The following is a 43,010-nucleotide window of genomic DNA, read 5'->3' on the forward strand; positions in this document are numbered from 1 at the left end:
GGTTGATAGGTTCGGGGTGGAAGCACAGCAATGTGTGGAGCTGACGAATACTAATCGGTCGAGGGCTTATCCTAAAGACTTAAAGAGTTACACTTTCGCATCCAGTTTTCAGGGCGCAATCAACAAAGTGAATGATTGTCTAGTACAATGATTCATGGGTGAATGCAGCGGCATTTGGCGATGTCGATACCTGATCTTACAGTACTCCCACGGACTGTAAGTGACACTAGTGGGACAAGCGTGGCGGTGTAGCTCAGCTGGCTAGAGCGTACGGTTCATACCCGTGAGGTCGGGGGTTCGATCCCCTTCGCCGCTACCATATATCAGGAGGCTTAGCTCAGCTGGGAGAGCATCTGCCTTACAAGCAGAGGGTCGGGGGTTCGATCCCCTCAGCCTCCACCATATATGTTTTTGCAATAATCCATGGAGCTGTGGTGTAGAGGCCTAACATGCCTGCCTGTCACGCAGGAGACCGCGGGTTCGAATCCCGTCAGCTCCGCCATTTTTTTTGTCCATAAGTAAGGCTCGGTAGCTCAGTTGGTAGAGCAGAGGACTGAAAATCCTCGTGTCGGCGGTTCGATTCCGTCCCGAGCCACCATTTGCTTTTGGAGGGTTAGCGAAGTGGCCAAACGCGGGAGACTGTAAATCTCTTCCTAACGGTTCGGTGGTTCGAATCCATCACCCTCCACCATTTCTCATTGTTGAGAGCCATTAGCTCAGTTGGTAGAGCACCTGACTTTTAATCAGGGTGTCGAAGGTTCGAGTCCTTCATGGCTCACCATTTATTCAAACGTTCAACCCGCAGACTTTGGTCTGTGGGTTTTTTGATGTTTATAAACCGGAATAAACAAAGCCTGAAGGATTATGAATCCCTCAGGCTTATTTTCTTTAATTATTTGATTTTACGAATACGAAGTTCTTCAACGATCTCGTCCACTGACGAATCCAGACGTTGTTTGAGCTCTTCATTAAGCTCGAACTGCGATTCGCCGACACCGGCGTCTATGCGGGCGATTTGCGAGTCAATGGCATATACACCGCTGCCGAAATGCTTGGCATTCAGGGACGAGAGTACAGGCTTAAGGGAATAGTCGATCGAAAGAAGATGGGCAATCGTTCCGCCGATGAACAGAGGGGTAACGAACTTATCGGTAAGGCCTTTTTGCGGCAGCAGGTCAAGGAAGGTCTTAAGTACGCCGGTGAAGGATGCTTTGTACACCGGGCTTGCAATAATAACGACATCCGCAGCTTCAACGATTGCGGCAGCTTCAACAATGGCAGGGCTGTCAAACCGTGCGTGAATAAGGTCCTCTGCCGGAAGAGATGCGACCGTAATATGGTTGAAGGAGATGCCTTTTTGCGATAGATGCGATTCAACATATTGCGTAATACCTGCTAGACGGGATCCGGGATTAGGGCTGCCGGACAAAATAACAACTTGAGACATCATATCCACTCCTTATTTATATAAATTCCGATATGTAAACTATGGATTAATCCTAACATGAGAATTTCCAGTCGTCAAACACATTATAACGCTGCCGGGAAAGATTTTAATCATTTTTTTCCTCATGGCAGGGAACAATGTTGAAAGCTATAACAAATGACGTGACAGACGAAGGGGAACATTCGAATGACGTATTGGCTGGCTGTTGGAATAAGCGCTGTTCTTACGATTGTTTTCGTACCCGTAATGCAAAAAATTGCGCTTAAATACGGAATCGTGGATCGGCCAAACTGGCGCAAAATTCATAATCGTCCGATTCCTCTAATGGGTGGAGCCGCACTGTACGTGGCATGTGTCGCGACGATTATTGCTTTTCAGGGCATAACCCCATTGAGTTTAAGCATTATGGTTGGCGGGGCGCTGCTTGTATGTATCGGATTGATGGACGATGCTTCAAAATCGAAAGGAAAAGATTTTCCGATCTGGCCTAGAGTCATTATTTATTTGGGCGTATCGATGATTCCGCTTTTTTTCGGCATACATATGGATGGCGTCATGAATCCGGCTAACGGACATTTTGTCGGCTTTCCGGTCTGGTTCGATGCGCTGGGCACGATCATTTGGATATTTGCCCTTATTAATATGATCAATTTCATTGATGGGGTAGACGGGCTTGCGTCCGGAGTATGCACGCTTTCCTCCATGACTTTGTTTATTACCGCTCTCATAAAAGGACAAGGAGACATTGGAGTAACAGCTATCATTATTGGCGGCGCCTGTATCGGCTTCTTGATCTATAACTTCCATCCTGCCCGGATTTTTATGGGGGATGCCGGTGCAACCTTCCTGGGCTATACGCTAGCCGTTATTGCCATCGATGGCGCATTCAAGAAAGCAACCTTTATTACGATACTCGTTCCGCTGCTTGCTCTAGGTCTGCCCATTCTGGATACGGTTATTGTGATGCTCCGCAGGCTGGCTACCGGCAAGGGGCTGCATCAGGCGGATAAGCTCCATACTCATCATGCCTTAATGCGCTGGGGGCTGACTCAGGTGCAGACCGTCTCCTTCATGTATCTGATTGCGGCGCTTTTCTCCTTGCTGTCGATTCTGCTGCTCGTAATGAAAGGCTGAACCAATCGGCGGTTTTGTGTTACAATGACGAAAAATAAAGCGTCATTCTTGGAGCTGGAGATTGGAGTAATGTAAAATGAGCACGACAGATTGGTTAACCCCGCTGCAGCACATTTTGAACTGTCAGGTTCGGTTCATTACGTTCTCATTATCGGACTGGAAGAGCCTTGTGCAGCAAGCAGATACAAGCTGGGCTTACGACGATAACCGCGATAAGATATCGGAAGGCAATCGCGCAGCGAATAACGGAAGGACATGGATTGTTGTAAGAGTGTCGGGCAATGCGGTGGAGGCGCTCGAAATCGAAGGGGAGCTGAAGCAGGCAGAGGCGGAGTTAATTACTTGGACCCTGCAATGGAACCAGACTCAGCAGCAGGCTTCAAAGCCGAGCACTCTCTCCGAGAGCGAGTCATTCGCATTAAAGCTTAGCGACTGGATTCAGCAGCAGCTTGAATCGGAGGAGCCCTCATATTCCATTCCCGATCATCTGACGGCCGGCGGCAAGCTGTTCGCGGAGATGATTCCTTTTTTATTAGTAACGGAATACACCAACGGCAAGCAGGCATCCTATCCGGAGCTTGAGAAGCTTCTGCGCTCTTTCCTTGCCGAGGATATTCTGCTTATCCCGTTAAAAAATCAAGAATGGCTGATTTGGGGACCCGTTTCTTTATTAAAAGAAGCCGACAGCGAATTTATGGATGATGAAGACGAAGAAACGGTGGAAGACAGCTTGTCTTCCATCTGTCATGGCCTGCATGAGATGCTGGCCAGCGAATGGATCGGCGAATGCCATCTGGCCGTTGCCCATCCGGTAAGCCCGGCCAAAGGAATCGTGGAGACAACCGTACTGCTTCGTGAAACGATTAACCTCGGCCGCAAGTTCCATGTGGGGACAAGCATTCATCTCCCATGGATGCTGCAGCTGGAACGGCTGCTTAACGCAATTCCGGAGGTTCAGCGCTCTAGATACCTGGAGCACGCGCTGAAGCGCACGGAGCTTTTTGTCGAGGCTGAGATGCTTGCAACCCTGGAGACTTTTTTCTCGCTTGACTGCAATGTAAGCGAAACCGCAAAGAAACTTTATATTCACCGGAATACGTTATTATATCGTTTAGATAAGTTAAAACAGGAAACCGGATTGGATGTCCGGCAGTTCCGGGATGCTGTTTTAGTCAAAATAATTTTACTATTGTACAAAGTTACGAAAAGGAATTAGTTTTTTTGTAAAGTTTGTGCATAGTCACAAACGGGCCTGTGAGATAAGATAGACCCATAAGAAATTTTCTTTTAGGGGGACATTCAAATGGCAGGCGTACGTTTAGAAGGCATTTACAAAAAATACCCGGGTTCCGACAAAGCTTCGGTAACTGATGTTAACCTTGACATTAAGGACAAAGAGTTTCTGGTACTGGTAGGACCTTCCGGCTGTGGTAAATCGACAACTCTTCGTATGATCGCAGGTCTTGAAGAAATCTCCGAAGGTAAACTGTACATCGGCGACCGCGTCGTAAACGACGTAGCACCGAAAGACCGCGACATCGCGATGGTATTCCAATCCTACGCGCTGTACCCGCACATGAACGTTTATCAAAACATGGCGTTCGGTCTTAAACTTCGTAAATTCAAAAAAGCAGACATCGACAAACGCGTTCGTGAAGCTGCTAAAATTCTTGATATCGAGCATTTGCTGGATCGTAAACCAAAAGCTCTCTCCGGCGGTCAACGTCAACGTGTAGCTTTGGGACGCGCTATCGTTCGTGAACCACAAGTATTCTTGATGGACGAACCACTCTCCAACTTGGACGCTAAACTTCGCGGTCAAATGCGTGCTGAGATCAGCAAGCTGACTAAACGTCTTGAAACAACTACAATCTACGTAACGCATGACCAGATCGAAGCAATGACAATGGGTGACCGTATCGTTGTTATGAAAGACGGTTTCATTCAACAAACAGCTTCTCCTGAAGAGCTGTACAACCACCCGGTAAATATCTTCGTAGCTGGCTTCATCGGAGCTCCTTCGATGAACTTTATCACAGGTACGCTTGCTGACCAAGGCGGTACACTGAAATTCAAAACAACTGGCGTTGACGTTGTTGTGCCTGAAGGCAAAGCAGCTACTCTTCGCTCCAAAGGTTATATCGGCAAAGAAGTAATCCTGGGCATTCGTCCGGAAGATCTTCACGAAGAGCCAGTGTTCCTGGAAGCTTCCGCGAACACTATCGTTAACGCTCACGTTGAAGTAGCTGAAAACCTTGGTCACGAAATGTACCTGTACCTGAACGGTATCGGTTCCGACACAGTAATCGCTCGCGTTGACGGTCGTTCGACTCTGCGTGACGGTTCCACTGTTAAGCTTGCTCTGGACATGAACAAAGTTCATATGTTCGACAAAGAGTCCGAGCTGAACATTTTCGAGAACTAATTCCTGCACTTACAACAAGGCTGTCTCCCTATGGGGGGGCGGCCTTTTTTACCTCTATTGGGACTGTTCATGTTAAGGACAGTCCAATAGAGGTTTTTTGCATTGTTCAAAAATAAAAAACCGAAATAGCCGCTCAGGCGTCTAATACATAACGAAACATGAGGATTGGAACGGGAGGGACTATGGACAGAGATGATTGTGCGGCGGCAGCAATAAAAGGGGACGACGATGCGCTTATTGCGCGTATTCAAATGGATCAAAGCCGCCTTTACGGCATTGCTTATTCTTATATGCGTAATGAGACCGATGCGCTTGAGGCCATTCAGGAAACAACCTTCCGGGTATGGAGCAAACGCCGCTCCCTACGGGACCCGAAGGTTTTTACGACTTGGGCTACGAGGATTCTTATCCGGGTTTGTCTCGACGAGCGCAAGAAAAGGCTTCGTGAACGGCCACTAAGCAACGGGCTTCCGGAAAGAGATGCTCAAACTGCTACGGAGCATGGCATTGACCGGTTGGATATGGCTGTTCAGCTGCAAAGGCTGCCCTCCAAATACCGAATGGTCATTGTGCTCAAGTATTACCGGGATATGACGATTACGGAAATTGCCGAGCTGCTGGAGAAGCCGGACGGAACGATCCGGACTTGGCTGCATCAAGCATTAAAGCGATTAAGGACGAATGAGGCACACGGAAAGGAGGGGATGAAGGTTGAGTGGGAATAAGCCGGAGCTTGAACAGGGAATGGTTCAGCTTTTACAGGAGGATAAGGCGGCGGTACAACTGATATTAGACGAGGCTACGGATGAATCCTTTACTGCAGCGGTTAGACTGGGCGTGCAGAAAGGACGAGAACAGCTAAAGAGAAAGAAAAGAAGCAGACTGACTTTGCAGATGACGGCAGCGGCAGTCTGTGTATTGGTTCTTCTTACTGCTTGTATCCGGGTATCCCCTGCTTTTGCGGAACTTGTGCGCGAGATACCGGGTTTGAATGGGGTTGTGGAGTTAATCCAAGGGGATTCCACGCTGACAAGCGCGATGAACCATGAGTTTATTCAGCCGGTCAACAAGTCGGTCAGCAAGAATGGTTATACGCTGAAGGTGGATGGCATTATGGCCGATCAGCAGCGGATTGTTATTTTTTATACAGCTGAGGGGCCGGATATTAGTAAAAATGCTTCTGGAACGGAATATAAAATCGCGGACGGTAAGGGGAGTCCATTAGAAGCTATGATAGGGAGCAATTATTACAGTATCGGAAAGACGGAGACGGAACCGGATACTGCGAATAGTATCCATGACATGATTGATATTATGTTGGTGGACGGCGTTCCTGTTCCGAGCGAAATCCAGTTTAGCCTGAAGCTCGGCGGTGAATGGCATGAGGTAGATATTGCAGTGGATCGTAGCCGCTTTGAGCAATTAAGGGAAGATATTACTTTAAATAAGACCGTTGATATAGGCGGACAAAAATTCATCATTGAAAAAGCACTTGTTACGCCATTACAAGCATCTGTAACGATCCGGAAAGTACCGGATTCGCGGATGCGCGCCAATCATTTTGTTCAATTAGCTCTCGTCGATGAGAAGGGGCGCCGTTGGGAGACAAAAGGCGGTTTCGGGATGCTGGACGATGGTACAACAACGCTCACGTTCCAGAGCAATTATTTTGAGAAGCCGCAGCATCTTCGTCTGGTAGCGGATGGACTGCTTCTATCACCAAAAGGACAGAAGTTTGTCATTGATACAGAAACCGGAACCACATTGGAGACACCGGATGACCGGATCCAATTAACGAGCGTACAGGCAACTACTTCAGGGATCAAATTATCAATTGAAGCAAAGCGTTTGAGTAAGCAGGAACAGGGCTATGGTTATTGGCTGCTTGATTACAAGGCATTATTTCATGACGCAGCCGGTACGGAATTTAGGTTAATGGAATCCGGTGGCATACAGAGCAGCTCAAGAGGGGATGCAGACGGTTCGGGGGGAACATACGAGGCTTACTACACCATTCCTGACAAACCGTACAAACAGCCGTTAACCTTCGAACTGTATCAATATCCGGGATATGTCGAACAACCCGTGAATGTGGTTATAAAATGACGAAAAGCGCTGAGCGACCGAGAAACGTTGCGTTCAGCGCTTTTTTCCTTTACGATGAAGCTATTGGCAATGGATTACACCTTTCATATAACTTAATTGGGAACGCAAGTGAGGAGGCCGTTCGATGGCTAAGAAAGTAAAAGTATCGGAGCTAGTACAACATTTCTCGATGGAGATCGTATCCGGCGAAGACGGCTTGAAGCGTTCTATTCTGGTTGATGATCTGTATCGTCCTGGTCTGGAGATGGCAGGGTATTTCGATTATCATCCGCATGAGCGGGTGCAGCTGCTCGGCAAGACGGAGCTTACCTTCCTCAGCACGCTGACAAGCGAAGAACGCAGATCGCGCTTTGAACAGCTGTGTCACGAGAATACGCCTTGCATAATTCTGACCCGCGGGCTTGAGGCACCGGATGAGCTGGTCGAGTACTCCAACATGACCCAAATCGCAGTGCTTCGCAGTAATGTGGCGACTACCATTCTGCAGAGCCGGATTACGGACTTCCTGGAGAAAAAGCTTGCTCCTACCGCAACGATCCATGGCGTTCTCGTAGACGTATACGGCGTCGGCATGCTTATTACAGGCGGAAGCGGCATTGGTAAAAGCGAAACGGCGCTTGAGCTGGTCAAACGCGGCCATCGTCTTGTCGCCGACGATGCGGTAGAGATTCGGCAGACATCCGATGGGCAGCTGTTCGGCAGCGCGCCGGAGCTGATCCGCCATCTGCTTGAGATTCGGGGCTTAGGCATCATCAACGTCATGACGCTGTTTGGTGCCGGTGCGGTGCGGACAAGTAAGCGGATTACGCTTGTTATCAAGCTTGAGAACTGGCAGCAGGACAAACAGTATGACCGTCTTGGCCTGGATGAAGAGAAGACGCGAATCATTGATACGGATGTGCCTTTGGTTACCGTACCGGTTCGCCCTGGCCGAAATCTGGCTGTCATCATCGAGGTTGCGGCCATGAACTTCCGTCTGAAGCGGATGGGGTATAACGCCGCTCTGCAATTTACGAATAAGCTGACCGAGACGATTGCCGAGGATACGGATGATTTCGATTGATCGCATTAGGGAATGCAATGCAGGAATAGACCTATTATAGAAGGAGCATGGAACAATGAATCTGTTAATTGATCCAACGGCATTCTCCATCGGGGACATTCATGTACGTTGGTACGGGATCATTCTCGGTACGGCGGCCCTGGTTGGCTTGCTGCTGGCCGTACAGGAAGGGAAAAGATTCGGCATCAAGCCGGAGTTTTTCATGGACCTGCTGCTGCTTGGCGTGCCGTCGGCCGTCATCTGCGCGAGAATTTATTATGTGGCGTTCACTTGGGACGAGTACAAGAACAATTTCGTGGACGTGTTTAAAATCTGGAACGGCGGGATTGCGATCTACGGCGCCTTGATCGGAGCATTTCTATGTGGATTTTTCTACTTCCGTTACAAAGGGTATCCGTTCTGGAGAATGGTGGATATCTGCGCGCCGGCGCTGCTGGCCGGCCAAATGATTGGACGCTGGGGCAACTTTATGAACCAGGAGGCTTATGGCGGTCCGGTGGAAGAGACCTTCCTGCGGAATACGCTGCATCTCCCTGATTTTATCGTCAATCAAATGTATGTCGCAAGCGAAGGCGTCTATCACCACCCGGCATTCTTGTACGAATCGCTGTGGAGCTTGGTGGGCCTTATTATTCTGATTGTCATCCGCCGTCAGAAATTCCTTCGTGCCGGTGAGCTTGTGGCGATCTACTTCATCTGGTACTCGATCGGACGCTTCTTCATTGAAGGCATTCGCACGGACAGCTTGGCCTTCCAAGGTCCGGGAGCGCTAGGCTCGCTTATGGATGCTCTATGGACGCCAATGACTTGGCTCGGTTTCGAGCAAGGCTTCCTCGATCCGGCTTACGGCGATGTTCGGATCTCGCAATTGCTTGCGGTGCTGCTCGTTATTGCGGCAGTTATCTTTATCGTTGTCCGCCGCGTAAACGGATGGGCAACTGTGCGTTACAACGATCCGATCGTATCCACGAAGGAAACATCGGCGCCTGTATCCGACGCAAAAACGGACAACCTGTAAGTCTTAACAGCAGTAGGAGTGAAGCAAGCATGACGAGCAATATCAAAACGATGCTATTCGATCTGGATGGCACGATTATGGATACGAACGAGCTCATTATCCGCTCTTTTATGGAGTCGCTGAAAGGTCTGGTACCCGAGGACTTCGGGAGAGAGCATATTATTCCGAGCATGGGTCTTACGCTTGAGGCGCAATTTCAAAATTTTACGGGTCTTACGGATGTCGGGCATCTGATAAAGGCGTACCGTACGGTAAATACAAAGCTTCATGACGAGCTGCTGCGGCCATTCCCTTACACGAACGAGGTCATGAAAAATTTGCATGAGCATGGCATTCAGATTGGCGTTGTTACAACCAAGATCCGGATGTCGACGGAGCGGGGAATGAAGTTTTGCGGGTTGTACGATTATGTCGATGCGTTTGTTACGGTGGACGATGTCGCTAATCCGAAGCCGCATCCGGAGCCGGTTCTTATGGCTCTGGAGATGCTGAACGCGGACCCGGCCACAACGATTATGATCGGAGACAGCGCCGTCGACATGATCTCCGCGAAGGAAGCGGGCGTTATTCCCGTTGGAGTAGCCTGGTCGCTCAAAGGCGGGGAGTTGCTGAAGGAGAACGGAGCGCGGTATATCATTGATGATATGCGCGAGTTGTACGCATTCGCGGGAATGGAGCGATAGCCTTGTGCGGAACGTGGAGCGTTATCCCGTAGAAGGGCCTAATGCCCTGTGGCAGATGTACCGGACGGTTAGCCGGTTTAAGGCGGTACGTAATTTTATCGCAATCCAGGCGGCACGGTATTGCCCGGAGCTGACGGTAAAGAATTGGATCTACCGAAGGATACTCGGCATGAAAGTCGGGAAGCAGACGGCTTTTGCGTTGATGGTGATGGTGGACGTTTTCTTTCCGGAACGAATTGAGGTTGGAGACAATACGATCATTGGTTACAACACAACGATTCTGACCCATGAATACTTAATCAAGGAATACCGGCTTGGCTACGTGAAGATTGGCTCGAATGTGATGATTGGCGCCAACTCCACGATTTTGCCCGGTGTGACGATTGGGGATAATGCCGTAATTGCGGCGGGATCGGTTGTTCACAAGGATGTGCCTGCAAATACGTTTGTAGGCGGCAATCCGATTCGGGAGATCAGGCGGACGGACGCAGGAGAGCATAAGGATGAAGATCGGCGGGTCTTGCTGAGATCATAGCGGGCGGCAGCGGCCCAAAGGGGATAAGCCTCACTATTCGCATCTCTTGAGATTGCGGATAGCGGGGCTTTCTTGCTGGATGTTTATTCTGGAAGACGTTGAAACGCGCTATTCCGCCTCAGGACGGTGGAGCCGTTTCACCTTGACGGAAGCGAATGTTCATGCTAATATTACGACTAACATTTTATTTTGGTAGTATGGTAACATGGTAGCACTTTAATATACTAAAGTATTTGAAGGTGAATAGAAATGTCCAAACCTAAAGTTTTTGAGAAGCCGATAGGCGTAAAAGATTATCTTCCCGGCGCGGTAGCAAAGCTCCGCCATATTGAACGCGATGTGCTGGCCTGCATGAAAGGCTGGGGCTACGAACAAATTATTACTCCAACAATGGAATACTACGACACAGTGGGCGTCGCGAGCTCGACATCGGACCAGAAGCTGTTCAAGCTGCTCAATAATCGGGGTACGACACTCGTGCTGCGTTCGGATATGACAGCTCCGATTGCGCGCGTTGTATCCTCGCTGCTGAAGGAATCGCAGTTCCCCCTTCGTTTGTCCTATCACGGCAACGTATTCCGCTCGATCGAAGAGGAGTCGGGGCGCGAGGCGGAGTTCTTCCAGACGGGGGTAGAGCTCGTTGGCGATGCGTCCGCGGAAGCGGATGCGGAAGTGGTGGCGCTGGCTATCGCCTCGCTTAAGGCGGCGGGCGTTGACCGGTTCAAAATCGCAATCGGCCATGTCGGCTTCCTGAACGGTTTGTTCGAGGAGACGCTGGCAGGCCGCGCGGAGGCACAGGAGCAGTTGAAATCCTGCCTGCTGAACCGCGACTACGTCGGCTACCGGGAAAGCCTTCGCGGGCTTAAGCTGGAAGAGCCGGTTCAACGCGAGCTGGAAGGAATTCTTCGGCTGCGCGGCGGCCAGGAGATCTGCGAGCAGGCGCTGCAGTTAAGCGCCGATGCGACTGCCCAGCAGTCCATCCGCCACCTGTGCGAGATTTGGGATGTGCTGAAGGCTTACGGCGTATGCGACCATGTACTGATCGATTTGACCATGATTGGCGATTTCTCCTACTATACCGGCATGACGTTTGAGGGCTATGCGGCGGATCTTGGCTTCCCGGTCGCAAGCGGCGGACGTTACGACAATCTGCTCAGCCAATTCGGACGTCCGGCGCCGGCTACGGGCTTCGCGCTGAAGACAACGCGTATTCTGGAGCTGGTTGGCGCGGAAGAGGACACGGCGGGCACTACGCGCGTCCTGATCGGATATGACGGCGAAGGCCGCGACGAGGCTCTGGCTGCGGCACAGCAGCTTCGCGAGCAGGGTACGGCCGTTATCACGGAGCGCATGACGGAAGTGGATTGGAAAGGGCTTGGCGCCGGTTCGTTTACTTACAAAGGCGTGGCATATACGAAAGGACTGCCGTTCATCGGCGGCGTGGATAAGGCGACAGGAGGCAGCGGGCAATGAGCGAAGCGAAAAAAGACATTCTAAAGGTTGCGATGCCGAAGGGCCGCATCTATAAGCAGGCATCAAAGCTGTTCCGCGAAGCCGGTCTGCCGATCCCAAGCGACTTCGACGATACGCGCAAGCTGATTATCGAGCTTCCCGAGGTAGGCATGGAATTTATTATGGCGAAGCCGGTTGACGTTCCGACTTACGTGGAATACGGCGTTGCCGATATCGGGATTGTAGGCAAGGACGTACTTATGGAGGAAAACAAGGACGTCTATGAGCTGCTGGATCTGGGCATCGCGAAATGCCGGATGTCCGTGATTGGATTAGCGGACTGGAAGCCGGTTATTAACCCGCGGGTTGCAACGAAGTATCCAAACGTAGCGTCGCAATATTTCCGCGAGCTGGGTCAACAGGTGGAAGTCATTAAGCTGAACGGCTCTATCGAGCTGGCGCCGCTAATCGGTCTAGCTGACCGTATCGTCGATATGGTGGAAACGGGTCAGACGCTGCGCGAGAACGGACTTGTCGAGATGGAGCCAATCTTCCCGATTACAAGCCGTCTGATCGCGAACCGCGTCAGCTACCGGATGAAGAACGAAGCGATTCAAAGCTTGTGCGACCGCCTGCAGGATACGATTGCGGCAAAGGTCTAACACGCTGGAAATAATGGATAAAGGTGAGGAAGGGGACGGTAGCTTATGCGGATAATGAAGGCGGAGCAGTTTGGGCTGCAGCGCGAGGTGGAGTACGGATCGCCGGAGCAAAATGAAACGGTCCGTCAGATCGTCGAAGCGATCAAGGCGGAGGGGGACGCGGCACTGCTGCGTTATACGGAACAGCTGGACCGCGTCCGAATTGATGCGTCGTCGCTTCGCGTGACGCAGGAGGAGATCAACGCGGCGTACGATAAAGTAGACGCCGCTTTCCTCACGGCGATCCGCGAGGCAGCCGTGAACATTCGCGTATTCCACGAGAAGCAGAAGCGCAACTCGTGGATGGATCTGCAGCCTGACGGTACGATGCTCGGGCAAATTCTCCGGCCGCTGAAGCGGGTCGGCGTATACGTGCCCGGGGGCAAAGCGGCGTACCCGTCGTCCGTGCTGATGAACGTCATTCCGGCGCAAGTAGCCGGCGTGCCGGAAATTGTAATGGTGACGCCGCCTGCAACCGGCGGCAAGGAAGGTATCGACCCGTATATTCTCGTAGCCGCTGCGGAAGCGGGCGTGAAGGAAATGTACCGGGTCGGCGGCGCGCAGGCAATTGCCGCACTCGCTTACGGCACGGCAACGATTGCTCCGGTCGATAAGATTTGCGGACCGGGCAACATCTATGTCGCGCTGGCGAAGCGGACGGTATTCGGCGCCGTTGACATCGACAGCATTGCAGGCCCAAGCGAGATTGTGGTGCTGGCCGACGAAGGCGCCAACGCCTCGTATATCGCGGCCGACCTGCTGTCGCAGGCGGAGCATGACGAGATGGCATCCGCGATCCTAGTAACGCCATCGGAGACGCTCGCGGAAGCGGTAGCCGCTGAAGTGGAACGTCAACTTGCCACTCTGCCCCGCGAAGCGATCGCGCGCGCATCCATCGACAGCTATGGCGCTGTTCTGCTCGTGGAATCGATCAAAGCAGGCATCGACGTCGTAAACAAGCTGGCACCGGAGCACTTGGAGGTGTTGACGGCCGATCCGATGAGCCTCCTTGGCCTGATCGAGAACGCCGGCGCGATTTTCCTCGGGCCCTACAGCTCGGAACCGGTTGGCGATTATTTTGCCGGACCTAACCATATTATCCCGACGAACGGAACCGCGCGTTTCTCCTCGCCGGTAAACGTAGACGATTTCCTGAAGAAGTCGAGCCTTATCTACTACAGCAAGGAAGCGCTGCTGAAGAACGGCAACAGCATTATGACGCTTGCGCGTCATGAAGGGCTGGAGGCGCATGCCCGCGCCATTCAAATCCGTTTGGAGCAGGAAGGCAATTAATAGGCAGCAGTCATAACCATTCATAATAGAAAGAAGGAATTGCAAGTGACGGATACACTACGGAAAGCGGAAGTTGCACGCAAAACCAATGAAACGGACATTAAGCTGAGCTTTGCGGTTGACGGCAGCGGCGAAGCGAAACTCGAGACGGACGTTCCGTTCCTGAACCATATGCTTGACCTGTTTACAAAGCACGGCCAATTCGACCTTACCGTCGAAGCGCGCGGCGATATCGATATCGACGATCACCACACGGTAGAGGATATCGGCATCTGCCTCGGCCAAACCTTGCGCGAAGCGCTGGGCGACAAACGCGGCATCAAGCGTTACGCGAGCGTATTTGTACCGATGGATGAGGCGCTGGCACAAGTCATTATCGACGTCAGCAACCGTCCGCATTTCGAATACCGCGCGGAGTATCCTTCGGCACAGGTTGGAAGCTTCGAGACGGAGCTGGTTCACGAGTTCCTGTGGAAGCTTGCGCTGGAAGCACGTATCACGCTGCACGTCATCGTTCACTACGGCAAGAACACGCATCATATGATCGAAGCGGTGTTCAAAGCCCTGGGACGCGCGATCGACGAAGCAACTACCATCGATCCTCGTGTACAAGGAGTGCCTTCAACGAAAGGAGTGCTGTAGCATGATCGCGATCATCGATTACGGCATGGGCAATTTGCACAGCGTAAGCAAAGCTGTGGAGCGTCTTGGGTACGAAGCGGTTGTAACGGCTGATCCAGCCGTTATCGCGGCTGCGGACGGAGCGATCCTCCCGGGCGTTGGCGCGTTTGGAGACGCGATGGAAAATCTTCGCGAGACGAAGCTGGACGAAGTGACCAAGGCTTATGCGGCATCCGGCAAGCCGCTGCTTGGCATCTGCCTCGGCATGCAGCTCTTGTTCAGCCAAAGCGAGGAGCATGGCGTAAACGAGGGCTTGAACCTGCTCCCTGGCAAGGTTATCCGTTTCCGAGGCGATTACAAAGTGCCTCATATGGGCTGGAACAAGCTGAGCTTCCTGCAGTCGGAAAGCCCGCTGTTCAAAGGTCTCGAGGAAGGCCATGTCTACTTCGTGCACTCCTTCCACGCGAAACCCGAGGTCGCCAGCGACCTTCTGGCAACAACGGATTACTATCAGCAAGTAACGGCTATTGTCGGTCGCGACAACGTATACGGCATGCAATTCCATCCGGAGAAAAGCAGTGACCTTGGCATCAAGCTGCTCGGCAATTTCCTTGCTTTGACGGGAAGCCCGGTAGCGCAGCGATAAATAGATCGGTTTTTTATAAGCAAGAACGAGAGGGGAGCGTGCACGAGATGCTGGCGAAACGTATTATTCCATGTCTGGACGTGAAGGACGGACGGGTTGTCAAAGGAGTCAACTTCGTGAACCTGCGCGATGCGGGGGATCCGGTTGAGCTTGCGTCCACTTACGATCAGGAGGGCGCCGACGAGCTGGTTTTCCTCGATATTTCGGCTTCGGTCGAAGGCCGTGCCACAATGATTGAGGTCGTAAAGCGGACGGCCGGAGAAATTACGATTCCGTTTACCGTTGGCGGCGGGATCTCCCATGTTGACGATATGAAGCGGATCCTGCGCGCGGGCGCGGACAAAATCGCGATCAACACGGCGGCGGTTCTGAATCCTTCCCTGGTGAGCGACGGTGCCCGCAAGTTCGGCTCGCAATGCATTGTTGTAGCCATTGACGCAAAATACAACGAAGCTTGGGGCGAGTGGGAAGTATTCACGCATGGCGGCCGCAAGGAGACGGGCATTAAAGTGCTGGAGTGGGCGCGCGAAATCGAACGCCTTGGCGCAGGCGAGATTCTGCTGACCAGCATGGATGCGGACGGCACGAAAGACGGATTTGATCTGAAGCTGACCCGCGCGGTATCGGATTCGGTTGGCATTCCGGTCATTGCATCCGGCGGAGCGGGACGGATCGAGCATTTCTCCGATGTGTTCGAGGAAGGCCACGCGGATGCGGGCCTTGCCGCGACGATTTTCCACTACAAAGAAATGACGATCCGCGAAGTGAAGGATGATCTCAGGCAGAAAGGCGTGGAAGTACGATGACGAAGCAACTGGCAGAGCTTATCAAGTGGAGCGATGACGGACTTGTTCCGGCTATCGTGCAGGACGCGCAGAGCAAGGAAGTGCTGATGCTGGCCTACATGAACAAGGAGTCCCTGAAGCTGTCGGCGGAGTCTGGAGTAACCTGGTTCTGGAGCCGTTCCCGCAACGAGCTGTGGAACAAGGGCGCAACCAGCGGCCATACCCAGCAGATCCGTTCGATGTCGTATGACTGCGATGCGGATACGCTGCTTGTACGCGTCGACCAGAAAGGCCCTGCTTGCCATACGGGTTCATACTCCTGCTTCTTCAACGAGATTGAAGTAGCCGGGGCCGAGAAGGCTGCCGACTCTGCGAAGGCGTCCTCCAATGACCGCTTCGGCATTCTTGGCGAGCTCGAGGGCGTGATCGCACAGCGTTACGCGGAGCGTCCGGAAGGTGCTTACACGACGTATTTGTTCGAGAAGGGTCTCGATAAAATTTTGAAAAAAGTCGGGGAAGAAGCAACCGAAGCGATTATCGCAGCCAAAAACGGCGATAACGACGAGCTTCGCTCCGAAGCAAGCGACCTCTTGTTCCATCTGCTTGTGCTGCTGCGGGAACGCGGCCTGCCGCTTGACGATGTGATGGCGGAACTGCAAAGCCGCCATGGCAAACCTGCGACAAACAATGCGATGAGAAGAGAACAAGCGGGCAAATAATTTTTAAAGAGAAAGGCCGGTATGCCATGTTTATCGATTATCATACCCATCACGCCCGCTGCGGACATGCTGTCGGCTCGCTGGAGGAATACGTACAGAAGGGGATAGAGATCGGTCTTGCGCAGATCGGTCTTTCTGACCATATGCCGCTGCTCCATGTGGACCCGGCGACGTATTACCCGGAAATGGCGATGCCGATGGAGGAGCTGCCGCGGTACGTGGAAGAGTGTCTGGCCCTGAAGGAGAAGTATAAAGCTCGGATTGACATCCGCGTCGGCCTTGAAGGCGACTATATCGAAGGCCAGGAAGAAAAAATTGAAACGATCATTAACGCCTATCCGTTTGATTATGTGATTGGGTCGGTGCATTTCTTGGGGGAATGGGATATTACCGATTTCCGTCAGACCCACGGCTGGGAAGGCAAAAACCGGATGAAGGTGTACGAGCAGTATTACGATGCGGTGGCGAAAGCGGCGGCAACGGGCTTTTACGACTACATTGGACATATCGATGTCATCAAACGTTTCGGCTTTAAGCCCGAGGGAGACGTCACGCATCTGGAGAATGCCGCGCTTGAAGCGGTGAAGCGTCACGGCATGGCGATCGAGCTTAACGCATCGGGCCTTCGGATGCCGGTAGAAGAGATGTTTCCGAGCCGCAGAATGCTTGAATACGCCAAACAATTGAGCATTCCAATCACGATTGGGTCGGATGCGCATCAGCCAGAAAGACTGGGACAATATTTAGATCAAGCGCGTGCGGTGTTGAAAGATGTCGGTTTTTCTCAGCTGGCGACCTTTGAACGGCGAAAATTGGCATTAGTCGATTTTTGAATTATGGTAAATTAGATGTATAATGATATGGAACAAGCATGGCGCGGTATGAAAGCGTCCTGCAATTGACGAAGGCTTTGCCTTATGGCGAACTTTAGGACTTCATGTCAAATTATTTGGTTTAAAACGCTCAGGAGGGTATCATGTTTAGCGACAAGTTGCGTATTTTTTCGGGTTCGTCCAATCCCGCATTGGCTCAAAAGATCGCCGGTGATCTGGGATTGACACTCGGCGCCATCAAAATGTCCCGTTTCAAGAGCGGGGAGATCTACGTTCACTACGAAGAGACGATTCGTAACTGCGACGTATTCCTCGTTCAATCGTTCTCGCATCCGATCAACGAGCATTTTGTCGAATTGCTCGTCATGATTGACGCAGCGAAGAGGGCATCCGCGAAGACGATCAACATCATCATGCCGTACTACGGCTATGCGCGCCAAGAGCGCAAAGCAGCACCGCGGGAGCCGATCTCCGCGAAAATGGTGGCAGACGTTCTTACTACGGTTGGTGCAAACCGTGTCATTACGATTGACCTGCACGCGCCGGCTATCCAAGGCTTCTTCAATATTCCGGTAGACCACATGACAGCACTTGATCTGCTCAGCGATTACCTGAAGTCGAAGAACATCGAAAACCCGGTAGTCGTATCTCCGGACGCTGGCCGTGCATCCACGGCTGAAAAGCTTGCGAATAACCTGGACACATCGTTTGCTATTATGATCAAGAAGCGCCCAGCGCATAATGAGTCCTCGATTACTCACGTAATCGGCGACGTAGAGGGTCAAACCGCTATCATTATCGAAGACTTGATCGATACGGGCAGCACGATTGTCAACGTTGTGGAAAGCTTGAAGGAGCGCGGAGCCAAAGAAGTCTATGTATGCGCAACTCACCCGCTGTTCTCGGGCAATGCCATTGAGCGTTTGAATCATCCTCATATCAAAGAAATTATCGTGACGGATTCGATCTCTCTGCCAGAGAATCGTCCGGATAAATTCACGGTATTGTCCGTTGCTCCGCTGCTTGCGGAAGCAACCCGCATTATCATTGAAGGCGGATCGATCAGCACCCTCTTCAAGACAAACGGCGGCGTTTAATCGAATACGGCAATGACAAGAAAATCGCGGGCGTTTTTCCTTACGTTCGCGATTTTCCCACATATTCTTTCGTGTTAGGATAGGCATTGCTATGGTATAATCGTAGAAAATCAAATTCCGGGAGGTGCCTTGCCAGGTGAAAGAGAAGAAACGTGAAGCCTTAGAACAGACAGCCAAGATCATACCGATACAATGGGACGCCACGTTCTTTTTCGAGCGGGCCGTGCGCTCGTTGGATCGTTACCACTATGACAAGGCACTCAAATATTTCCGGCGTGCCGTGGAGTATGAACCGGAAAATCCGGTCAACCATTGCAACATGGCAGGCATCATGTCGGAGATGGGCAATTATGAAGAATCCAATCGGATTTTGAAATGGATTGTCGATGAGCTGGATCCGACCATGACGGAATGTCACTTCTACATGGCCAACAACTATGCCAACATGGAGATGTACGAAGCAGCGGAAGGCGCTCTTATTCATTATTTGGAGGAAGACGCGGACGGACAATACCTCGACGAAGCCGAGGAGATGATGGAGCTTCTCCAGTATGAGCTGGAGCGCCCTGCACCGCTGACGAATATAAAAGCACGCGAAGGCATGGTCGAGCATGACCAGGCCCGCAGGCTTCTGGAAGAAGGCAAGTTTACGGAAGCGGTCCGTATCTTGGAGAAAATCATTGAGGAGCAGCCGGAGTTTCTGGCAGCCCGCAATAATTTGGCTCTTGCCTATTATTATATGGGTATGTTCGACAAAGCGATGGCTACGATCCGGGAAGCGCTGGAGCTTGAGCCGGGGAATTTGCATGCCCTTTGCAACCTGGGGATCTTCTATCAGCATGCGGGCGATAAAGCTAGTCTTGCTCCTCTGCTCGATTTGCTGCGCAAAACGGCGCCGTTCCATCAGGAGCATGTCTTCAAGCTGGCTACAACGATGGGCATCCTGGGCGAGCATGAAGCGGCGTATCGCCACTTTACCCGCCTTCTGAAGGACGCGGAGCTCAATTTGGATCCTTGCCTGTATCATTATGCAGCCGTAGCCGCATGCCACATCGGACGGTATGTGGAAGCGGAACGCCTGTGGAAGCAGGCTGCGAAGCTGGATCCGGAATCGGATATTCCGCGTTATTACATGGAACAGCTGGCTCTCATCAAATCGGGCGACCAGAACGCATCGGTAAGCTATCATTATCATTTGCCCTTCGAGGAACAGTTCAAACTGTGGGAAAATTCCTCGGATGGACTTCCAGAGCATTTGAAGCGCGACCCGCTCGTGCGCTCCTCGTTCTTCTGGGCGCTTCGTCACGGCGACCAGAATACGAAGCTGCAGGTTATTCAAGCGCTTGGCATGATTGCCGATAACGAAGTCAAGGACGTCCTTCGCGCTTTCCTGCTGGAGGCGGACGAAGATGATTATTTGAAGCGAATTGCCGTATTCGTGCTCCGTACAATCGGCGTACAGGAGCCGCTTCATGCCGTACTTGAAGGCAAAGCGACGGTTATTGAGCCAAACCGGGTCCCCTCCCGTCTTCCGGTATGGGAAGACAAGTGGCAGGAGGTCGTGGAAGCGGCAATGTCCCGCGTGAACAAACGCTTTGACCTTGTGCAGCAGTACGACTTGATGACGCTGTGGGTAGAGTTCCTGTCGAGGCTTTACCCGGAAGTGCCAAAGCTGACCAAGCCGGAAGGCTGGGCGGCGGCGCTGGAATATTTGACGGCCAAGATGCACCGGCGGACAACGTCGTATCCCGAAATCTCGGAGCGTTACGGCGTCTCCATCGCAACCGTAAGCAAGAATGCCAAAAAAATCGACGAGGTATGCGGGATCAAGGAAAAGATGAAATCGATCAGCTCGGTTTTCTCCTTGGACCACCTCGAATAGGGCATTTCGCCCATTACCAACGCACTTAGGATAAGGTTCCCTAAGTGCGTTTTGTTTTTCCCGGGCAAACTTATATATAATAAGGATATATTGCAGCGTTCTTATCTTTCCCCTCTCCAACCACCTGTGGTTGGACGACTTAAAAACCTGCGATGTTGCTGGTATTAGTTTGGTTGTCTGAGCAAGCGTAAGCGGAGCGGAAATAACGTACTGGAGAAACGGAGTGTTCGCCTTTGTCCATTAGTTTCAACCTTTAGAGGGTTGATCAAATCAAGAAACTAAGGGACAACAGCGATCGGAAGGACGTTATTTTCGCGCAGCGACATCGGCGGCCGGTACCGAAGTAATCCAACAACCATCGCCACTTTTAGGAGGACAACCATGTACAAATCCATTATTATAGGCACCGGCCCAGCCGGTCTCACGGCAGCGATTTATTTGGCGCGCGCGAACATGAAGCCTCTTGTTATTGAAGGACCGGAGCCGGGCGGCCAGCTGACGACCACGACGGAGGTCGAGAACTTCCCGGGCTTCCCGGAAGGGATTATGGGCCCTGATCTGATGGCGAATATGCGTAAGCAGGCGGAACGTTTTGGCGCCGAGTTTACGACCGGTTGGGTGAACAGCGTCGATATGTCCGAGCGTCCGTTCAAGCTTCAGGTAGAAGGCAAAGGCGAATTTGTCGGCGAGACGATCATCATCTCTACCGGCGCATCGGCTAGATGGCTTGGCATTCCTGGCGAGAAGGATAATATCGGCCGCGGCGTGAGCACATGCGCAACCTGTGACGGCTTCTTCTTCCGCAATAAAAAGATTGTGGTTATAGGGGGCGGCGATTCCGCCATGGAGGAAGCGAGCTTCCTTACCCGCTTTGCAACCAATGTTGAACTCGTAAACCGTCGTGATGAGCTCCGCGCGTCAAAAATCATGCAGGACCGCGCACGCGAGAACGAGAAAATCAGCTGGAGCCTGAACCGTACGCCGCTTGAGGTAGAAGCGAACGGCATGGGCGTTACCGGCCTTAAAGTCCGCAACAATGCGACGGGCCAGGACGAAACGATTCAAACGGACGGCGTCTTTATCGCCATTGGCCATACGCCTAACACGAAGTTTCTGAACGGCCAGATCGACACCGACGAGCATGGCTACATTAAAGTGAAGCCAGGCAGCTCGGAGACGAACGTGCCGGGCGTATTCGCCTGCGGAGACGTACAGGACAGCAAATACCGCCAAGCGATTACGGCGGCGGGCAGCGGCTGCATGGCGGCGCTTGATTGCGAACGGTTCCTCGAGAACATCGGCTCGCATTAATACGCGAGATAACAGTTGGCCCTTTCCTCTCCCGGAGAGGGCTTTTTCCTGCCAGCTTCTTATAGCTCAAGGGAAACACTGGGGCGGCGATTATCTTGACCGGAGTAGGGCATTGGCTTATAGTTGGTTAAAGAGTAGATAACATATTAATGAGGTGGACTAGTAATGTCTGAGAAGATTTACGTTGGAGTCGATGTCGGCGGCACCGCTATTAAAGTTGGGATTTGTAACGTGGAGGGAGAATTGCTCCACACTTACGAAGGGCCGACGGAAACGAGTAAAGGTACGGACACCATCCTTCATAATATTGCGCAGTATGCGCGGAACATCGTGACCGAATCGCCGTTTGAATGGGAGCAAGTCGAAGGCGTTGGCGTAGGGATCGCCGGCTTCCTTGATATCCCGAACGGTATTGTGAAATTTTCGGGCAACTTGAAGATTGAGAATGTTCACTTGAAGGAATATCTCGAAAAGGAGCTTCAAGTTAAAGTCCTCGTTAATAATGACGCAAACGTTGCCGCGCTTGGCGAAGCATGGGCCGGAGCGGGCAAAGGCATCGATAACTGCGTCTGCTATACATTGGGTACCGGCGTGGGCGGCGGTATTATTATCGGCGGCAAAATCGTAGAGGGCTTCGCGGGCATGGCCGGCGAGCTGGGCCACATCGCCATTGTTCCTGATCTGGAAGCGATTCAATGCGGCTGCGGCAAAATGGGCTGCCTCGAATCGGTATCGTCCGCTACGGGCATTATCCGCATGGCGAAGGACGCCGTTGAGCGCGGTGACCGCACCGTCTTGTCGACAGTAGAAGATATTATGGCGAAAGATGTTATCGACGCTGCGAAAGCAGGCGACGAGGTCGCTTCGCGCATCGTTAGCCGCGCCGCTTACTATCTTGGCAAATCGATGGCTCTGATGGCTGTCGTACTGAATCCGGAATGCTTTATTATCGGCGGAGGCGTGTCGAAAGCAGGCGACTTCCTATTCGACCAAATTCGCGAAGTATTCGAGAAGTATACCCAGAAGGAAGCACAGGAAGGCGTGAAGATCGTTGCAGCAACGCTTGGCAATAACGCGGGTGTGGTAGGCGCGGCGGGTCTTATCTTGCGTTCCTAATGAGCATAAACAGCGTTACGATGGGGAAAGAGGGGACAGCTATGGAAACGGGAGCAATGTCAAAGCTTGTTATCATTACAGGGATGTCCGGCGCAGGCAAGACGATTGCCGTACAGAGCCTTGAGGATTTGGGCTTTTTCTGCGTTGATAATTTACCGCCGGTGCTTATCCCTAAATTCGCGGAGCTGATTGAGCAGTCGAACGGCAAAATCGGCAAAGTAGCCCTTGTGATTGACCTTAGGGGCCGTGAATTTTTTACCGCCTTATCGGAATCCTTAAGCTTTATCAAAGAGCATTTCACAATCAGCTGCGAAATTTTGTTCCTTGACGCAACGGACGAGGTGCTCGTCCAGCGCTATAAGGAAAGCCGCCGTCGCCATCCGCTTGCTCCGGAAGGCATGCCGCTTGAAGGCATCCGCAACGAGCGAAGAATGCTGGAGGATTTGAAGGGCTCGGCTTCGCAGGTTATTGATACAAGCAATATCAAGCCGGCACAACTCAAGGAGCGTATTATTTCCCGGTTTACGAACTTGGAGAACAACAGCCTTTCGGTGAATGTGACCTCCTTCGGGTTCAAATACGGCATTCCGATCGATGCCGATTTGATTTACGACGTGCGCTTTTTGCCTAATCCGCATTATGTGGATCATTTGCGCCCGAACACCGGACAAAATCCGGAAGTCTACGATTATGTGATGAAATGGCCGGAGACGCAAGCCTTCCTGACCAAGCTGCTCGATATGCTTCAGTTTCTTCTCCCTCTTTACCATAAAGAAGGCAAGAGTCAGGTTGTTATCGGCATCGGGTGTACGGGCGGCAAACACCGCTCGGTTGCGATTGCAGAATATTTGGGTCGCATGCTCGGCAGCAGCGATACGGAACGGGTACGCGTCAGCCACCGCGATGCTGACCGTGATAAGCATTGACGGGGTGATTGGATGCAGAATAGGCATAAAGTTATAAGGCGGCCTAAGATCGTTGTAGTAGGCGGCGGAACCGGCTTGTCGGTGATGCTGCGGGGGCTTAAGGAGAAGCCCCTTGATATTACAGCAATCGTAACGGTCGCCGATGACGGGGGCAGCTCGGGAGTACTGCGCAATGAACTGCAGATCCCGCCTCCGGGCGACATCCGCAACGTTATTATGGCGCTTGCGGATGCGGAGCCGCTATTGACGGAAGTGCTTCAATACCGTTTCTCGAGCGGCACCGGATTAGCTGGGCATAGTCTGGGTAATCTGATGTTAGCTGCGATGACGGATATTGCCGGCGATTTCGTTACGGGCGTCCGCGAGCTCAGCAAGGTATTGGCCGTGCGGGGACGCGTGCTTCCTGCCGCGGGCCGGGCTATCGTGCTGAAGGCCGAGATGGCTGACGGTACCATTGTTGTCGGGGAATCCATGATTCCGAAAGCGGGCAAGAAGATTAAGCGGGTTTTTGTAGAGCCCGATCACGTAGAGCCCCTTCCGGAGGCTATTGAAGCCATTGAGCAAGCCGATGCGATTCTCATTGGTCCAGGCAGCTTATATACGAGTATTATTCCGAATCTGCTCGTACCTAAGTTAGCGCGGGCCATTGTAGATTCAACGGCTGTTAAACTGTTTGTCTGCAATGTGATGACACAGCCGGGAGAGACCGATGGATATTCGGTCAGCGATCATCTTAAGGCCGTGCAGGACCATATCGGGCATAAACTATTTGACTATGTGCTGGTTAACGACGGTGAAATATCGCCGGAGGTGGCGGAAAAGTATGCGGAAATGGGTTCTACTCAGGTAGACCTGGATATAGACGAAGTAAACCGGTTGGGATATGAAATCATCTCCGACCGCCTCGTGCTGTACCGGACGTTTCTGCGGCATGACGCAGAACGGCTTAGTCATCATATTTATAAATTAGTGGAAAACTGGATGTTAAGAAAGAGGTGAACAAGCGATGTCATTTGCGGCCCAAACGAAGAAAGAGCTGACGATGATTGAGGCGGATACTTGCTGCGAACGTGCTGAATTGTCCGCGCTCATTCGAATGAATGGCTCGGTCAGCGTCTCCAGCCGCAAAGTCGTCCTCGACATCTCAACCGAAAACGCGGCTATTGCCCGCCGGATCTACTCCTTGGTGAAGAAGCATTTTGAAGTGCATACGGAACTGCTCGTCCGCAAAAAAATGCGACTCAAAAAAAATAATGTATATATCGTCAGAATCCCGACGAAGGTACAGGAAATACTAAGTGAGCTGCGAATTGTATCCGAGGGCTTCGTGTTTAACTTGGGCATTGATAAGGAAATCATCAAGAAGCCGTGCTGCAAGCGATCCTATCTGCGCGGAGCATTCCTTGCCGGGGGCTCGGTCAACAACCCGGAGGGTTCTTCCTACCATCTTGAAATTTCATCGATGTACGAAGAGCACTGCTCGGCGCTGGTTGAGCTGGCGAACAAGTTTGAGTTGAACGCAAGATGTATCGAACGTAAGAAGGGCTTTGTGTTCTACATCAAAGAGGGCGAGAAAATTATCGAGCTGCTTAACATTATTGGCGCCCATCAGGCATTGTTCAAATTCGAGGATGTCCGCATTATGCGCGACATGCGGAACTCGGTTAACCGAATCGTGAACTGCGAAACGGCCAACCTGAACAAAACGATCGGCGCGGCGGTCAGGCAAATCGATAATATCAAGCTGCTGCAGAAGGAAATCGGATTAAACAATCTTCCCGATAAGCTTAGAGAGGTTGCCGAAATCAGGCTCCAGCATCCGGATATGAACCTGAAGGAAGTCGGCGAGATGCTGAAGGGCACCGTAAGCAAATCGGGCGTTAACCATCGGCTGCGGAAAATTGATGAACTTGCGGAAAAAATCCGCAACGGCTAAACTTTTATCCTAGTGCATCAGATGGTATAATGATATAATATGAACAAAAAGTCTTATACAAGGTATAACACTGCTTTTTAAAGTTATTAATCATGTCAGGCTGAGCATTGAAGCGAAATTGCCAGACTTATTATAGTATAGGGGGTATGGTTACCATGACAAGGCTACCGGTTGTCGTTCGTCTTAAAACAGGTTTGCACGCTAGACCTGCCGCATTATTCGTTCAAGAAGCGAACAAATTTTCCTCCGAAGTATTTGTTGAGAAAGACGACAAGAAAGTAAACGCAAAATCCATTATGGGTATCATGAGCCTTGCGATCAGCTCGGGCACAGAGATTCATATCAGCGCAGAGGGTTCGGATGCAGAACAGGCTGTAAACGCTTTAGTCGCGCTCGTCAGCAAAGAAGAGCTGGAGAACCAATAAGATTCAATTTAATTCGACAAAAAGGGGGTTGTCCCAAGTCATTTCGGATGACAGAGGGATAGTCCTTTTTTTATTTCAAATAAAGACAAAAAGAAAAGCGGCTGTCCAGGTTATCGCCTGTACAGCCGCTTTTTATATTTAGATACGCTCGATTACTTTGTCAACCAGACCGTATTGACGCGCTTCTTCCGCGCTCATGAAGTAATCGCGGTCGGTATCCTTCTCAATACGCTCGAGAGGTTGTCCCGAACGCTCAGCCAGGATGCCGTTCAGCTTGTCGCGCATTTTGATAATGCGGCGTGCGCGGATTTCGATATCGCTTGCTTGACCTTCAGCGCCGCCAAGCGGTTGATGGATCATCACTTCGCTGTTCGGGAGCGCATAACGTTTGCCTTTGGCGCCGGCCGTGAGCAGGAAAGCGCCCATCGATGCCGCCATGCCGACGCAAATCGTCGAGACATCGGGTTTAATGTATTGCATCGTATCATAGATAGCCATGCCTGCCGTGATGGAACCGCCAGGGCTGTTAATGTAGAGAGAAATATCTTTCTCAGGATCTTCTGCTGCAAGGAACAGCATCTGAGCAATAATGGAGTTGGCTACCACATCGTTTACGCCTGACCCGAGGAAGATGATGCGATCCTTCAGAAGGCGGGAGTAAATGTCGTAAGCGCGTTCTCCGCGATTGCTCTGTTCAATAACCATAGGAACGAAATTCATATCCAACCAAGTCCCCTCCTCAAAATAGCAAAGATGGTATTACTGATTCCCATTCTAGCTGATGATCAAACAAAAGTCAAAGATAGTCAAACTCATTTTTTGTGCCAAACAAAAAAACCGCCCTCATGGAGGACGGTTCACGTTTATGTATAGCGTTAAGGTAAAGTTGAATGGCGCGCCCGCTAGGAATCGAACCTAGATCTCAGGCTCCGGAGGCCTACGTCATATCCATTGGACCACGGGCGCTTAATGCATAATAAAGCAACAGCAAAACTTAGTATACGCGATTCAATTGTAGAAAGCAAGGCAGATGAGAAAAATAAATTTGAGCAAATCGTGAATACAAACGCTTTCATCGGCGATTGCTTACTTGCCATGTGAATTGTTTTTAGCTAAAATAAAGGTGGGACTTAAAGTGAGTATGCGGGACGTTTAACGTCCATCCCCTGAAAGCCCATTACGCCTATTAACGGGTGGAGTGAAGACTAGAGGATGCGTCACATTATTGAGCTGCAGCAGCAGCTTCTCCCAGATTTGCTTGACGTAATGAAGAAGCGTTACTCGATATTGCGCCAAGTGATGTTGTCCGATCTGATCGGCCGGAGGACGCTCGCCAATTCCTTAGGGATGACGGAACGGGTGCTCAGGGCGGAGACGGATTTTCTGAAATCGCAAGGTCTGCTGGAAATTCATGCGGCGGGAATGCGGATCAGCGAAGCGGGCAAGCAATTGCTTGAGCAATTGGAGCCCTTCTACAAGACGTTATTCGGCTTGTCCGATCTGGAAGAGAAGATCAGAAGTCATTTCGGATTATCGCAGGTCATTGTTGTAGCAGGCGATTCCGAGGATTCGGAGCAATCGAAGCGGGAGCTCGGAAGAGCGGCTTGCCAGGTGCTTCGCAAAGTGATGGAGCCTAACGATGTCGTGGCCGTAACCGGCGGAACGACCATCGCTCAAGTCGCCAACCAACTAACTTCGACAACGCCGTTGAAGAACAACTGGTTTGTACCGGCGAGAGGCGGACTTGGAGAAAGTCTCGATTATCAAGCCAATACCATTGCATCGACAATGGCTAAGCGTACAGGCGCCAATTACCGGATGCTCCATGTGCCGGATCATCTGGGCGACGAAGCTTACGCATCCATGATGCAGGAACCGAATATCCGCGATATTGTCGAGGTTGTCCGAAGCGCCCGAATCGTCGTGCACGGGATCGGGGACGCTATGGTGATGGCCCGGCGCAGAAAGCTGAATCCTGAACTGGTGAAGGCGATGGCCGCGGATGGCGCATTGGCTGAAGCTTTTGGTTTTTATTTCAACAAGAACGGCGAAGTCGTTCACAAAATGCAGACCGTAGGATTACGACTCGAAGATATTGTGAAGACTGAAGTTGTTATAGGAGTGGCTGGCGGCCATAGCAAAGGCGAAGCTATAGCAGCCATTATGAAATTTGGGCACAATGATGTGCTTGTCACCGATGAAGCGGCAGCTCTTGAGATGTCCGCCATTATCGAAGAACAGCAGCAATCGTTATCTTAACGATTTGCGGCAGGCTCTGCTGCAGAACGTTTTGAAATATATACCATAGTCATTTAAAAGCTTAGGAGGAATTTAAAATGGTTAAAATTGGTATTAACGGATTTGGTCGTATCGGTCGTAACGTGTTCCGCGCATCGCTGAACAACCCTAATGTTGAGGTAGTAGCGGTAAACGACCTGACTGACACTAAAACACTTGCACACCTGCTGAAATATGACACAACTCATGGCACTCTTGATGCTACAGTTGAAGCAAAAGAAGGCGCAATTATCGTTAACGGCAAAGAAATCAAAGTATTTGCTGAGCGTAACCCTGAGAACCTGGCATGGGGCTCCGTAGGCGCAGAAATCGTTGTTGAATCCACTGGTATCTTCACAGCGAAAGAAAAAGCCGAGCTTCACCTTAAAGGCGGCGCTAAAAAAGTTATCATCTCCGCTCCTGCAACTAACGAAGACATCACAATCGTTATGGGCGTTAACGAAGACAAGTACGATGCTGCATCGCACACTGTAATTTCCAACGCTTCTTGCACAACAAACTGTCTTGCTCCATTCGCAAAAGTATTGAACGACAAATTCGGTATCGTTAAAGGTATGATGACTACAATTCACTCGTACACAAACGACCAATCCGTACTGGACGTTCCGCACAAAGACCTGCGTCGTGCTCGCGCGGCTGCTGAGAACATCATTCCTTCGTCCACAGGCGCTGCAAAAGCGGTATCCCTGGTTCTGCCGGAACTGAAAGGCAAACTGAACGGCATGGCTATGCGCGTTCCTACGCCTAACGTTTCCGTAACTGACCTGGTTGCTGAACTGAAAGTTAACGTTACTGTTGAAGAAGTTAACGCAGCTCTGAAAGAAGCTTCCGAAGGCGCTCTTAAAGGCATTCTGAACTACAACGAACTGCCACTGGTATCCAGCGACTACAACAGCGACCCAGCTTCCTCCACAATCGACGCTCTGTCGACTATGGTAGTAGAAGGCAACATGGTTAAAGTTATCTCCTGGTACGACAACGAGTGGGGCTACTCGAACCGTGTAGTTGACCTCGCTGCATTCGTGGCAAGCAAAGGTCTGTAAGATACACACGCTATTCCACAATTGCATGGAACGCTTTCGTTCCGGAGCTTAATGCTCCGGGATACGCTTAGTCTGCGGCTCCACTTAAGTGGATATTAGGCGAAGGCGTTCCTTCTTGCGAGAAGGAACGCCTTTTTTGCTGCTGTTAAAGGCTTTATCTCATATATGCTTTCAACTTCATAATCAGGGAGGCAACACCATTGAATAAGAAAAGTGTTCGTGACGTAGAAGTAGCAGGCAAACGCGTATTTGTACGCGTCGATTTCAACGTACCACTCGAAGATGGCAAAATTACCGACGACAAGCGTATCCGCGAAACGCTTCCTACGATCAACTATTTGATCGAAAAAGGCGCTAAAGTTATCCTCGCGAGCCACCTTGGCCGTCCAAACGGTGAAGTGGTTGAAGAACTGCGTCACACAGCTTCTGCCGTACGTCTGTCCGAGCTTCTTGGCAAACCGGTTGTAAAAGCTAACGACTCCGTTGGTGAAGAAGTGAAAGCACAAGTTAACGCGCTGAATAACGGCGACGTACTCTTGCTTGAGAACGTTCGTTTCCACGCTGGCGAAGAAAAGAACGATCCGGAACTGGCTAAGCAATTCGCCGAGCTGGCTGACTTGTTCGTAAACGATGCATTTGGTGCTGCTCACCGCGCCCACGCTTCGACAGAAGGCATTGCGCACTACCTGCCTGCCGTATCGGGTCTCTTGATGGAGCGCGAGCTTGATGTTCTCGGCAAAGCGCTGAACAACCCTGAGCGTCCTTTCACGGCGATCGTTGGCGGTTCGAAAGTAAAAGACAAAATCGACGTTATCAACAAAATGATCGAGATCGCTGATAACATCATCATCGGCGGCGGCTTGTCTTACACCTTCTTTAAAGCGCAAGGCCATGAAATCGGCCAATCGCTCGTTGACAACTCCAAGCTTGATCTGGCTCTTGAGTTCATCGAGAAAGCAAAATCGCTCGGCAAAAACTTCCTGATTCCGGTTGATATCGTTATTACTGACGAGTTCAGCAAAGACGCAAACACAAAGATCGTTGACGTTGACGGCATCCCTGCTGACTGGGAAGGCATCGACATCGGTCCTAAAACTCGCGAAATTTACGCTGACGTGATCAAAAACTCCAAGCTGGTTGTTTGGAACGGACCAATGGGCGTATTCGAGATCGAGCCATTCTCCCACGGTACGCGTGCGGTTGCTAACGCTTGCGCGGAAACAGCCGGTTACACGGTAATCGGCGGCGGCGACTCCGCTGCGGCTGCTGAGAAATTCGGCGTAGCTGACAAAATGGATCACATCTCGACTGGCGGCGGCGCTTCCCTGGAGTTCATGGAAGGCAAAGCACTTCCGGGCGTTGTAGCTCTTAACGATAAATAAGATAGAAATCTATAATTTTAGAAACGAGGGAATATACGATGAGCAGAACACCTATCATTGCAGGTAACTGGAAAATGTTCAAAACCGTTTCCGAAGCTGTATCGTTCTTCTCCGAAGTGAAAGGCAAGGCTGAGGTTGCTGGCGTAGAGAGCGTCATTTGCGCTCCTTACACAACTCTTCCGGCGCTTGTTGAAGCGGCAAAAGGCACGTCGATCGCAATCGGCGCGCAAAACCTGCACTTCGAAGACAACGGTGCGTTCACGGGCGAAATCAGCGGCGTTATGCTGAAGGATCTTGGCGTGAAGTACGTGATTATCGGTCACTCCGAGCGTCGTGCTTACTTCGCTGAAACCGACGAGATCGTTAACAAAAAAATGCATGCTGCATTCAAACACGGCATTACGCCAATCGTTTGCGTAGGCGAGAAGCTCGAAGAGCGCGAAGCTAACCAAACGAAGGATGTTTGCAAAGTGCAAACCGAAGCGGCCTTCAAAGGCCTGTCGGCTGCGCAGGCAGCTGAAGTGGTTATCGCTTATGAGCCAATCTGGGCGATCGGCACCGGCAAATCCTCGACTTCCGAAGACGCGCAAGACGTTATCGGTTACATCCGCAGCGTAGTTGCTGATCTGTACGATGCAGCGACAGCTGAAGCGGTTCGTATCCAATACGGCGGCAGCGTAAAACCAAACAACGTTGCAGAATACCTGGGACAAGCGGATATCGACGGCGCTCTTGTGGGCGGCGCATCGCTTGAGCCGGCTTCCTATATCGCACTCGTTGAGGGGGCCAAGTAAGATGGCTCCGAAACCAGTTGCACTGATTATTCTCGACGGCTTTGGCCTTCGCGACGACGTAACCGGCAATGCCGTTGCGCAAGCGAAAAAACCAAACTACGACCGCTACTGGTCGACTTATCCGCACACTACTCTTACTGCTTCCGGCGAAGCAGTAGGTTTGCCGGATGGCCAAATGGGCAACTCCGAGGTTGGTCACCTGAACATCGGCGCAGGCCGAATCGTGTATCAGGATCTGACTCGCATCTCGAAGTCGATCCGCGACGGCGAATTTTTCGATAACGAGACGCTTCTTGGGGCGGTTCGCCACGCGAAAGCGAATGGCAAGAAGCTTCACCTGTACGGCCTGCTGTCCGACGGCGGCGTACACAGCCACATTGCTCACCTGTTTGCCCTGCTGGAACTGGCTAAGAAAGAGGAGCTGGACGAAGTATTCATTCATGCCTTCCTCGACGGCCGCGACGTTGCTCCGGACAGCGCGAAGGGTTACCTGGAACAGCTGCAAGCGAAGATTGAAGAAGTGGGCGTAGGCCAGATCGCTACCGTTCAAGGCCGTTACTACGCAATGGACCGCGACAAGCGTTGGGAGCGTACGGAGAAGTCGTACCGCGCCATGGTTTACGGCGAAGGTCCTAAATACACGGATCCAATCAAGGCTGTAGTTGAATCCTATGAAAAATCCGTTTATGATGAATTCGTTATGCCAACGGTTATCGTAGGCGAGAACGATGAGCCGGTAGGCCTGGTTGAATCGGAAGACTCCATCGTCTTCTTTAACTTCCGTCCCGACCGTGCGATTCAGCTTGGCCAAGTATTCACCAATGAAGATTTCCGCGGCTTCGACCGTGGCGAGAAATGCCCTAAAAACCTGTATTTTGTCTGCCTGACGCTGTTCAGCGAGACAATCGGCGGTTATGTGGCGTACTCCCCTAAGAACCTGGATAACACCCTTGGCGAAGTGCTTGTTCAAAACAACAAGAAACAGCTTCGTATTGCCGAAACCGAGAAGTACCCGCATGTAACGTTCTTCTTCAGCGGCGGCCGCGACGTTGAGCTTCCGGGCGAGACTCGCGTTCTGATCAATTCGCCGAAGGTAGCTACTTACGATCTGCAGCCGGAAATGAGCGCGTACGAAGTCGCGGCAGCAGCGGTAAGAGAGATCGAAGCCGATAAGCATGACGCGATCATCCTTAACTTTGCGAACCCTGACATGGTAGGTCACTCCGGCATGCTGGAGCCGACAATCAAAGCGGTGGAAGCAACGGACGAATGTCTGGGTCAAGTGGTGGAAGCTGTCCTTGCAAAAGGCGGCGTGGCGATCATTACGGCTGACCACGGCAACGCGGACATGGTATTCGACGAAAACGGACGTCCGTTTACGGCGCATACTACGAACCCGGTTCCTTGTATCGTTACGGTGGCTGGCGGAGAGCTACGCGAAGGCGGCATTTTGGCTGACCTGGCTCCAACGGTTCTTGATCTGTTGCAACTGGCTAAACCAGCCGAAATGACAGGTACAACATTGATTCAGAAGTAAGTTTCAAGGTAGAATCAATACAGCTTGTTTTCCATGCTTCAACCCTATAAATAACTTAACTGAAGGAGTGTTACTCAAATGTCTATCATCGTTGACGTTTACGCACGCGAAGTGCTGGATTCCCGCGGGAATCCGACTGTAGAAGTAGAAGTATCCCTGGAATCCGGCGGCAAAGGCCGCGCAATCGTACCATCCGGCGCATCCACTGGCGCTTACGAGGCTGTTGAGCTTCGCGACGGCGACAAAGGCCGTTACCTGGGCAAAGGCGTTGAAAAAGCGGTTGAGAACGTAAACGCGATTATCGCACCAGAAATCATCGGTCTGGACGCTCTTGATCAAGTAGCTATCGACCGCAAAATGATCGAGCTTGACGGTACTCCTAACAAAGCTAAGCTTGGCGCTAACGCAATCCTGGCTGTTTCGATGGCTGTTGCACGCGCTGCGGCTGACGCGCTGAACGTGTCCCTGTACACTTACCTCGGCGGCTTCAACGCAAAAACTCTGCCAGTTCCAATGATGAACATCATCAACGGCGGCGAGCATGCGGACAACAATGTTGACGTACAAGAGTTCATGGTTCTGCCGGTTGGCGCTCCAACATTCAAAGAAGCTCTTCGCATCGGCGCTGAAATCTTCCACAACCTGAAATCGGTTCTGAAAGACAAAGGCCTGAACACTGCGGTAGGCGACGAAGGCGGCTTTGCTCCTAACCTTGGTTCCAACGAAGAAGCAATCACTACAATCATTTCCGCTATCGAGCGTGCTGGTTACAAACCGGGCGTTGACGTATTCCTCGGCATGGACGTAGCTTCCACTGAGTTCTACAAAGACGGCAAATACCACCTCGAAGGCGAAGGCAAATCCTTCACTTCCGCGGAATTCGTTGACCTGCTTGCTTCGTGGGTTGAGAAGTACCCAATCATCACAATCGAAGACGGCTGCTCCGAAGACGACTGGGAAGGTTGGAAATTGCTTACTGACAAACTCGGCGGCAAAGTACAGCTCGTTGGTGACGACCTGTTCGTTACAAACACAGAGCGTCTGTCCGACGGTATCGAAAAAGGCGTTGGTAACTCCATCCTCGTTAAAGTTAACCAAATCGGTTCGCTTACTGAAACATTCGACGCAATCGAAATGGCGAAACGCGCTGGTTACACTGCGGTTATCTCCCACCGTTCCGGCGAAAGCGAAGACAGCACAATCGCTGACATCGCGGTTGCTACAAACGCTGGCCAAATCAAAACAGGCGCTCCGTCCCGTACGGACCGCGTAGCGAAATACAACCAATTGCTTCGCATCGAAGACCAACTGGGTTCGGTTGCTCAATATGCAGGCAAATCGGCATTCTACAACCTGAAAAACTTCAAATAAGTTTTTCGTTAACATTCGTTAACATAAAGAAGGCATCCCGGTGAGGGGATGCCTTTTTTGCTGCCGACACCGGTTCGGACAGTGTTTCTCATATAGTGGAAACAACGCCGAAATTTGAAACTATTGAATTACTTGTCCGCCTATGATAAAATCAATTTATGTGTTTAACGGAGCTCCTATGCTGGAGGTGGATCAAATGGAAATCTTTTGGAAGATTTTGCTCGTTATTTTTGCAATCGGCTTGATCTCAGTTGTATTGCTGCAAAAAGGGAAAAGCGCTGGTTTGTCCGGGGCGATTACTGGCGGTGCTGAGCACTTGTTCGGTAAGCAGAAGGCGCGCGGTTTGGACTTGTTCCTTCAGCGTTTGACAGTAGGGCTGGCAAGCGGATTCTTTATCCTGGCGCTGGTTGTAGCATACGTAGTTAAAGTGTAAATGATTACGATTCGTACTCAGAAACGGAGGGAGACCTCCGTTTTTTTGTTTTTTCAAGGCTTTTACGGATGCTAAGGAATGATTTCGTGTATACTAAACGATATATGATAATCTATCAACCGGTAGCTGGATGGCGGTAGGGAAAGCCTCCGGTGTATGAGGTGACAAGGAAAACTATGATGCAAGAGCAGGAACTGCTTGATTTTATGCGGGAGACGGCCTACAAGCCGATGACTTATCAGGAGCTGGAACAGCATTTCGGCATTAACGATGCGGCGGAGTTTAAAGAATTCCTCAAGCTGCTTAATCAGCTCGAGGAAGAAGGCAAAGTCATTCGGACGCGCAATGAACGCTATGGCGTTCCGGAGCGAATGAACCTGCTGAGAGGGAAAATCCAGGCGCATGCGAAGGGCTTCGCGTTTTTGCTGCCTGACGAGAAGGATCATCCTGATGTTTACATACATGCAAACGATCAGAAGAGCGCGATGAACGGCGATATCGCGCTGGTGCGCATTACTTCGCAAAGCGAAGGCGGAGGCCGGATGGAAGGCGAGGTCGTCCGCATTGTGCAGCGTGCCGTCACGCAGGTAGTGGGCACGTTCGAAAGCCATGAGGCATTTGGTTTTGTTGTTCCGGATGATAAACGGATTAACCGGGATATTTTTATTCCGAAGGGTGAATTCCAAGGTGCGGTAACCGGTCAAAAGGTGGTCGTTAAGATTATTTCGTATCCGGAAGGCCGGTCTGCGGCGCAAGGCGAGATTATCGAAATTCTCGGACATAAGAACGATCCGGGCATCGACATTTTGTCCATTATCCGCAAGCATCAGCTGCCCGAGGGCTTCTCGGATGAAGTGATGGACGAAGCCGAAGCGGCTCCGGACTCCATTACCGAAGAAGAGATTGTGGAACAAGGCCGCCGCGATCTTCGCGGGGAAGTGATTGTGACCATTGACGGTGAAGATGCGAAGGATCTTGATGACGCGGTCCACGTAAAACGGCTCGAGAACGGCAACTATCTGCTTGGCGTGCATATCGCCGATGTCGGTTACTATGTGAAGGAGCGTTCGGCGCTTGATCAGGAAGCATTCCGCCGCGGATGCAGCGTATACTTGGTAGACCGGGTTATTCCGATGCTGCCGCACCGCTTGTCGAACGGGATCTGCTCGCTGAATCCTCAGGTAGACCGCTTGACGCTTTCCTGCGAAATGGAGTTCGACTCCAAGCTTAAGCGCGTTCGCCACGATATTTTTACAAGCGTTATTAAGACGAAGGAGCGCATGACCTATACGAATGTGCGCAAGATCTTAACGGCTACCGAAGAAGAGCCGGAGACGGAGCTGAAGGAACGCTATGCGGACCTGCTCGACATGTTCACGCTGATGGAAGAGCTCGCAATGAAGCTTAGAAAGAAGCGTATGAAGCGTGGCGCAATCGACTTTGATTTTCAGGAGTCGAAGGTTATCGTGGACGAGGAAGGCAAGCCGGTTGATATTATCAAGCGCGAGCGTTCCATTGCGGAAATGATTATCGAGGAGTTCATGCTGGCGGCGAACGAAACGGTGGCCGAGCATTTCCACTGGCTCCGCGTGCCGTTCCTCTACCGGATTCACGAGGATCCGGACCAGGAGAAGCTGCTTCATTTCATGCAATTCGCCTCGAACTTCGGTTATGTCGTGAAGGGCAAGGGCAATTCGGTTCATCCGCGAGCCTTGCAGACGCTTCTTGAGGAGATCCACGGCACGAAGGAAGAGACGGTTATTTCGACCGTGATGCTGCGCTCCATGAAGCAGGCGAAATACGATGCGGAGAGCCTGGGACACTTTGGGCTTGCGGCGGAGTTCTATTCCCACTTCACGTCGCCGATCCGGCGTTATCCGGACCTTGTTATTCACCGGGTTATCCGCGAGGTGCTCGAGAATGGCGGAGCGCTGCCGGAATCGCGTTCGGAGGCGCTTGCTGCCCGGATGCCGGACATTGCCCAGCATTCCTCTGAACGCGAACGGGTTGCCGTTGATGCGGAACGGGATACGGATAAGCTCAAAAAATGCGAATTCATGCTGGATAAAGTCGGCGAAGAATTCGACGGTATTATCAGCAGCGTGACAAGCTTCGGCATGTTTGTCGAATTGGATAATACGGTGGAAGGCCTTATCCGGCTAAGCGGTCTGACGGATGATTACTATCACTTCCACGAGCTTCATATGGTGCTGATCGGCGAGCGTACCTCGAAGGTATACCGCATTGGCGATGAGGTGAAAATCCGCGTGGCGCAGGTGAACATGGACGATTACACCATTGATTTCGAGATGGTGGACATGAAGCCGCGCAGCGACTTCCGCGGCGTCGCGGATGCAGGATTTGGCGCGCGCAGCGGAGGAGGCGGCCGCAAGCGCGGAGGTTTCAGCCGCGGCGGGGACACAGGCGCGGTAGTTGGACGCGGCGGGGATAAAGGCGGCCGCGGGAAGGAAGGCCGCGGCGGGGATGGCCGCGGCGAGCGGAATGATCGCGGCCCGGGCAAAGGCGGCCGCGATGGCGCTAAGCGCGCCGAGCATAGCGGCGCGCAAGGAAATGCGAAGCGGAAGCGCGGAGGCGATGACCGCGGAGCGGCGCAAGGCGCGAGCCGCGCGGCCGAAGGCGCGGCGGAGCGCTCGCCTTGGCAAGAGCAGGCGAAGCCGCTCGAGCAAGGGCGGCAAGTGCGCGGGGCAAGGCCGCGCACGGATATGTGGGGGCTGCCGATTAGCGGCAGCCGCGGCAGGGACGCCGATACGGGCGAAGATCCGGATCAAGGCTCGGTCTTTGATGGCGGCCGCGGCAGGCGCGGCGGCCGGGGCAACCGCAGCGGAGGCGGCGGAGGCCAGCGCGGCGACGCAAGATCACCGCAAGGTTCGAATTCTTCGAGCGGAGTGAATAAATCCGGCGAAGAAGGGAAAAACAATAAGAAGAAACGAAAAGGCGGGGGCAATTCCACCGCAGCATTCGTCCGCAAAAAACGTAAATAAATATTTAACATGACAGATGTACTATCGCTTGAAATAACGGCGCTGCCCGATGTGGCGCAAGCTGCGGGGAAGCAGCGCCGTTTTCTATGGATAAGCTGGGAAAATATATTTAAGCTTGTCGCTTGCTTTTTGATTTTGGGTATAGTACACTCAAAACAATTGATGATATGAACCTGAATTCACATATTGAAAAGGGTATCATTGTAGACGTCATGACACCTTATTCAATGTGTGAATTTTTTGTTTCGTAACGAAATAGGCGCATATTAATTTATTTTTTTGGAGGTAAGACACATGCAACAAGGTACAGTTAAATGGTTCAACGCTGAGAAAGGTTTCGGCTTCATCGAAGTTGAAGGCGGCAATGACGTATTCGTACACTTCTCCGCAATCGTTGGCGAAGGCTTCAAGACTCTTGAAGAAGGCCAACGCGTTGAGTTCAACGTTGTTCAAGGCAACCGCGGACCACAAGCTGAGAACGTTGTTAAGCTGTAATAGCTTAATCTAACGAACGGAAACCGCCCTTAACAGGGCGGTTTTTTTATTTTGAAAGCGATGTATTTTCGTGGACGAGATGGCTTGCGAAACGCGCTTAATGTTTGTTACAATGAATTCCTAATAACGCTTCTCTATCGGAATGCGTAAACGAAAATGAGGTGAACCGCCATGGGTGCAAAGAAAAATGACGGCAAACAGCTCGCTCAAAACAAAAAAGCGTCCCATGATTATTTCATTGAGGATACGTATGAAGCGGGAATCGTGCTGATGGGTACGGAGATCAAAGCTCTCCGCATGGGGAAAGCAAATATTAGCGATGCGTTTGCAACGATCCGGAATGGCGAGATGTTTATTCATAACATGCATATCAGTCCTTTTGAACAGGGCAATCGCCATAATCCGACTGATCCGACCCGCGCTCGGAAGCTGCTGCTTCACAAGCAGCAAATTCATAAGCTGCTTGGCCAATCCAAGCAGGAAGGCTATTCGATTGTGCCGCTGAAGATTTATGTCCGCAACGGCTACGCAAAGCTGCTGATTGGGCTTGGTAAAGGCAAGAAGCAATATGATAAGCGCGATACGGCCGCGAAGCGGGATGCGCAACGGGATATCCAGCGTGCGTTGCGCGAGAAGCAGAAAGTCGCAAGATAATTGGCATTTGCTTCACTCGCTGGTTCTGGTTCCAGCTTTCCGCCATCATTGGCATTAAGAATCTGAGCATTAGCGATGAAGTTCGTGTTATACTAAAGTAGCGCTAAGGGATACGAGGCGCCGCTGCAACAAATAGTTAGAGTAGTACTGCTTGTAATGAATAGCGCGAGAAGCGCTACACCTCATTCCGGGCGTTCTTTACAGCTAATCGGTCGAAATACACCGGTTATGCGATATTGGGGGCGTTTATGGATTCGACGGGGATAGTACGAGCATGGGTTGCGGGTAGCAGGGAGTCGTCTGCTTCATCAACGCTAAAGCCAATTAAATGGCAAACAACAACAAACTTACGCTTTCGCAGCTTAATAACCTGTGAGCGTGCTCCTACCTAGCATCGCCCATGTGACTAGACTAGGGGCTAACAAGTAGTGGGATACGCCGCTTCGGTCTCCGCCTGGGGTCGACGGAAGAAGATAATCAGGCTGACCCAACGCGTAGTCGGTTACGGGACGACGCTCGGGTGACATCAATACTGTGACTACACCCGTAGAAGCCTGTGTGGCGTTGTCTTCGGACAGGGGTTCAAATCCCCTCGCCTCCACCATGAAAAACCCGACCGCGTGAGGTCGGGTTTTTGTATTATCCGCAGATTTGATCTGCATTACTCCTCCAAGTCTCCGATATACATAACCACGAATCTCCTATACTTCTTGCTTGTGGTTATTAACTAACGTTAACCTTAGGAGGCAATGGACTATGATCGAAGTTATCAATATGGATGGCCAAAAACTTACCCCGTGTTTGCTTCACCGGGCTTGGAGGGAAGTTAACCGAGCACGTGCCATTTGGATAGACGAGCAGACCATCCAATTGCTATACAACCCATTCTTATTTCGTGCCTATCGAAAAGCCGCACTGAAACGGGATCATTACACATGTTTGTGGTGCGGACGTCCCGGAACGACGGTCGATCATATTATCCCTGCAAGCAAAGGCGGCTCAGACCTCCCCCAAAACTTACTCGCTGCTTGCATGGAGTGCAACACGAAGCGGGGAAGCCGTTCAGCATTCTCCTATTTTAGAGAAAAAGTATTTTCCGCGCCGAAAAGGATGAAGTTAGTTTATCGTATCCTGAAAGCTAGCTATTACCATCAAGTAAACTGATGCAATTGAACATAATCGGACTGCTTATTGTAAAAATTGGAACGAGTGTTTTTACGAGCGCTCACGATTCCTCAGGCAACAGCTTTTCCTGCCGGGCCTTCAGCGCTGCCTGCACACGATCCGTTACGCCCAACTTGGAATAAATGGTTGAGATATAATTTTTGACGGTCCCTTCTGTCAGGAAGAGCTTTCGCGCGATTTCACGGTTATCTTTGCCTTTTGCCAACTCGCCGAGTACGTCAAGCTCTCGCTCTGTTCTAACAAAGTAATCGTCTCAATCTGCTTGGTATATTGCTCCAGGACTTGGAGCTGCTTGTCTTTCTCTTCGAGGAGCGTCTGCATTTTTCGGTGCGTATCGACCATTTTCCAAACCACACAGCCTAAACCGAAGAAGAACAAGCCTTCGATGATGGAGATATTGAAGGAAGTTTGTGTTGAAGCAATCGCTCAAGATTTCATTTGTTATAGGTATAATTTCCATATTTCCTCTGGTTTTGCACAGCCACGGTTCGCCTCCGCCATCAAAAACCACATCCGCATGAGGATGTGGTTTTTGTTGCTGATTTCAAACACAGAAAAGCTCCGTCCCACGTGGATCGGAGCCTTTCGTGTTTGGCTAGACACATGTAAAGGATTGAATAGACTGCAGGCTTAGGCCGGTATACACCCAAAACCTTCCGTTCCACTGAAAACCGGCAATCGATGTGCGTCCTAAGAAAACAGGGAAAAACCAGAATTGATTTCCATTCCTAAGCCAAATGTACGTATTCCTGAACATACAACGAGAAATCGCACCGGGGTCAACAGCAAACGGCTGAACCGCAGGTTGTTGAGGGATGAATCCCGGCGGAGGTGAACTAGGTGCCATTGGCTGCCCCGGCTGTCCTGGCGGTCCTGGAGGTCCCGGTTGTCCAGGGAATCCTGGAGGTCCCGGCTGTCCGGGGAATCCTGGAGGGCCAGGAGGTGGGAAAAATGACATGATCTTGTCACTCCTTATTTGTGGGCTAAAACATTGTATGTAGGAGCGGAGCCAAGGGAATGGGCGTAACCGATATTGTTTTTAATGCGGCAGGCGATATGTCGATCAGGTTTTTGCTTAAGGAATCAATATAATTAGTGGATTATAGGGAATCAAACTACTTTATGGTACAAATTTTGCATTAGGAACGGAGATTGGTAACTTAAGTTGGTATTGGTTTTTGTTAAATTCTTCTATAATAAAGCAAAAGATCTAGGAGTTTTTACGCATGTATGCATCGTTTTCTGTATGCGCGACCGAGGCCTATCAACGAAAGTACATGGATTTTCTTTTAGCGAATTATGAGGATTTACGACTGCCGTATCCTTTCCCCGTTGCTTTCGGTTTTATCGCCAGCCCTATTTTTATGGGACGCGAATGCTTTCTCTGCCTGGACGACGAAGGGGAAGCTATTGGCGCATTCGGCTATATTCACGGTACGGGAGAAGGCAACTATGAAGATCGGCATGTTGTGCAGCTGCAGATAGCTTTTCTGTCCAAACCATATAGACATACGAGATTGTTTCTTCGGGGATTACAAGCGCTTGCCAAACATTTAAACGAGCTTAACGAGATGGTGACCGAGCTGGTTTTTTGGACAGGGATAGATGACTATGCAATAAGGCTGTTCGATAAATTTGCTGAACGGACTAGAGTTGGGGAGTTGGCCGTCGGCTACCGGCTTACTTTGCGTCATTTAAACGCGTATACAGCAAGATTCAAGCGAGACAGTGCCAGCATATTGCCAAAATCCTCGGTATGTTCAAGCTTCAAGGAGGAAATTGCCGTGGGCCGCCTTTTCCCGGTAACTTGCAATCAGGACCGAGAGTATGCGAGATTTGTCCGATATTTTCTCGCGCATAGCGATGAGTTTGATGAACGGTTTTTGTTTTTCGACGCGGTTGCGCATATGACGGTTTCTTTGCGCGAGAGCCGGATGTTGTTATTTGATGACGGGAATGGCAAGCTGCAGGGTTATATCCAATATCGTATGGAGGCAGAAGGCGAGACGGTGTTTATTGAGTCGGCGATTCTATCGCCTGCCTATCGAAGCGGCATTCAATTCTATAAAGGGCTCGCTGAATGGACGAATCGTGTTATGGAGGAGCAAGTTGAAATTCATCGGGTTAGATTCCATGTACGTGCCGATCACGCCTACTTGATTAGATTGTACTCTAAGTTTGCGAGAAAAATTGAAGAAACGGAAAGCCGGGGGAGAGCGGAGCTTATATTCGAAACCGCATTCGACGAGCTTCGGAGCTATTTGAGGGCAGATGATACTAAGTAAAGGAGGTGAGTAACGATGATACCGGTTGGCCAACCTCTAAAGGGAACAACTAAAGGCAGTGGTTTCGGAAAAATCAGCATTCTCGATGCTTTGAAGGCAAACGAGCAAGTGAGAACTTCAGCGGCGGCAGCGAAGTAATCAGAGCTATTCGCACAGGGGTTGTCTCGAAGTCATAATGATATGGCTTAAGGGCAGCCCTGCTTTGTTATTTAAGAAATTGAAAAGTTTTTTTAAAAATATACTTGCCAAATGCTTTTTATCTATGGTATATTCTAATTCCGGCCGAGAGAGACAAGCGGTTCGGACGAAAAGCTGAATATCATCGAGCAAATGGATGAAAAATAAAGCTTGACACTAAAAACGATAACGTGATATGA

42 protein-coding genes, 7 tRNA genes, 1 other RNA gene and 1 pseudogene are annotated in these 43,010 nt (G+C 51.1%); 46 read left to right on the plus strand and 5 right to left on the minus strand.

The window, feature by feature from the left end:
• The first annotated feature begins 242 nt into the window (after positions 1 to 242).
• The 6 genes from WFK81_RS29780 (at position 243) to WFK81_RS29805 (ending at position 781) form a co-directional block, all read left to right on the plus strand.
• Positions 243 to 319: transfer RNA gene (locus WFK81_RS29780), tRNA-Met, on the plus strand.
• Positions 320 to 326: 7 nt separating this feature from the next.
• Positions 327 to 402: transfer RNA gene (locus WFK81_RS29785), tRNA-Val, on the plus strand.
• A 23-nt stretch (positions 403 to 425) separates the two neighbouring features.
• Positions 426 to 502, plus strand: a tRNA-Asp gene (locus WFK81_RS29790).
• A gap of 20 nt (positions 503 to 522) precedes the next feature.
• Positions 523 to 598, plus strand: a tRNA-Phe gene (locus tag WFK81_RS29795).
• A gap of 9 nt (positions 599 to 607) precedes the next feature.
• Positions 608 to 691, plus strand: a tRNA-Tyr gene (locus WFK81_RS29800).
• A 14-nt stretch (positions 692 to 705) separates the two neighbouring features.
• Positions 706 to 781 (plus strand) — tRNA-Lys (locus WFK81_RS29805).
• A 111-nt stretch (positions 782 to 892) separates the two neighbouring features.
• On the opposite strand, the gene ssuE is transcribed toward WFK81_RS29805, so the two are convergent.
• Positions 893 to 1,447, minus strand: coding sequence for an NADPH-dependent FMN reductase (ssuE, locus tag WFK81_RS29810; RefSeq protein WP_336790940.1), 555 nt, complete (start codon positions 1,445 to 1,447; stop codon positions 893 to 895).
• A gap of 186 nt (positions 1,448 to 1,633) precedes the next feature.
• Here ssuE and WFK81_RS29815 point away from each other — a divergent pair, with 186 nt between their 5' ends.
• The 25 genes from WFK81_RS29815 to WFK81_RS29935 all read left to right on the plus strand — a co-directional run bounded on the left by WFK81_RS29815 (position 1,634) and on the right by WFK81_RS29935 (position 26,154).
• On the plus strand, positions 1,634 to 2,581 hold the full coding sequence (locus WFK81_RS29815; RefSeq protein ID WP_336790942.1) for an MraY family glycosyltransferase: 948 nt from the start codon (positions 1,634 to 1,636) through the stop codon (positions 2,579 to 2,581).
• A gap of 76 nt (positions 2,582 to 2,657) precedes the next feature.
• A complete protein-coding gene (locus tag WFK81_RS29820) occupies positions 2,658 to 3,797 on the plus strand; it encodes a PucR family transcriptional regulator (protein WP_336790944.1) in 1,140 nt (379 codons plus the stop codon).
• Between the two features lie 87 nt (positions 3,798 to 3,884).
• The gene (locus WFK81_RS29825) at positions 3,885 to 5,006 is read left to right on the plus strand and encodes an ABC transporter ATP-binding protein (RefSeq protein WP_336790946.1); all 1,122 of its coding nucleotides are present in this window, start codon (positions 3,885 to 3,887) and stop codon (positions 5,004 to 5,006) included.
• Between the two features lie 182 nt (positions 5,007 to 5,188).
• Positions 5,189 to 5,731 carry a sigma-70 family RNA polymerase sigma factor gene (locus WFK81_RS29830; RefSeq protein WP_336790948.1) on the plus strand — a complete coding sequence of 181 codons (543 nt, stop codon included), beginning with the start codon at positions 5,189 to 5,191 and terminating at the stop codon, positions 5,729 to 5,731.
• Positions 5,718 to 7,112, plus strand: coding sequence for a DUF4179 domain-containing protein (locus WFK81_RS29835; RefSeq protein WP_336790950.1), 1,395 nt, complete (start codon positions 5,718 to 5,720; stop codon positions 7,110 to 7,112). The genes WFK81_RS29830 and WFK81_RS29835 overlap by 14 nt, the downstream gene beginning before the upstream one ends.
• Before the next feature lie 124 nt (positions 7,113 to 7,236).
• Positions 7,237 to 8,175: an HPr(Ser) kinase/phosphatase gene (gene hprK, locus WFK81_RS29840; RefSeq protein WP_336776874.1), complete on the plus strand. Its 939-nt coding sequence runs from the start codon at positions 7,237 to 7,239 to the stop codon at positions 8,173 to 8,175.
• Positions 8,176 to 8,230: 55 nt separating this feature from the next.
• Complete coding sequence (lgt, locus tag WFK81_RS29845) at positions 8,231 to 9,193, plus strand: prolipoprotein diacylglyceryl transferase (RefSeq protein WP_336790952.1); 963 nt, start codon at positions 8,231 to 8,233, stop codon at positions 9,191 to 9,193.
• A gap of 29 nt (positions 9,194 to 9,222) precedes the next feature.
• Positions 9,223 to 9,876 (plus strand): HAD-IA family hydrolase, encoded by a 654-nt coding sequence (locus tag WFK81_RS29850; RefSeq protein WP_336790954.1) that lies wholly within the window; start codon positions 9,223 to 9,225, stop codon positions 9,874 to 9,876.
• A gap of 4 nt (positions 9,877 to 9,880) precedes the next feature.
• Positions 9,881 to 10,411, plus strand: coding sequence for an acyltransferase (locus WFK81_RS29855; protein WP_336790956.1), 531 nt, complete (start codon positions 9,881 to 9,883; stop codon positions 10,409 to 10,411).
• Positions 10,412 to 10,660: 249 nt separating this feature from the next.
• Entirely contained in the window at positions 10,661 to 11,884 is a 1,224-nt protein-coding gene (locus WFK81_RS29860; protein WP_336790958.1) for an ATP phosphoribosyltransferase regulatory subunit, read from the plus strand.
• Entirely contained in the window at positions 11,881 to 12,525 is a 645-nt protein-coding gene (gene hisG, locus WFK81_RS29865; protein ID WP_012772162.1) for an ATP phosphoribosyltransferase, read from the plus strand. Before WFK81_RS29860 ends, hisG begins: the two co-directional genes overlap by 4 nt.
• Positions 12,526 to 12,570: 45 nt before the next feature.
• A complete protein-coding gene (hisD, locus tag WFK81_RS29870) occupies positions 12,571 to 13,857 on the plus strand; it encodes a histidinol dehydrogenase (protein WP_336790960.1) in 1,287 nt (428 codons plus the stop codon).
• 45 nt (positions 13,858 to 13,902) lie between these two features.
• On the plus strand, positions 13,903 to 14,499 hold the full coding sequence (gene hisB / locus WFK81_RS29875; protein ID WP_201009083.1) for an imidazoleglycerol-phosphate dehydratase HisB: 597 nt from the start codon (positions 13,903 to 13,905) through the stop codon (positions 14,497 to 14,499).
• A gap of 1 nt (position 14,500) precedes the next feature.
• Complete coding sequence (gene hisH, locus WFK81_RS29880) at positions 14,501 to 15,124, plus strand: imidazole glycerol phosphate synthase subunit HisH (RefSeq protein WP_336790961.1); 624 nt, start codon at positions 14,501 to 14,503, stop codon at positions 15,122 to 15,124.
• Between the two features lie 47 nt (positions 15,125 to 15,171).
• Positions 15,172 to 15,930: an imidazole glycerol phosphate synthase subunit HisF gene (gene hisF, locus WFK81_RS29885; RefSeq protein WP_132313400.1), complete on the plus strand. Its 759-nt coding sequence runs from the start codon at positions 15,172 to 15,174 to the stop codon at positions 15,928 to 15,930.
• Positions 15,927 to 16,628 carry a bifunctional phosphoribosyl-AMP cyclohydrolase/phosphoribosyl-ATP diphosphatase HisIE gene (gene hisIE / locus WFK81_RS29890; protein ID WP_336790962.1) on the plus strand — a complete coding sequence of 234 codons (702 nt, stop codon included), beginning with the start codon at positions 15,927 to 15,929 and terminating at the stop codon, positions 16,626 to 16,628. The genes hisF and hisIE overlap by 4 nt, the downstream gene beginning before the upstream one ends.
• 26 nt (positions 16,629 to 16,654) lie before the next feature.
• Complete coding sequence (gene hisJ / locus WFK81_RS29895) at positions 16,655 to 17,461, plus strand: histidinol-phosphatase HisJ (RefSeq protein WP_336790963.1); 807 nt, start codon at positions 16,655 to 16,657, stop codon at positions 17,459 to 17,461.
• Positions 17,462 to 17,604: 143 nt separating this feature from the next.
• Positions 17,605 to 18,558 carry a ribose-phosphate diphosphokinase gene (locus tag WFK81_RS29900; RefSeq protein ID WP_116394259.1) on the plus strand — a complete coding sequence of 318 codons (954 nt, stop codon included), beginning with the start codon at positions 17,605 to 17,607 and terminating at the stop codon, positions 18,556 to 18,558.
• Positions 18,559 to 18,694: 136 nt separating this feature from the next.
• Complete coding sequence (locus tag WFK81_RS29905; protein WP_336790965.1) at positions 18,695 to 20,440, plus strand: tetratricopeptide repeat protein; 1,746 nt, start codon at positions 18,695 to 18,697, stop codon at positions 20,438 to 20,440.
• Positions 20,441 to 20,821: 381 nt separating this feature from the next.
• Entirely contained in the window at positions 20,822 to 21,751 is a 930-nt protein-coding gene (gene trxB, locus WFK81_RS29910) for a thioredoxin-disulfide reductase (RefSeq protein ID WP_336790967.1), read from the plus strand.
• A gap of 165 nt (positions 21,752 to 21,916) precedes the next feature.
• Positions 21,917 to 22,867, plus strand: a complete 951-nt coding sequence (locus WFK81_RS29915) for an ROK family glucokinase (RefSeq protein WP_336776887.1) — start codon at positions 21,917 to 21,919, stop codon at positions 22,865 to 22,867.
• 41 nt (positions 22,868 to 22,908) lie between these two features.
• On the plus strand, positions 22,909 to 23,793 hold the full coding sequence (rapZ, locus tag WFK81_RS29920; RefSeq protein WP_085982376.1) for an RNase adapter RapZ: 885 nt from the start codon (positions 22,909 to 22,911) through the stop codon (positions 23,791 to 23,793).
• Between the two features lie 12 nt (positions 23,794 to 23,805).
• A complete protein-coding gene (locus tag WFK81_RS29925) occupies positions 23,806 to 24,792 on the plus strand; it encodes a gluconeogenesis factor YvcK family protein (RefSeq protein WP_336790969.1) in 987 nt (328 codons plus the stop codon).
• A gap of 7 nt (positions 24,793 to 24,799) precedes the next feature.
• Positions 24,800 to 25,729: a DNA-binding protein WhiA gene (gene whiA, locus WFK81_RS29930; protein ID WP_336790971.1), complete on the plus strand. Its 930-nt coding sequence runs from the start codon at positions 24,800 to 24,802 to the stop codon at positions 25,727 to 25,729.
• A gap of 155 nt (positions 25,730 to 25,884) precedes the next feature.
• Positions 25,885 to 26,154: an HPr family phosphocarrier protein gene (locus WFK81_RS29935; protein ID WP_012772176.1), complete on the plus strand. Its 270-nt coding sequence runs from the start codon at positions 25,885 to 25,887 to the stop codon at positions 26,152 to 26,154.
• Positions 26,155 to 26,292: 138 nt separating this feature from the next.
• On the opposite strand, the gene clpP is transcribed toward WFK81_RS29935, so the two are convergent.
• Entirely contained in the window at positions 26,293 to 26,874 is a 582-nt protein-coding gene (clpP, locus tag WFK81_RS29940; RefSeq protein WP_207918210.1) for an ATP-dependent Clp endopeptidase proteolytic subunit ClpP, read from the minus strand.
• A 171-nt stretch (positions 26,875 to 27,045) separates the two neighbouring features.
• A tRNA-Arg gene (locus WFK81_RS29945) sits at positions 27,046 to 27,120 on the minus strand.
• A 246-nt stretch (positions 27,121 to 27,366) separates the two neighbouring features.
• Between WFK81_RS29945 and WFK81_RS29950 the strand changes: the two genes are divergently transcribed.
• The 13 genes from WFK81_RS29950 (at position 27,367) to WFK81_RS30010 (ending at position 40,327) form a co-directional block, all read left to right on the plus strand.
• Positions 27,367 to 28,413 (plus strand): sugar-binding transcriptional regulator, encoded by a 1,047-nt coding sequence (locus WFK81_RS29950; protein WP_336790972.1) that lies wholly within the window; start codon positions 27,367 to 27,369, stop codon positions 28,411 to 28,413.
• Between the two features lie 77 nt (positions 28,414 to 28,490).
• Positions 28,491 to 29,495, plus strand: coding sequence for a type I glyceraldehyde-3-phosphate dehydrogenase (gene gap / locus WFK81_RS29955; RefSeq protein ID WP_132313380.1), 1,005 nt, complete (start codon positions 28,491 to 28,493; stop codon positions 29,493 to 29,495).
• A 200-nt stretch (positions 29,496 to 29,695) separates the two neighbouring features.
• Positions 29,696 to 30,877, plus strand: coding sequence for a phosphoglycerate kinase (locus tag WFK81_RS29960; RefSeq protein ID WP_127498588.1), 1,182 nt, complete (start codon positions 29,696 to 29,698; stop codon positions 30,875 to 30,877).
• A 38-nt stretch (positions 30,878 to 30,915) separates the two neighbouring features.
• Positions 30,916 to 31,671, plus strand: a complete 756-nt coding sequence (gene tpiA, locus WFK81_RS29965; RefSeq protein WP_336790975.1) for a triose-phosphate isomerase — start codon at positions 30,916 to 30,918, stop codon at positions 31,669 to 31,671.
• 1 nt (position 31,672) lies between these two features.
• Positions 31,673 to 33,208: a 2,3-bisphosphoglycerate-independent phosphoglycerate mutase gene (gene gpmI, locus WFK81_RS29970; RefSeq protein ID WP_336790977.1), complete on the plus strand. Its 1,536-nt coding sequence runs from the start codon at positions 31,673 to 31,675 to the stop codon at positions 33,206 to 33,208.
• 78 nt (positions 33,209 to 33,286) lie between these two features.
• Positions 33,287 to 34,579, plus strand: a complete 1,293-nt coding sequence (gene eno / locus WFK81_RS29975) for a phosphopyruvate hydratase (protein ID WP_116394247.1) — start codon at positions 33,287 to 33,289, stop codon at positions 34,577 to 34,579.
• A gap of 196 nt (positions 34,580 to 34,775) precedes the next feature.
• Positions 34,776 to 35,012, plus strand: coding sequence for a preprotein translocase subunit SecG (gene secG, locus WFK81_RS29980; RefSeq protein WP_116394246.1), 237 nt, complete (start codon positions 34,776 to 34,778; stop codon positions 35,010 to 35,012).
• A gap of 176 nt (positions 35,013 to 35,188) precedes the next feature.
• Entirely contained in the window at positions 35,189 to 38,014 is a 2,826-nt protein-coding gene (gene rnr, locus WFK81_RS29985; protein ID WP_336790978.1) for a ribonuclease R, read from the plus strand.
• A gap of 9 nt (positions 38,015 to 38,023) precedes the next feature.
• Entirely contained in the window at positions 38,024 to 38,185 is a 162-nt protein-coding gene (locus WFK81_RS29990; protein WP_336790980.1) for a hypothetical protein, read from the plus strand.
• A gap of 123 nt (positions 38,186 to 38,308) precedes the next feature.
• Positions 38,309 to 38,509 carry a cold-shock protein gene (locus tag WFK81_RS29995; RefSeq protein ID WP_012772186.1) on the plus strand — a complete coding sequence of 67 codons (201 nt, stop codon included), beginning with the start codon at positions 38,309 to 38,311 and terminating at the stop codon, positions 38,507 to 38,509.
• Between the two features lie 171 nt (positions 38,510 to 38,680).
• Complete coding sequence (gene smpB, locus WFK81_RS30000; RefSeq protein WP_132313370.1) at positions 38,681 to 39,163, plus strand: SsrA-binding protein SmpB; 483 nt, start codon at positions 38,681 to 38,683, stop codon at positions 39,161 to 39,163.
• 238 nt (positions 39,164 to 39,401) lie between these two features.
• Positions 39,402 to 39,767: a transfer-messenger RNA gene (ssrA, locus tag WFK81_RS30005) on the plus strand.
• Between the two features lie 152 nt (positions 39,768 to 39,919).
• On the plus strand, positions 39,920 to 40,327 hold the full coding sequence (locus tag WFK81_RS30010; protein WP_336790983.1) for an HNH endonuclease: 408 nt from the start codon (positions 39,920 to 39,922) through the stop codon (positions 40,325 to 40,327).
• A 61-nt stretch (positions 40,328 to 40,388) separates the two neighbouring features.
• Here the strand turns inward: WFK81_RS30010 and WFK81_RS30015 are convergent.
• Positions 40,389 to 40,571 (minus strand): annotated as a pseudogene (locus WFK81_RS30015) (response regulator transcription factor); the annotation flags it as partial.
• 372 nt (positions 40,572 to 40,943) lie between these two features.
• Complete coding sequence (locus tag WFK81_RS30020; protein ID WP_336790984.1) at positions 40,944 to 41,306, minus strand: collagen-like protein; 363 nt, start codon at positions 41,304 to 41,306, stop codon at positions 40,944 to 40,946.
• Positions 41,307 to 41,574: 268 nt separating this feature from the next.
• Between WFK81_RS30020 and WFK81_RS30025 the strand changes: the two genes are divergently transcribed.
• On the plus strand, positions 41,575 to 42,633 hold the full coding sequence (locus WFK81_RS30025) for a hypothetical protein (RefSeq protein ID WP_336790986.1): 1,059 nt from the start codon (positions 41,575 to 41,577) through the stop codon (positions 42,631 to 42,633).
• Positions 42,634 to 42,648: 15 nt separating this feature from the next.
• Positions 42,649 to 42,771: a hypothetical protein gene (locus WFK81_RS30030; RefSeq protein WP_268960393.1), complete on the plus strand. Its 123-nt coding sequence runs from the start codon at positions 42,649 to 42,651 to the stop codon at positions 42,769 to 42,771.
• Positions 42,772 to 43,010 lie beyond the last annotated feature (239 nt).

The organism is Paenibacillus sp. MMO-177 (assembly GCF_037147795.1).
Lineage (GTDB): Bacteria > Bacillota > Bacilli > Paenibacillales > Paenibacillaceae > Pristimantibacillus.

Bases quoted from the DNA above. Each gene is read 5' to 3' on its own strand.
- WFK81_RS29935 (WP_012772176.1), top strand. From the start codon at position 25,885: ATGACAAGGCTACCGGTTGTCGTTCGTCTTAAAACAGGTTTGCACGCT.
- hisJ (WP_336790963.1), top strand. From the start codon at position 16,655: ATGTTTATCGATTATCATACCCATCACGCCCGCTGCGGACATGCTGTC.
- WFK81_RS29950 (WP_336790972.1), top strand. From the start codon at position 27,367: ATGCGTCACATTATTGAGCTGCAGCAGCAGCTTCTCCCAGATTTGCTT.
- WFK81_RS29900 (WP_116394259.1), top strand. From the start codon at position 17,605: ATGTTTAGCGACAAGTTGCGTATTTTTTCGGGTTCGTCCAATCCCGCA.
- tpiA (WP_336790975.1), top strand. From the start codon at position 30,916: ATGAGCAGAACACCTATCATTGCAGGTAACTGGAAAATGTTCAAAACC.
- WFK81_RS29860 (WP_336790958.1), top strand. From the start codon at position 10,661: ATGTCCAAACCTAAAGTTTTTGAGAAGCCGATAGGCGTAAAAGATTAT.
- WFK81_RS29995 (WP_012772186.1), top strand. From the start codon at position 38,309: ATGCAACAAGGTACAGTTAAATGGTTCAACGCTGAGAAAGGTTTCGGC.
- hisF (WP_132313400.1), top strand. From the start codon at position 15,172: ATGCTGGCGAAACGTATTATTCCATGTCTGGACGTGAAGGACGGACGG.
- WFK81_RS29825 (WP_336790946.1), top strand. From the start codon at position 3,885: ATGGCAGGCGTACGTTTAGAAGGCATTTACAAAAAATACCCGGGTTCC.
- clpP (WP_207918210.1), bottom strand. From the start codon at position 26,874: ATGAATTTCGTTCCTATGGTTATTGAACAGAGCAATCGCGGAGAACGC.
- gap (WP_132313380.1), top strand. From the start codon at position 28,491: ATGGTTAAAATTGGTATTAACGGATTTGGTCGTATCGGTCGTAACGTG.
- lgt (WP_336790952.1), top strand. From the start codon at position 8,231: ATGAATCTGTTAATTGATCCAACGGCATTCTCCATCGGGGACATTCAT.
- hisD (WP_336790960.1), top strand. From the start codon at position 12,571: ATGCGGATAATGAAGGCGGAGCAGTTTGGGCTGCAGCGCGAGGTGGAG.
- hisG (WP_012772162.1), top strand. From the start codon at position 11,881: ATGAGCGAAGCGAAAAAAGACATTCTAAAGGTTGCGATGCCGAAGGGC.
- WFK81_RS29830 (WP_336790948.1), top strand. From the start codon at position 5,189: ATGGACAGAGATGATTGTGCGGCGGCAGCAATAAAAGGGGACGACGAT.
- rapZ (WP_085982376.1), top strand. From the start codon at position 22,909: ATGGAAACGGGAGCAATGTCAAAGCTTGTTATCATTACAGGGATGTCC.
- WFK81_RS30030 (WP_268960393.1), top strand. From the start codon at position 42,649: ATGATACCGGTTGGCCAACCTCTAAAGGGAACAACTAAAGGCAGTGGT.
- WFK81_RS29990 (WP_336790980.1), top strand. From the start codon at position 38,024: ATGACAGATGTACTATCGCTTGAAATAACGGCGCTGCCCGATGTGGCG.
- WFK81_RS29915 (WP_336776887.1), top strand. From the start codon at position 21,917: ATGTCTGAGAAGATTTACGTTGGAGTCGATGTCGGCGGCACCGCTATT.
- hprK (WP_336776874.1), top strand. From the start codon at position 7,237: ATGGCTAAGAAAGTAAAAGTATCGGAGCTAGTACAACATTTCTCGATG.
- gpmI (WP_336790977.1), top strand. From the start codon at position 31,673: ATGGCTCCGAAACCAGTTGCACTGATTATTCTCGACGGCTTTGGCCTT.
- eno (WP_116394247.1), top strand. From the start codon at position 33,287: ATGTCTATCATCGTTGACGTTTACGCACGCGAAGTGCTGGATTCCCGC.
- WFK81_RS30025 (WP_336790986.1), top strand. From the start codon at position 41,575: ATGTATGCATCGTTTTCTGTATGCGCGACCGAGGCCTATCAACGAAAG.
- hisH (WP_336790961.1), top strand. From the start codon at position 14,501: ATGATCGCGATCATCGATTACGGCATGGGCAATTTGCACAGCGTAAGC.
- WFK81_RS29850 (WP_336790954.1), top strand. From the start codon at position 9,223: ATGACGAGCAATATCAAAACGATGCTATTCGATCTGGATGGCACGATT.
- WFK81_RS30020 (WP_336790984.1), bottom strand. From the start codon at position 41,306: ATGTCATTTTTCCCACCTCCTGGCCCTCCAGGATTCCCCGGACAGCCG.
- WFK81_RS29820 (WP_336790944.1), top strand. From the start codon at position 2,658: ATGAGCACGACAGATTGGTTAACCCCGCTGCAGCACATTTTGAACTGT.
- WFK81_RS30010 (WP_336790983.1), top strand. From the start codon at position 39,920: ATGATCGAAGTTATCAATATGGATGGCCAAAAACTTACCCCGTGTTTG.
- WFK81_RS29925 (WP_336790969.1), top strand. From the start codon at position 23,806: ATGCAGAATAGGCATAAAGTTATAAGGCGGCCTAAGATCGTTGTAGTA.
- whiA (WP_336790971.1), top strand. From the start codon at position 24,800: ATGTCATTTGCGGCCCAAACGAAGAAAGAGCTGACGATGATTGAGGCG.
- smpB (WP_132313370.1), top strand. From the start codon at position 38,681: ATGGGTGCAAAGAAAAATGACGGCAAACAGCTCGCTCAAAACAAAAAA.
- hisIE (WP_336790962.1), top strand. From the start codon at position 15,927: ATGACGAAGCAACTGGCAGAGCTTATCAAGTGGAGCGATGACGGACTT.
- rnr (WP_336790978.1), top strand. From the start codon at position 35,189: ATGATGCAAGAGCAGGAACTGCTTGATTTTATGCGGGAGACGGCCTAC.
- ssuE (WP_336790940.1), bottom strand. From the start codon at position 1,447: ATGTCTCAAGTTGTTATTTTGTCCGGCAGCCCTAATCCCGGATCCCGT.
- trxB (WP_336790967.1), top strand. From the start codon at position 20,822: ATGTACAAATCCATTATTATAGGCACCGGCCCAGCCGGTCTCACGGCA.
- WFK81_RS29815 (WP_336790942.1), top strand. From the start codon at position 1,634: ATGACGTATTGGCTGGCTGTTGGAATAAGCGCTGTTCTTACGATTGTT.
- secG (WP_116394246.1), top strand. From the start codon at position 34,776: ATGGAAATCTTTTGGAAGATTTTGCTCGTTATTTTTGCAATCGGCTTG.